Source organism: Arcicella gelida, from assembly GCF_034931025.1.
Classification (GTDB): domain Bacteria; phylum Bacteroidota; class Bacteroidia; order Cytophagales; family Spirosomataceae; genus Arcicella; species Arcicella gelida.
Genome location: NZ_JAYGIL010000005.1, coordinates 115,343 through 173,013 on the forward strand (window position 1 = coordinate 115,343; position 57,671 = coordinate 173,013).

Sequence of the window (57,671 nt, forward strand, 5' to 3'; positions counted from 1 at the left end):
TATTACTGAGCGTGATACTGCCCGTATGCTTTTGCACGAAATGGTGCATTACGCTAATTTGGGTACTTGTCGCCGTCGTCAATTATTAAATTATTTTGGCGAACACGTTGATAAAGATTGTGGTTTCTGCGACAACTGTAACAAACCAACGCCTAAATATAAAGTAGAAGAAGCTGTAGTATTGGCTTTGAAAACAGTAGAATTAACTGGCGAACGTTTTGATGCACAGCATATTGCCGATATTTTGATGGGTTATAAAAGCCAATACGTGGGCAGTTATGAACACAATAAAATTGAAACTTTCGGAAAAGCAAAATCATTGTTCAAACTGAATGCAGATGAGGATGAAGATGATGAGGATGAAGATGATGACGAAGTAGAATTTTCGGATGAAGAAGATGAGGATGGAAATCCGATTCCGAAACAAAAGAAAGCAAAGCCTGCTGCGAAATCTAAAAGTAGAAAAAATGCAGAACCTGAACCTATTGAACAATGTGTTTCAATGGTGCGTCAGATTGCAGTTTTAGGTTTCTTGGAAAAAGACGTTGAGAATTATGGTGTATTGAAAGTTTCTGAAAAAGGGAAAGAGTACTTGAAAGACCCTTATCCATTAACGCTTTCAAAAGACCACGATTACGAAAACGAGAAAATAGAAGAAGACGAAGAAAAAGAAGCGGCTTCAGGTAGTGGTTCTTATGATGTAGCCTTGTTCGAATTGTTGAAAAACCTTCGTAAAAAGCTTGCAAAAGAGAAAAACTTACCTCCTTATGTAATCTTCCAAGATCCATCTTTGGAAGAAATGGCAACTACTTATCCAACTACGAAAGATGAGATGGCTCAAATCAACGGTGTTGGTATGGGTAAAGTAGTGAAGTTTGGTCGTCAGTTTATTGATTTAATCAAGAAGTACGTTGATGATAACGAGATTGAAACCGCTACGGAAGTAGTAGTGAAATCGGCAGTAAATAAATCAAAAATCAAAATTCATATCATCCAACAGGTAGATAGAAAAGTAGATTTGGACATTATTGCTGATCAAAAAGAATTATCAATGGCAGAATTGATTGAGGAAATCGAACATATCTGTTATTCTGGCACGAAACTAAATCTTGATTATTATATCAACCAAGTAGTTGAGCCTGATAAGCAAGAAGAAATTTTTGAATACTTCATGGAAGCTGAATCCGACAACATCGCAGTGGCCTTGGATGAATGTAATATTGATGATATTACCGAAGAGGAATTGAGATTAATGAGAATTAAATTTTTAAGTGAAGTAGGAAACTAAACAAGGGAATTTTACTCCTTGGCAAGTAATAAAATTGCTTAATGAAGTTTATCAATGACTCAACTAATCATTGATAAACAAGAAAATAACAATCAATGAATACACTAATTTTAGGCTCTGGCGGACGTGAACACGCTTTTGCTTGGAGAGTAACCCAGAGTACACTTTGTGATAAATTGTTTGTAGCACCAGGTAATGCTGGTACTGCTCAGATTGCTACAAACTTACCTATTTCATATAATGATTTTGAGAAAATAGCGGAGGCCGTTTTAGAAAATGATATTGAGTTAGTGATAGTTGGGCCTGAAGAGCCTTTAGTAAAAGGGGTAAGAGATTATTTTCAATCGAGAGAAGAATTAAAACACGTTCTAATGGTTGGTCCAGATGCACATGGAGCAATGTTGGAAGGTTCAAAAGATTTCTCGAAAAACTTTATGGTAAAGTATGGAGTGCCAACTGCAAAATCTGAAACTTTCACCAAAGATACGCTTGAAGATGGTTTAAGATATTTAGAAGCACAGAAGTTACCTATCGTTTTAAAAGCAGATGGACTAGCGGCTGGAAAAGGAGTAATTATCGCCCTTTCATTAGACGAAGCAAAAGAATCTTTAACAGAAATGTTAGTCGATGCCAAATTTGGTGATGCTAGTAGTAAAGTAGTTATTGAAGAGTTTTTAACAGGAATTGAACTATCTGTTTTTGTATTAACAGATGGCGATTCTTACAAAATTTTACCTGAAGCCAAAGATTACAAACGCATTGGCGAAGGCGATACTGGTTTAAATACTGGTGGTATGGGTGCTGTTTCGCCTGTGCCATTTGCTACGGCAAAATTTATGGAGGCGGTAGAAAACCAAGTAATCAAACCAACAATGGCTGGTTTGAAAGCTGAAGGAATAAAATACAATGGTTTTATCTTTATTGGTTTGATGAATCACGAAGGCGAACCTTATGTAATTGAATACAATGCTCGTATGGGCGACCCTGAAACAGAAGTAGTTTTACCAAGAATCGAGTCTGATTTCTTAGCCTTGATGATTGCTACGGCAAAAAACAAACTTCACGAAGCCGATTTCACTGTGAGTAAACAACATGCTGTAACAACAGTTGTTGTAGCTGGCGGTTATCCTGGCGACTATAGAAAAGGTGATGTAGTTGTAGGCTATGATTCAGTAAAAGATGCTACAATTTTTCATGCAGGAACTAAGCCTGAAAATGGATTGGTCTTAACGAATGGCGGTAGAGTAATGGCGTTAACTGGAATGTCGAATACTTTAGAAAAAGCCATTCAGAAATCTCAAAAAGCTGCCCAAGATGTGCTTTTTGATGGAAAATATTATCGAAAAGATATTGGGTTAGATGTGTTGAGGTATTAATTATATCTAGTTAATAAACACATAAAGTAGAATGGTTTTTTCATTCTCTCCTTAAATTATGGGATGTAAATCTTGCTCCTCAGGAAGCTGCGGAACTAAAAATAAAAGCGATGGTGCTGTAGGAGGTTGTCAAAACAACGGCGCTTGCGGCACTGGAGGTTGCAATAAAATGAACGTATTCGACTGGCTGTCGAATATGGATATTCCTACTTTTAGTAAATTCAATGTTGTAGAAGTAAAATTTAAAGGTGGTAGAAAAGAATATTTTCGTAATACAAACCAAATTGAACTTTACGCTGGCGATCCTGTAATTGTTGATGTACCAAGTGGGCATCATCTTGGCTTTGTATCTTTACAAGGAGAGCTTGTTCGTTTACAAATGCTAAAAAAAGGATTGAAAGATAACGATGAAATAAAAGTAATTTATCGAAAAGCTAATGAAAAAGACCTTGAAAAACATGACCAAGCCGTTGCTCGTGATTATCCGACAATGTACCGTACTCGTGAAATCATCAAGGACTTAAAGCTGAACATGAAGCTATCGGATGTTGAGTTTCAATCTGATAATACAAAAGCCATTTTTTATTACTCTTCCGACGACCGTGTGGATTTTAGGGAGTTAATCAAAATGCTGGCTGGAGAATTTAAAGTAAGGGTTGAAATGAAACAAATCTCTCTTCGTCAAGAGGCTGCCAGAGTAGGAGGAATCGGTGTGTGCGGAAGAGAATTATGTTGCTCTACTTGGTTAACCGACTTCAAAAATGTTACTACTTCGGCTGCTCGTTATCAAAACCTTTCTTTAAATCCTGTAAAACTTTCTGGTCAATGTGGGCGATTGAAATGTTGCTTGAATTATGAATTAGAAACTTATATGGATGCTTTGAAGGATATTCCAACGATTGAAAAATCGCTTCAAACCATTAAAGGAGAAGCTTTTTTACAGAAAACGGATATTTTCAAGAGAGTAATGTGGTTTGGCTACAGAGGCGAAGAAAGTAACTGGATTCCTGTAACGGTTGATAGAGTGAAGGAAATTATGACCTTGAATGAAAAGGGAATAAAGCCACAAACTATTGATGGTGCAGAGTCGGCTAAAATTGAAATGGAAATCGAAAAAGGTGCTGGTCCATTAAATGCCGATTTGGATAAAATGGATAGAAAGTACGGCGGAAACGGAGGCAAGAAAAACTTTGATAAGAAAAAAGGAGATCGTCCAGATTTCAAATCAGAGAAAAGAGATACTGTTCGTCCTGAACGTGAACGCAGAGATTTCAAACAAGAAAAAAGAGGAGAAGTAAAACCTGAGCAACGTTCTGCAAAAGTTGAAGATAAAGTACAGTCAGAAAAACCTGTTCATCAACCAAAGCAACAAGGTCAGAAATCGCAAGAACAAAAGCAAACGCATCCTAAGAATAACCAAAGACCGCATCATCAGAAAGGTCCGAAACCACAACAGCAGACTAACCAAACAGCTAATGTAGCCGATGCTCAGGAAAAGCCAGCAGCACAAGCACAACAGCCAAAAGCGAACAATAATAATCAGGGAAATAGAAAGCCCAACCATCAAAAACAAAATCGTCCGCCACAAAATCGGAACAATAACCGTAACAATGACGATAACAAAGCAGTCTAGCGATATGTGGAGTAAAAGATATTTAGTTAATAAAGCTATTGCAGAATCGTTCAGAAAGTCTAAAAACTTGCTGAATGTTCAAATAATGGCTTTATTAACTATTTGTTTGTTCACGCTTTCATCTTGTGATACTAACACAATTTTAAAAGATAATTACGACATTCCAGATGCCAAGTGGTTTATCAAGGATGCACCCACTTTTACTTTTGAAGTAAAAGATTCAGCATCAACTTACAATGTGTTTTATACCATTCGTAATAATCGTTCGTATCCATATTACAATTTGTACTTAACACATTATTTAAGTACAGATGCTGGAAAAGTAATTCATCAGAAATTAGATGAAGTAATTTTATTCGACCAAACTTCTGGGCGACCTTTAGGCGAGGGACTCGGTGATATTTACGATCATAAAGTACTTGTCTTTAAAGATTTTCGATTTCCTAAGAATGGAAAATATAAAATTCAGATTCGCCAATACATGCGACAAGACCCACTTTTAGATATAGTAAGTGCAGGCTTTTCGATTGAAAAAGTGATTCATTAATTTTTAAATCGATAAGTAATCGTAAAGAGAAACTTAGCCATGCAAAAATTTCTTCCTTTATTTCCGCTCAATTTGGTGGTTTATCCGATGGAGGCACTCAATCTTCACATTTTCGAACCACGCTATCGTGAATTAATCAATGAATGTTTAGAGAAGGGAACAACTTTCGGGATTCCTACTTTTATGGATGGAAAATTACCAGGATTTGGAACAGAAGTGAAAATTGTTACTTTGTCAAAACGTTTTGATGATGGACGAATGGACATTAAAACCGAAGGTGTTAGAACATTCAGAATTATTGATTTTCAGAATCCTGTTCATCAAAAAATGTATGCTGGTGGTGTGTTAGAAATGCTTCCAGAAGCTGAAACTTGCCCAACAGTAATGATTGGTTTGATAGAAAGAGTGAAAACTTTGTATCAATTATTAGAAGAAGAAAATACTTTTGATATTAATAAAGCCCAACCTTATTCATATCAGATTGCCCATAAAATTGGTTTGACTTTAGAAGAAGAATATCAGTTGCTAAAAATGCCAACTGAAGCTGAACGACAAGGCTTTTTAATTCAACATTTAGAAAGAGTAATTGCTGTTTTGCAAGAAGTAGAAAAAACGAAAGAAAAAATCAGAATGAATGGACATTTCAAGAATTTGGATCCATTGAATTTCTAATAAACTAAATTCTATAATCTATTCACGATTAAATTTTAAATTTACAAAAATGAAGATTGCTGTTTGGCATAATTTACATAGTGGTGGAGGTAGTAGAGCCTTGCAGTATCACATTTTAGGGTTAATAGAGCGTGGACATCAAGTGGAAGTTTGGGCAGTAAATCCTGATGCAAATGGCTTTATGAAATTGCCAGCTACTGTAAAACTTCATGCTGTTCCAGCAGTTCATTCTAAAGTCAATCCTAGTTTTAAAGAAAAAATCTCCTTACTTTTTTTCGAGAAAGAAGCCAATATGTTGGCGATGGAAACGCATTGTAAGCAATGTGCAGATGAAATTCATGTAGGAAATTTTGATGTGTTATTTGCCAATAGTTGCTCCTATTATGCTGTTCCTTTTATTGGCAGATTTGTGAAAATCCCTAAGGTTTTGTACTTGGGCGAACCCATGCGTTTTTTGTACGAAGCCATGCCAAAGCAAGTTTGGGAAGCACCAGATAGACCACAAAGTAAATTTAGCCTTGAGTATTGGACGCACACTTTTGCCAGTGCTTGGCGTTTGAACAGATTCCGTACTTTCGTACGTGAAGAATGGAAAAACTATCAAGCTTTTGATAAAGTATTAGTCAATTCATATTTTTCTGCTGAAAGTTGCCAAAGAGTATATGCTTTGCCTTCTGAGGTTTGCTATTTGGGTATTGATACAACTTTGTTTCATCCTTCAACCGAGAAAGTTAATCATGAGCAATATGTGGTAGGTTTGGGAAGTTTTATGTCGCATAAAAATCCAGAATTTGCGATTAGAGCTTTGGGTTTAATCAAGCATAATCGCCCGAAATTACTTTGGATTGGCAACATGGCTACTGAGGAGTATTGGGCGGAAATGTCTAAGCTTGCAGAGTCACTGAATGTGGAAATTGAACTAAAGAAAATGGTTTCTGATGAAGAATTGATACAATTGCTCAGTAATGCCGTTTGTATGGTTTATACTTCAAAATTAGAGCCTTTTGGTTTTGCACCACTTGAAGCCAATGCTTGCGGAACGCCCGTTGTAGCTGTTGCCGAAGGCGGCGTTCGTGAAACGGTTATTCACGGGAAAAATGGTTTTTTGACTAATAATAAAGCAAGTGAATTGGCTTTTTATGTTGAAAAACTAATTGCTGATAAAGAACTCAGACAAGAAATGTCAGCTTTTGCTTTACAAAATGTTAGAGAAAATTGGTCTTTACAAGCTGGTTCAGAAAGACTTATTGCTGCATTAACAGAAGTTGTGAAGTAATGATTTTAGAAGAAATCATCATCAAACATACTGTAGTCTTTTAGAAAAGCACGCATATTTTCTTTCATTTTTAACATATTAATATCATTTTCAATAGATTTGATGTTGTTTTTGATACGAGTCATTTCACGTTTAATACGTGTTTTGGTTGTATTATCATCAATGCCAAAACGTTGAAATAAATTACCACCTGATGTATTAGCTTTGCTGTACAATTCCCAATGTTCTCGTTCTAATTCAATTACTTGCTCTCTCAAAAGTTTATTGTAATACTTCAATTGTTCGTCAGCCATTTTCCAAGCGTTGATGTCGATACTCTGCAAAGAAATCTTCAAACGTAACAATTCAAACAAATCATTTTTCTCGTAAGCTTGTGTGATTTGCTTCATAATTTCAGTCTTGCGTTCTCGTTCTGCTTCATCAGGTTCACGGTCTGGATGATATGCTTTTACCAAATCTGTATAAATACTTCTGGCAGCTTTATTGATGTTTTGTGCTTCTTCTTTAAGTTTTTCTTCTTTCTCTAACTGTTTTGCACTTTTCTTTTTCTCTTTTTTGGATGTTTGTTCAAATGCCTCTTTTTCTTCTAGTTTTTTTTCAAATATATCATTTAAAAAGTCTGGGTCTTTTACCTTTTCTTCTTCTTCGTCCAATTCAATATCAAACATATCCTTCATCATTTGCTTCATGAAGTCTATGCTTTCTGTCTCTGTTTCTTCGGCGATTTCATCATAAGTCTGACCAGCGTATTTATCAAACATTACTTTTAGTTCGTCTTTTCCAGCTTGCTCTATTAACTCTTCTGATTTACTTAGAATAAAATGAGCAATTTTCTCTTTCTCTCTTTTCTTGAAAAATTTATCGTCATAATGCTTATCGAAAAGATAAACCATCTCTACAATTTTGTCAACATGTTTGTGTTCTAGTGGAACAATTTCTGTTTGAATTCGACTGATGATAAGCTCCAATTGCTGGGCATCTTTGACTAATTTTTCTTTTAGTTCATTGATTTTTTTGACGTGACTGTTGAATTGTTTTTGAAGTTTAGATAAATTTTTATCAGATTGAACCGTAAGGATTAAAGTATTTTGATTTGACATAAGAGTAATTTTTAGCCTAATACCTGATTTTTAAATAAAGTGTTTTTTACAAAAGTATTCAATTAGCCCGAAAGCAAGTGCGATAAAGAACAGAATATTGTAGAATTAAATTAACTTTGTCGATATAAATTAATGAGATATGGAAGATAGTAATAAGCTGAAATTAGATATAAAACATTCAAGAATTCAAGCCATTATTGAAGGGAAATGCCCACAATGTAGAGAAGGTAAAATGTTTATGTATCCGTTTTGGCAAATCGGTAAATTTGATAAAATGCACGAAAATTGCCCAGTATGTAATCTGCGTTTTGAAGTTGAACCAGGCTTTTGGTATGGTGCAATGTTTATCAGTTATGCCATTAATGTGGCTTTTTTAGCATTTTTAGGCGTTGCTATTTTCTTCATTTTCAACGACCCGCCGATACTTTATTATATTATTCCGATAACAGTGCTTTCTTTGGCGGCAGTGCCTTTTAATTTTAGAGCTTCTCGTTCTGTGTTCATCCATTTATTTGGTTTTGTAAAATATAAACCGAGATAATTGATTTAATGATAGAAATCAGAAAAGCCGATATTACAAAAGATTATGATGGCATTTGGGAAATCTTTCATCAAGTAATTGCTTCGGGCGATACTTATGTTATTGCACCTGATACACCTAAATCAGCTTTAGCAAAACATTGGTTTGCAGATTATATGTTTACTTATGTGGCGGTTGAAGATGGTGTAATTTGTGGTACTTATATCATTAAGCCGAATCAAATTGACTTGGGTTCACATGTTGCCAATGGTTCTTATATGGTTCATCCAGCTTTCCAAGGAAAAGGAATTGGGCGAATTTTGGGAGAACATTCTTTGCAAGAAGCTAAGGCTTTAGGTTTTAAAGCGATGCAATTTAATATTGTGGTTAGTACCAATATTTATGCTGTGAAATTGTGGCAAAAGATAGGTTTTCAGATTATGTGTACTCTTCCAAAAGCATTCAATCATCAGCAATTAGGTTTGGTTGATACTTATGTGATGTATCAATCTTTAGAATAATTTAGGATAAAAGCATAAAATAAAAGCTCTCTGAATTTGACTTTCAGAGAGCTTTTATTTTTATTTTGAGAATGTTATTTCATGAAATAATCATTAATCTCTATTCTCTATTTTATTTAAATCGGGTTTTTGTTTTTTTCCTAAAGAATTAATCCAATTGGCAATTTTTAAAACATCTGCTTTAGGAACGTGTGTCATTGAAGCCATTTCTGTAGCATAATCTGGCCAGTTTTCTGGTTTTGGATGATACACCAATTCTAAAATTTGTTCATTGGTATAATTTCTTTTTGCTACTTCTGTGAATGGAGGACCTACAACTCTCGTCGCTTCTGCGTGGCAACTTGTACAAGCGTGTTTTTTCAATAATGAAGCTACTTGTTTTGTATCAACAAAATTTCCTACAACTACTTTTTCTTTTTTCGCAGGTAAAGTAACAGGTTTTGCTGGAGCAACTGGAGTAGCCTTTGTTGTAATTTTTGCCAATTCCCCAGCAGGAATATCATTCAAAGTATAATAACTGATGTCGTGCAATAAAGGCTGTCCTTCATCATTTACTAAGCCAGAAGCCAAGATTTCATGGATATAACCTTTGCGAAGATTATCCATTACCAAACGTACTTTTAGACGGTCTTCTGATACGATTATGCCTCTCAATGGTGTTTTTTCTTGATTGATAATTGGACTTCCGTACTGATGATGGTATTTGTAAGTGAAGCTTTTTAATTCATAACTCGCTAAATCTTGTGCAGATTTAAGATTTACTGGTTGTGTAAATTCTACTTCAAAACCATCTGGCATGGCGTGAACATTTTTCATTTCGAAAGGAGTTTTTCCATTCCAAACCAAACGCTGAATACCAAATAAAGCTTTTCCTGTTGAACCCCAACCTCTTGATGTCATTCCAACAAAAATAGAACCATCATTTCCCCATCTAGCACGAACCGTTCCCGATTGGAAACCTTCACGGAAAGGATAACAAGCACCTTGATATTTACCATTTACTTTTTCTAAGCTCATTCTCATTGCTTTTGATTGTCCTTGGTCAAATACAATGTATTGTCCTTGAAAAGGTCCAAATTTTCCATTTGTTTCATCTTCAATCATATCGGCTGTTGAAATTCCCATCAAAGCATGTGGAAACCAAACGGCTGGTAATTTTAAAGCTTTTACTTTTTTAGCTGCTTCATACATTGGCTCGCCAGTATCTGGAATATCTGCTTTTGTCAATTTCAAGGGAGAATCTGGTTCTTTTGTCCAGAATAATCCGCCTGCATTTCCAGCAAAATCTCCTTTTTCTAAATGAGTAATTCTACCAGAACCTACCCAGTCACCTTGGTTTTCTCCATAAAGTACATCACCATTTGAATTTACAGTGAAACCCGCTGGCGAACGTAAACCTGTAGCTACAGGCTCAAGCGTTCCGTCTTTCTTTACTTTTACTAACCAACCACGCCATTTTGCTAATTTCCCTTCGCCATAACCAACCCAAGCTACGTTGAAAGTAAGGTACATATCGCCGTTTTTATCGAAAACTGGACCATAAGAATACTCATGGTAATTTCCAGATAAATCCCAATTGGCTACAGATTCATAAATATCAGCTTTGCCATCGGCATTGGTATCTGTCAATTTTGTCAATTCTCCACGTTGGGTACAGTACAAAGAACCTTCATGATAAGCTAAGCCCAGAGATTCGTGCAAACCACTTGCGAAAAGTGTATAGCTTGGTTTTGTACCATTTAGTTGGTAAGGATTTTCAATAATCCATACTTCACCTCTTCTGGTACAAACGGCTACTCGTCCGTCGGGCATTGGAGCAATTCCGCCTGCTTCTAATTTTATTTCGTCAGGAATGGCGATTGTTTTAATTTCGTAAAAGTCCTCTTCTGTATAAGGTTTTGGTTTTGCTTGGGCAAAAAGTTCTTGAGATGCTACACTCAATAAACCCATCGAAAGCAATACTTTTAATGATATTTTCATTTTTAGATTAATTAATTCTGATAACAAAATAAACGACTCATTACTTTAGCTTAATTTCTTGTTTCAAACGTTCGTTTTCTTTGGTCAAACTATCTGCTTTGAAATAAAAATATAATGCTGCTATTAAAAAAACTTTTGATAAAATAAATACTGCAATAAAAGCTGGTCGCCAATACTTATGTACTTTAATATGCGTATCGTTTACTTCTACTTCCAAATACTTTGCTTTTTCAGCCTGAGTAGTTTGCTCTTTGGATGAATGTTGCTGATATGTCCATTTATCTAATTCGGCTTTTTGGGCATTCAACAAAATAGCATCTCTTACTACTGGTGGTGGCGGAACAGCATTTTTTGTATAGTAGTTTGCGATATTCATTTCAAGTGCTTGTAATGCTTCCGAAACCTCGCTATCAATCAATATTTTTTGTTCTACTTCTTTTTGTTCTTCTTCCGAAACAAGTCCTAATAAGTAGCTTTCAAGTATTCCACTTTGTATATATTCTTGATTTTTCACAATGTTTTTCAATTAAGATTGACGAAAAGTTTTAAAGTATTCACTGATGGCTTTATAAACTTTAGCCTTAGGGATATTCAATTTTTCAGCGATGAAATCAACTGTTTTTCCTTGCCGAAAAGATAAGTCAAAAATAATTTTTGACTGTTCAATCTCAGAAACTAAGTCGAATTGTTGAATACTTGACAGTCCTATATCAAACTTTTCTTTATAAAACAATGCTATTTCTCTTGCTTTTCTGATAATACAAATGGCTATGCTTACTTTACTTTCTGCACAAGGATTAGTTGTGAGCGAATTGAACAAATCAACCATTATTTCTTGAGCCATCTGTTTTTGTGGCACTATTTGAAGTATGATACCATAAGCCATTGAACCATACTGTTCATATAGCGAGAGCCTGTTGGATGGAACAGATGACTTATTTCCAGAAAGCTGGAGATTTGATGACTCAAATTCACTCATAATAAATCTAATTAATGTACAAACTTCTCAAGAAAATCAATGATAGCCTTGGGCTAACGTTGAACTTAAAAAATCAATTGATAAGACAATTCTTTCAATCCAGCCAAAGGCATTAGTAATTGTTTTTTACCATTGCTTTCACGAACGATTACTTTATTGGCTTCTGTTGTATTTACTTGTACATAATATTGTTGATTATCTACGGAGAAACGGTTATTCCCAATATCGGTAATTGAAATGCCTTCTGCTAAAAGAGCGTATAATTTTGAATCTGAACCAGCTTCAAAACTTAAACGACGGTTAATCCCTTCGTTTTGAGCCATTGGCAATGAAGTATCTTTTACTTTAATTCCTTTGTATTCATACATAAAATCTGGAAAAGCAATTTGCTGACCAGCAATATCATACTTTTGGAGACGATAGCCTTTGTATTTCAAATCGCTTTTCGTTAAAGTATCTGGAAATACCGCTGATTCACTCGCTAAAAATGCTAAAGGAAATTTATCGTTTGAAGTGATTGTTGCACCCATTGGCGATGAGGTTTGAGGTTCGCCACGGTCATGCCACATTTGAGTTGCGTCCAAGAATTTCCCTCTCCATAATTGTAAGTATCCACCTTGATTTAGGTCATAAGAGTAACTCAAACCATTTGGCAAACCAACGCTGATGGCATGCGTTTTTTTCTTATCACCATAAACTACAAAAGAACGTTGTAAAACTGGTTCTTGACCAACTTTTACTTCGATAAGTGGTGTAGCTTCTGGTTCTGGTAATGAAGTACGTTCTGTAATGGCTTGTTTTGGAGTACCTACTCTTTCGATAAAAAATCCTAATGCTTTTGGTCCCCAGCCAAAATCTTTGGCATGAATTAAAGTATAAGTATGTTCTCCAGCTGAAAGTTTTTTGTTTCCTTGTACGCTTTCGCTGTACCAATGGTCGCCTTTTGTGATGGTGTCATTATCAATTAATAATGCTCCTGTTCCCGTCCAATTCGTTGTGAAAGTATAATTGTCTGTTTCTGGAATGGTGATTTTTCCTTGGAATTTTAACAAGAAATCAGATTTTGCTTCAGCCAATTTCATGCTTGGTTGTGTGGCTGTGCCTGTTTTTACTGGTTTATTTGTTCCAGTTTGAAGGCTCGCATATTTGCCTTGATAATATTCGTAAGCAGTTGGGCTAAAAGTAGCGAGAGCTTTATCAAAAACTTCGTATTTGATGTTTTTGAATGCTACTGGACCGTGGTCGCCTTGAATTCTGATTGGACCTGTTGCAGCTTCTTTTGGAGAAATTGCACCACGAGTAACGCCTAGTAACTCAATGTTTTCGTGAATGATAATGCCATTCAATGTTACTTTGTTGAAACGGGCATTTGTTAGTTTTTTGCCAGAAGCATCAAAAGTTGGTGCTTTGAAATCAATTTCAAGATGATTCCATAAGCCGGGTGCTTTTACGGCATTTTGGCGAGGAACATGACCTTCATAACCTTCGTTACCAGCTCCACGAGCTTCGTCCCAACGATGATAAATAGCACCGCAATCACCATCAGTGATTTCTTTTTTCAACCAAGAATCCAAGATTTGTACTTCGTAACGTCCTTGTAAATACACGCCAGAATTTGAACCTTTCGGAATCATGAAATCAAGCGAAAGCCTGATATCGCCATGTTCAAGTTTGAAAATCAAATCATCATTTGCTTGGTATTTTGCACCTTTGGCAGTACCGTATAAAATGCCTTTGCCTTCTGTACTTATTAGGGTGCTTGCTTGATAATCTCCTGAAATACCGCCAACAATTGTCCAATTTGTACTTGGATTTTTGAAAGCTCCTAAATCATTGAGTGGGATTTCTGTTTGGGCAAATGCCGAAATTGGAAATAATAGAAATAATAGTTTTTTCATTGATTTGAGAATATTTCAGGAAATTTATAAAAAAAAATTGCTTTGCCTATCACGTTTTGGCATTAATTTTCATAAAAATTGTATAACACATTAGAACAGTTGTTTTTTTAACGTTTAAGACAATTTTTTAGGAATAAATCCTCCGCTTTTTTCTGCCCTTTGGTCGCTAAATAATTCCAGTCGGAACAAGCATTTTTTTCTACTTTCAAAGTAAAGTAAGCATCAGCTCTTTTGTATAAAGCATCAAAAGCATCATCTTTCATCAAAATACATTTGGTGTATAACTTGATGGCTTTTATGTAATTCTTTTTCTCGATTTGCCTATCGCCACGTTCTAGTAAGCTTTGATAGATAGTTGGGTCGAAGTATTTATTGTCCTCACTTTCATCTTGCTTATCATTATAATTGAATTCATAATTAAAAAGTACATCAACTGCTTTGCCGTCAATATCAGCAGGAATCCACAATTTACGAGTTTGTAAAATGGCTTGTTGTAACCGAGCATTATAGCTAGAATCAGAGCTTTCTTTGATAGAAATGTCTTTCAAAATGCCTTTTTTACTGATAACGAAAGCGACTTTAAAACTGCCTTTTTTCTTTTCTGGAAAATTGAAAATTGATTCGATTAAATCATAAGATTGTTCATAGACATCTTCAAAAGTATTAAAAACCAACCCTCTGAAAGCATCTTCTCTATTGGATTTGAATTTTGGGAAAATATATTTACTGAAAGCGTAAACAGAATCACCATTTGATTGAATTTTCAGATTTGAAGTAATAAATCTTCGATTAAAATAATCACTTGAACTCTCTTGGGTAGCCAAGTAATGGTAACGTCTTAACTGATAATCGGGAATGTTTTCCAGAATTTGAGTGAATACAAATTCATAATTGGTTAGTTTTTGGATACGGTACATTACCATTTTACCAACCAGTAAAGTATCTCCAAAAATTTCAAAAGGAGTAGTGGCAGCGGCTTTTCCTTGTATGACAACTGCGATATTATTTTTTCTGAAAATGAGCATTGAGGCGGTAATTTCATCAATAGATGGGTCGTCTATTCTACTGCCATCTTTCATATCGATGTAATCTTTCATCCAATTTCCAATGATTTTCTGAGCATAATCATTGCTTGAATCACGCTTAATTTGACCAACTCCTGAAAAGCTTAATAATAAAGACAATATTAGTAGATACAGTATTTTCATAAATGCGTGCTAGTTTAAGTCGAATATTATTAGAAAAGTTCTAAATTTTCGTAATTTAATAAATAAAGATATTATTTAGAACGAATTCTTAAACCCATTTGAAAGCCCAACCAAAATGTAGAATGGTCTGTAGCAAATAGTGGAGTATAGGTTGGCATTCTGCTGAAAGGCTTACTTTGCCAAGTAGAAACATTGTATCTATCAATAAAAAGTGCTTTTAGTGATGGACCAAAAGTAATGGCAGCATTTTTGGCAATTTGCTTTTCGAAGCTCACATCAAATTTCAATAAAGTACCTACATTGGGGTTAAAGGCATCGTATTCAACCATTACATTGGCTACTAAATCTGTATTGAGCATCCAACCATGATTCATTTCGTAAGCTCTGCCTATTCCATAACCAGCACTGAAAAGCTCACGAGTTCTGAGGAAATTATAACCAATCGTAAGAATATTATAGAATTTTCTTACGCCAGTTTTAAATGTAACACTTCCTGTTTCATTTTCATCAACAGTTAATTCAAGGCGTTTATAGCCATCGCTTGAACTGACAAAACTTAATAAACCAAATGGCGTTGATTCTGTGGTTTCACTGATATTGAGTAAACCAATTTGTTTACCTTTTTTACCAACATTTTGAGCGAAATTGATAAGACCAACTTGCCAACCATTTGCTTTATTTGCTACAAGGTTGATACCGCTACTTAGTTGAAGCCCTCTTCCCAGATTTCCTGTAATATTCAGTAAAGAACTCATTTGTAAACCTCTTAACTCACCGCCAATGATATTGCCCAAACCTGCCATTTGTACGCCTTCAACATCATGATGAACACCGTTTAATAAACCACCAACTTCTAGTTTTCGTACTCCGCCAGAATAACCCATTAAAATATTCACAGAAAAATCGTTGATGATACTTCCTGAAAGTAATCTATTTGTGCCTAAAAAAGGTAAAAGCGATATTTGAAGTTTTTGATTAAGTGTATCGTTGATATTAAATGCGTTAATTCGTTGGCTTCGTCTTACAAAAAACTTTCCTACTTCATCTTTGAATTTTTCCCAATCGGTTCTGTATGCCAGCGAATCTTCCGAAACAAAAATAGGATGGAAACTTTCGTCGCCAGCGGCATCTACAAAAGGAGGTCTATTGTCTTTAAAAACGGGAATTGGTTCAATATACAGATTCCTTCTTTTGAAAGCTTCCATTTGCTCTATAGAATTATCTTCAAAAGGTGTTTCATAAACGATTGCTTTCTTTTCTGCTATGAGTTCAATATTGAGATAATCGTTCTGAGCATTTTTAATCCAAACTACTTGACGTTCGTAGCCTGGTTTTGAAATACTTAAACGGATAGGGAATTTCTTGGTAGAAAGCTTGATTTTATAAAATCCATATTGGTTAGAAATCGCAGAAGCTAAACTGTTTTTTTCATAAATACTGGCATCGGGCAATTTTATGCCTTCTTCAGGTGCAACGATATAACCACTTAATATGAAATGTAAGTTTTGATTTTCAGTAATGTTTTTCTGAAGAATGATGTATTGTCCACGTACTTTGTAGTTAATTGAAGTACCAAAAATTTGTTTTAGCACATCACGAACAGGACGGTTCGTAACAGCCAAATCTATTCGTCTGTCACCATCAATTAAATTAGAATTATAGGAAAAATTAAAACCACCTTCGTCGGCAATTACATCCAACACTTCGGTAATTCTATCATTATTGAACCTAACACTAATATTTCGCTCTAAAATAGGGATTTGTCCTAAAGAAGAGTGAGTAATTAACAGTAAAAAACAAATGATAAAAGCAATGTATTTCAAATAATAAGCTATCATAGTAGAACGACGTTCAGGTCGTTGTTCAATCTCATTCTACTGACAGCCTTCGCCATTAAGCAGGATTGAATCTCCTTGTTTGGTAATTTTCAAATTGAAGGTTTCAGAAATTATGGTGAGAATATTATCCAAGCTTTCTTGCTTGAAGGTGGCAGTCAGTTTACAGTTTTTGAACTTTTCTTGTTCGAATACGATATTTTTTCCAAAATTATCAGAAAGCAACTGTGATACTTCTTCTAAACTAGCATCTTGAAAAGTAAACGTTTTTGTTTTATAAGAAAGTATGTTTTCGTCGATATTCGTTGATTTTACAATCGTTTCTTGTCCTTTTTTGATTTCAGCCTTTTCGCCTTTTACCAAGATTACTTGTTGAGTATTTTTAGAAAATTGTACTTTTCCCGTACTTACAGCCACTTGTACTTGAGCATCATAAGCTTTTACATTGAAAGAAGTACCCAATACTTTAATATCAGAGCCATTGGCATGAATGATAAAAGGATGTGTTTTATCATGATGTACTTCAAAAAATGCTTCGCCTGTAAGGCTTACTTCTCTTAAATCTCCATCAAATTTTTCTGGAAAACTGATTGACGAATTTTTATTGAGAAATACTTTTGTGCCATCAGCCAAGATTTTTTCAGTAGGAGTGTTGCTAGTCTGGAAACTCAAAAGTTCAGCTTGTGATTGAACATTCTTATTCAGAAAAAATGCTCCACCGACAATAATTGCTAAAACAGCAGCAATTTTAAGGAAATTCTTAAAGATAAGATTATTACTAATTGATTTCTTCGCTTCAAAAGTACCATCACCGCCTCCATTTGTTTTTGGTAAAGCTTTGATAATATTCACGGAATCAACTTGATGAATGTTTTGGACTTTTGAACCAATGCCAAGCTTTTTCCAAGCGGCATCAACATCAACATGTTGTTGGGTACGAAGTAAGCTTGATTTTTCCCAAATTAGATTGCTTTGGTCGAAGGTTTTCTGATTTTCATCCGACAACGCAATCCACTCACTTACTGCATCGGCTTCTTGATGGTCAGCTTCTTCGGCAAGGTATTTTGCTAATAAATCGTCTATGTTTTCTTCGTTAATCATCTTCAACCCAAAGGCTTTATCGGAATATTAATATTTAGTTCTGGTTAATCAAAAACAACTTTATTTAGTTGAAAATCGCCATAAAAATTAATAAAGGCAAATAATCGGCTAATTCAGTTCGCATAATTTTCAAGGCTTTTCCAATCTGATTTTCTACTGTTTTGATAGAAAGCCCTAATTGATTAGCAATTTCTTGGTACTTCAATTCTTCAAATCTACTCATTTTAAAAATAAGTCGGCATTGTTCTGGTAGTTTTTCTAGTGCTTCTGCAATGCGTATTTCTAGCTCATTTTTATCAAGTAAATCGGTGGCAGAATCAAAAGTGTTTTCTATAAAATCACCAACATGTTGGCGATATACTTCTTGTACTTTTAGGTGTTTTATGCGATTCAAACAGGTATTATGGACGGCACGATATAGATAAGATTTTAAGGAAACTGTAATTTCTATTTCTTGACGTTGCTCCCAAAACTTCAAGAAAACGCCTTGTACTATTTCTTCGGCATCATCCATGTCTTTCAGGATGTTGCAAGAATAGTTGCACAAAGCCTGATAATGCTTTCGAAATACTGTTTCGAAAACACGCTCATTTCCTTGTCGAATGGCCAGTAAAATATCAGAATCAGAGAGTTGCAAAATTGATAGAGGTTATTTTTTCCGTAGAGTTACTCCCGCAAAATTACAAACTTCTTTGGTATTTTTCAGTGATGACAACCAAATTTGGTTTAACCCCTATTGATTAAATGATGATTGGTCGAATTATACTTTAAAATGCAATAAATATTCAATGACTTATTTTTGAAACTCTATTTTTCATTAGCGTTCTTTGTGGAAATTTATCTTTTATCTCGTAAAAACATGAATAGATTTTTCTTACAAGCTGGTGCTTTACTCGCAGGACTTTCGGTGGCTTTGGGTGCTTTTGGTGCTCATGCTTTCAAAGCTGCTTTGGAAGCTGCCAACCGAACAGATACTTTTGAAACAGCTGCTCGTTACCAAATGTACGGAGCTTTGGCTTTGATTTTTGTAGGCATTTTATCAGAGAAAATTCCTCATAAATTTTTGAATTGGGCAGGATATTCGTTTTTGATAGGAACATTTATTTTTTCAGGTTCTTTGTACTTGATTTGTGCGACTGGCGTAACGATGTGGGGTGCGGTTGCTCCAATTGGCGGAACAGCTTTGATAGCGGGTTGGATTTTTTTCTTTTTAAGTATAACGAAGAAGTAAAAATATAAAACAAAAGGCTATACGCTTACCTCAGTCGGAAGTATATAGCCTTTTGTTTATTCCATTTTGAGATTATTGCATTCGTACTTGTTCTAAACTTGCCCAAACGATTTCTCCCATCGTTTTACATTTCAGGAATTCATCAGAATTATAATATTTTGCAAGTTCTACTTTGAGTTGTTCGGTATTTTCTGGCGTTGAAATATCATCTTTTGCCATAATTGCCATCAATTCATATACTCTTTGGCTTTCTACTTTCAATCGCTTAGAAATCAGTGAACGTTCTTCAATTTGATATTGCTTAACCGATTCTGGCGTCATGTGGCGCATGCCCATTTCAATCAATGGATTATTCTGTTTGAAGTACTGTGGCATATAAACCGTACGTTTGCCTTCGTAACTCTGTTGGTCGAAATCAATAGCTCTGATTCTAAAATATACTTCTTCAAAATCTGGAGTGATTTCCACAATAAAATTGGAAGAGTGCATATCTCCTAAAAGCAAAACCAAACATCTTTCATTGAATTTTACAAACTCTTTTGCCAAACGAATTTCATTAATATCAGGATTACTCAGGTAGTTTTTGAAAAATTGATCGCCCGGCATACCAGCGATATGTTCTTCAACCAAGGAGTTTTCATAAGTAAGATAACTGATTCTATTGGGCGAAAGTAGATGTTCTAATTCCATTCCATATACTCTTGAACAGTCGGCTCTTTTGATATAAAAATAATCGAAATTATCATTTACTCGGTTGACAATCCTAATCCTAAAAGGCTGAGTATTGCCATAAGTACATAAATCAACTCTATCAACAGTCAAGTGTTTGATTACTTTTTCGTCGCCTTCTGTTTTTAAATCAGCATAGATTTTTTTGAGTCCTTCATAAACATGTTCAATTTCGGAATGAGGGAAAAAAACGGTAATCCACAAAGTGTCATTCCCAAATTTATCATACAAACTGATTGAGCTTTCGAAGCGAAGTAAATCGTTATATTGAATTGGCATTTTAATCTCCCGACCATATTTTGTTAAATATTTTCTGAGCTGAAGATTAATCTTGAAAGGAACTTTCTTTTTGGATATTAATGCCATAATTAAGTAAGAGTGAAAAGATTACCACCTTGAAAGTACTTGAGTACGATGAGCGTCAATTTTCAAGAAAATAAATAATAAAATTGAAAATGACCAAAGGGATGAACCGCCATAACTAAAAAAGGGCAGGGGGATACCGATTACTGGCATTAAGCCAATCGTCATGCCGATGTTTACCATAAAGTGAAAAAACAGAATGGAGACGACGCCATAGCCATAGACTCGGGCAAATCTGGATTTCTGTTGGTCTGCCAAATAAGCTACTCTCAACAAAAGTCCAAGGAATAAACCTACAACCAATAAACTTCCAAGGAAACCTTCTTCTTCGCCAACTGTACAGAAAATAAAATCGGTACTTTGTTCGGGTACGAAATCAAATTTGGTTTGTGTTCCTTGTAAATATCCTTTTCCCAAAAGTCCACCAGAACCAATGGCAATTTTTGCTTGACGCACATTATAACCTGTTTTTTTTCGGTCAAAATCTGGGTCAACTAATACTTTAATACGGTTTCGTTGATGCTGTTGGAGTACATTATTAATAGCCCAATCAACTCCTGTAACGAATAAACCCATCACAAAAGCGATTCCTAAAATAGTGATAATATTCTTTGTTTTTCGTTCATAACGTGGCATAATTAAAATAACAATTCCTGCCAAAACAGCTAAACCGATATAGATTTCCCACTCTTCATAAATCAGCGAAAGTACAAATAAAATAATGGTTGAAAGGAAAACGGCAGGGTAAATGCCAGGAAGTCCTTCACGATATAAGAGTATCATAAAAGATGCAAAAACCAATGCTACGCCCGTTTCATGAGAAGCCAAAATAAGAATTGGCGGGACTAAAATAATTAATGCTACCGTAAATTGGTCTTTAAAACGAGTTAAATTCACCAGAGGCGTACTTACGTATTTTGCCAAAGCCAAAGCAGTAGCCATTTTGGCAAATTCGGCAGGCTGTAATTGAAAACCACCAATTCTGAACCACGAATGCGAACCTTTTACTTCTGTACCAACCAGCAAAACAGCAACTAGCATGAACATGAAAAATCCATAAATGATGAAGGCAAAAGTATCATAAAAACGATAGTCAATCACTAAAATGGCGATGATGAGTAGTACCGTTGTGCCAATCCAAATTAACTGTTTGCCTGCATTGGTATCAAAAAAGCCGGGGTCACCAATCCAAAGAGGATTTTCAGGATTATAAATAGCTGCATAAATGTTAAACCAGCCTACGGTTACGCAAACGATAAAAAGTAAGACTGTAATCCAGTCTAGATTTTTAGATATTTTTTCTTGCCTTGCCAAGTTGAGTTCGATGAATTAGGTTATTCAATTGTTTTGAATAACGAGTAATTAGAATTTTAAAAAATAGAAACGCTTTTAGACTACGTTACTGCTTTTTTACTGATGGTTTTGAATTGATTGCTTTTTTGGGGTTCATCGGTATTTTTACTTCATTCTTTTTTTGTGAACCGCCCATAGGTAAAGTAATGGTGGTAGGTGTGGTTAAGAATAGCTCTTCATCTACTTTTTGAGCAGTATCAGGCTTCATCTTTGTTTTTGGTTTTGATGCCAACTCATTTCTAACAGTCAATAGATTTGGATAGCTTTTATTCATCCATTTAGTTTCGATGGCTTTTCTGTCAACATGACCTTTAATATATTTTTCAATACATAAGGAAGCAATTGGAGCAGCATGCGCACCACCAGAGCCTGCATTTTCCACAAAAACTGCAATGGCAATTTTTGGGTTGTCTTTTGGGGCAAAAGCGATAAAAATTGAGTGGTTTTCTCCATGACGGTTTTGTGAAGTACCTGTTTTTCCACACATTTGAATATCACTCATTCGTCCATCGCCTGAAACCGTTCCGTTATTTACGGCTAAAACCATTCCATCAATAACGGTATTAAAATGACGGCGGTCGATGCCGACAGATATTTTCTCTTTATACTTCGGGTCGATTGCTCCGATTGAGTTAATGCCTTTTACTAAATGTGGACGAATGTACCAGCCTCTGTTTGCAATGATTGCCGCAACATTTGCCATTTTTAAAGGATTTACAATGATTTCCCCTTCACCAATACTATTACTTGCGATGTTAGAGAATTTCCATGAAAGTGCGCCTTTGTACATTACTTCGTTGTAATACTTTACATCTGGTAATTTACCTTTTTTCTCGTTTGGCAAATCAATATCCAATAATTGCCCAATCCCAAACTTTGCCACCATGTCATCCCATTTCTGTAAACCCAATGCAGATTTTTTGAAGATATTTTTCTCAGAATTATTATAAATCATGCGCTTGTAAGTCTGATAAAAATAGGGGTTACAAGAATATTGAATGGCTTTTTGAACATCGCTCGCTACTGGATGACCGTGACTACAATGAATGGGAGAACCCGCATGACCAAAACCTGTGTTTGGCGTAATTACACCCATTTGTAAAGCTACCAATGCTTGAATAATTTTAAACGTAGAACCCGGACGATAATAAGCACTTGGCGGACGATTCAATAAAGGATGAAGAGGATTTAAGTTTAGGGTTTGAAAATACTTCGAAAAAGTACGCCCAGATAATTGGCTTGGGTCGTAAGTTGGTGCGGAAACCATTGCCAATACTTCGCCAGTACTTGGTTCAATCGCAACAACACTTCCTACTTTATGTTGCATTAAACTATCGGCATAAGCTTGCAAATTAATATCAACGGAACTCAATAAATTTTTACCAGCAACAGGATTTTTATCAAAAGCACCACCTTTAAAAGATCCTTTTTCAACACCACGACTATTAACCATCATGTATTTGATGCCTCTTTCGCCACGAAGGTCTTCTTCATAAAATCGTTCAAGACCAGTTACACCGATATAATCACCTTGTCGGTAATATTCATCGCCTTCTTCTTCTAGTTTTTCTAAGCGTTCAGGACTGATTTCGCCAACATATCCCAAAGCATTTGCCATCGCTTTTGAATCATAAGTACGCACAGCACTTAATTGAAACTCAAAACCTGGATAATCTACCATGGCATCTTGTACTTTGGCAAAATCTTCACGAGAAAGCTGTCTCAAAAATAGAGAAGGACGAACGGGAGAATATATTCTTGCTAAATGGGTAAGGCTGTCAAAAGATTGGCGAGTAATACCAAAAATTTGACAAAAACGAAGTGTGTCGGCAACTTTTGCTTTTTTAGGAGTAATGTATAAATCATAAACTACCGTGTTGCTCACGATTAGTTTTTTGTTTCTATCATAAACCAAACCTCTGAAAGGCACTTGCATAATCTTTCGGATGGCATTGTTTTCGGCATCTAGCTTGTAAGTTTCATCAACAACTTGTAGGAAAAACAGCCTACAGATGTAGATAAATGCAATAAGGATAAAGAAACCTTGGATAAATCGTTTTCTTAGTTCGTCCACGAGTAATAAAAATTTTATAAATAAGCCACGAGGCTGATGAATGTCTGTATTTTAAATAAATTACTAATAAGCTTTGAGCTTTTTTGGTAAAATTGCTATTCAAAAAAATAATTGTTTTAAATAGCTCGATTTAATATTTTTTTAATCTTTGAAGTAAATTTTCAAGAAAATTATACCAATTCTTCCTGAAAAAACGCTTACTACAAAATTTGTTATTTTTAAGGAAAATATCAACGAAAACGCCAAATGAGTTGCAATATTCTGATAAATTATTCTTTTGGTAAACCTTTGATAAAAAGGTACATTCCTGCAAAAATAAAAAACAGCGAACAGCCCACCGTAAACCAAGGAGTTTTCATCATCATTTTTTCATCAAGCCATCTTCCCAAGAATACTCCCCCAGCTATAGTCACTAACATTTGTGTGCCAGCACCCATATAACGCATATATTTATTGTTATTATTTTGCGAGTCGTCTTTCATGATTTTTAATAACATTTAAAATCGGATAAATAGAGAAAAGCTTAGGATGCGACCCAAAACTGAATTTATGAGGCTTTTTGATTGAATAAATTAAAAAAATAGCTTTAACATAAAAACTGATACTAATTTTACGTAAAGTTGCGTTTCTTTCACGGTTTCAGCATTAAAAATCTCTATGAATAAATATTTTATTTTATGTGTCGCTTGTCTTACAGGAGTTTTGGTATTGAGTTGTTCTCAGTACAGTAATTCTCCGTTGAGCGTGGGGTTTCATAATGTTAATGCCAAGTACAATGCGTTGTTTCAAGCAAAGATTAAATTCAAAGAAGCCGAAACGTTAATTTTTGATGCTCGTCAAGATAATTTTTCTCAACTTCTCCCAATATTACTTCCGATAGATTCTCTATCCACTCAGACAGTTAATGAACAATTAGCTTCCGTTATCAAAAAAGCTTCTTTGGTTGCCGAACGCCATCAAAATTCTAAATGGTTGGATGATGCCTATGTGATTATCGGACAAGCTAGGTTGTTGAAAGAAGATTATAAAAATGCTATTGAAACATTTAAGTTTGTCAATACCAATGCAACCAGTGATGATGCCAGAGATGCCGCTTTAATTGGTTTGATGCGTGCTTATACCGAACAAGGTGAATATCAAACGGCATTAAGAGTAGCGGAAATTCTTCGTGAAGAACCTTTGAATAAAGAAAATACCGCAGATTTTTATTTGACAAAAGCGTATTTACATCAACAGAAAGAAGAGTACAAAACATCTGTTGCTATTTTGGAAGAAGCTTTGCCGCTATTACCTAAAAATGAAGCAAAAGCAAGGCTGTACTTTGTGGCAGGGCAATTGTATGAATTGATTAATAATCCAAGATTAGCCGCCGATAAATATTCCTCAGTTAGTAAAAATAGACCTTCTTATAATTTGAGTTTTTATGCGAAACTCAATAAATCGTTGGCTTTAGGACAAACTAATAGTTTCCAGAAATTATTAAAAGACCCGAAAAACAATGATTTGCAAGATAAGATTTATGAAGCGATGGCAACTGCCGAAATCAGAAAAGGTAATACAAAGTCTGGTTTGGCTTTATTACAATCTTCTGCCAGAACGAATCAAAACCCTCAGCAATTAGCATTTACTTATCTCAGATTAGCAGATTCTTATTATAACCAAATGGGCGATTATGAAATGGCATCCGCTTATTATGATAGTACCGCCACTTTATTGCCTCAGCAAGATGCCCAATACAAACGAGTAATTGATAGACAACGTTCTTTGTCTGATTTTGTAACACAAGTAAAGATTATCAGAACGGAAGATTCGCTACAACGCTTGTCGAAAATGAGTGCAGACCAATTGGATAAGATTTTAGAAAAAGTTTATATAGACCAACAATTCAAAGAAGATAGTCAAAAGCGTGCAGCCGAAATTGCCAATAAAGGAAAGCAATTACAAAATAAAAATACAACGAGTACTTTCAACGACCCGAATAAACCGATGTGGTATTTTAATAATCCCATCGCTATTTCACAAGGAAAAACAGCCTTTACAGCTCGTTGGGGAAATCGAGTGTTAGAAGATAATTGGCGAAGAAGTAGCAAAGAAAATACACTTTCGTTTGATAATAATGCACTTTCAAATCAAAATCTAAACAATAATTTGAATGCTAATCTTGGTGAATTAAATGCTAAAAGTATTGGTGCTGATGGCATGAAAGCTGGGATTGCAGCTTTGAGAGCAAAAATTCCATTTTCTCCAGAAGCACTTTTAGCCTCAAAGAAAAGACAAGAAGAAGCTACTTTCGCTTTGGGGAAAGTATATAAACTGAATTTGAACGAGCCTAAAAATGCTATTATTACTTTCGAGAAGTTCTTGAAAGAATTTCCAAGTTCTAGCCACGAAACAGAAGTATTGTATTTACTCTGTTTATTAACGGAAGATAATGCAGGAGTTTATGCTGCTTACAAAAATCAATTGATGACAAAATATGCAGATTCGTATTTTGCAAGATTGTTGATACGAAGCCAAAATGAAAGTTTAAGCACAGGAAAAGAATCAGAAGTACAGAAGTTGTATGCCGAAGCTTATAATTACTTTGTACAAAATAATTTTACAAATGCTTTAACAATTGTTGAAACTGGATTGAAAGATTATCCGAACAGTCAAATTGAAGATAAATTAGTGTTTTTGAAAGCGGTATTATTTGCAAAAACCCAAGATACAAAAGCATATAAAACGGCACTAGAAAATTTTATTTCCGATTATCCAAAAAGTCAATTAATTACTTTGGCTAAAGAAAGATTAGCAACTTTAAGTACTAAATAATTAATTGTGATTGAGTGATTGAATAGTACTTTTTTCAATCACTCAATCACAACTCACTCATTCACTAATTACCCAACTCTCGGGCAACGTTTAAATTCTTTTGTTCTATCAAATAAATAGCGATAAGTGATATATTCTTTATCACGTGTTGTTCCTAATTGAGAAACAAAACGATTCATTTTTGGATTAAAATCACCAACCCAGTTCATATCAATGGTTTCATACTGATAATGCGGATTGTCTCGTCCAGCTTGACGAAAACGTAAAGCAATGGCAGATTCAACGCCTTTTCCTTGATAGTCTGGCACAACGCCAAAGATTACGCCACAAGTACGAGTAATCACGCCACGCATCAGGAGTAACATAAACTTAGCTTTTTCCCAAACGCCAAATTTTCCGTTAAGGTGTTTTACAATTTGGTTGATGTCGGGAATAACAATAAAAAATGCAATTGGACGCTCGCCTGCGTAAGCGAACCAAGTAAGTTCTTCGTCGATAATTGGTTTCATTTGTTTTACCAAATTACTTGCCTGTTCTTCGGTCATGGCTTTTACGCCCGGAAATTTTGCCCAACCTTCATTAAAAATCGTTCTGAAATCTTCGCCATATTTCGCCAATTTACTTTTTTCAATATGACGGAACGAGTACTCTGGATTTTCGTAAATACGCTTTGCCTTTTCTTCTACAGCATTCGCAACAGAAGCAGCTCGTATCGGCGAGACATAAACATACTGTTGGAAATAATCTTTGAAACCATATTTATCGAAGTACTGAATATAGTACTCTTTCGTCCACGGCATTTTGTAAGTAGGTTCGTATTGCCAACCTTTGGTCATTAATCCCCAGAAAGAATCTCTTTCACCAAAATTGATAGGGCCATCCATCGCTTCCATTCCCTTTGAAGCCAGCCAATTTTTACAAGTATCAAACAACAAAAAAGCCGCCGCTTCATCTTCGATACATTCAAAAAAGCCCATTCCGCCAGTAGGTTGTTCTTCTTTTGTAGCCGTTTCGTGATTGATAAAAGCCGCTACTCGTCCGATAGTTTTACCTGTTGAATCCTGCAAAATCCATCGAATAGCCTCGCCATGTTTGAAATACTTATTCTTTTCAGGATTGAAAGTATTCTCAATATCTTGGTCGAGCGGACGAATCCAATTTTTATCCTGTTCATACAATCTAACAGGCAATAACAGAAATTCTTGTTGAAGATGTTTATGATTAGCTACTTCTAAAATGGTCATTGTTGTTGGGTTGAATATTTTTTCAAAGATAGAGGATTTGTATAAAGCCTCCATATTTACTGAGTCAGCTTGCAAGTTACGAAGGAAGCCGATAGAAAAATAACAGAAAAATTGTCAAATATACCCGAAGGACTTACGTTTGTCATGCGATAAGCATTTTGGAACGAAAATTACTTCAATCCGTTATACTTTTATTAGTTTTGTAAAGAAATCAATTTTGATAATCATGACTGACAAAGCAAAAATCATAAAAGATTTTACAGAAACCATGAAAGCCCATTATGGTGAACGGCTGTCAAAGATAATTTTGTATGGCTCTTATGCTCGTGGAGATTTTCATGCCGAGTCGGATATTGATTTTATGGTTTTACTTAATGACAATAATGTAAGAGCAAGCAAAGAAGCTTTAAACATCGGAGATAAACTTTACGATTTATCAATGAAATTTTTAACAATGGTTTCAGCACAAGTAATACCTCAATTTTATTTTGAAAAAAGTAACACGCTTTTTTTTAGAAATGTAAAAAAAGAAGGTTTTATAGTTTATCAATAATCTCTCATCAATAGCATTACAAAAAACTTTTTATAATAAATCAATTTAGTCCACAAGAATAATCCAACTGAATGCAACCTTTAAAAATATACAATACCCTCAGCCGAGAAAAAGAACTTTTTACGCCCATCAATGCCCCGCATGTGGGAATGTATGTTTGTGGCCCTACTGTTTATAATTACGTTCACCTTGGAAATGTCCGTACTTTCTTAACTTTCGATATTCTCAATCGCTACCTTACTCATATTGGCTACAAAGTGCGTTATGTAAGAAATATTACAGACGTGGGTCACTTGGTGGGCGATGGCGACGAAGGCGAAGATAAAATCGGTAAAATGGCGAAGCTCGAAAAGCTTGAGCCGATGGAAATTGTGCAGCGTTATACCAACGATTTCCACAAAGTACTCGAACAATTTAATTTACTTCCACCAAGTATCGAACCTTCGGCTACTGGACATATTGTTGAACAAATTGAAACAACAAAATCTTTAATTGATAAAGGTTTAGCTTACGAATCGCAAGGTTCGGTATATTTTGATATTGCTCGCTATAATGCTGAAGGTGGAAATTATGGCAAACTTTCGGGAAGAGTATTGGAAGATTTATTAACTGAAACTCGTGATTTAGATGGCGTTGGCGAAAAACGTAATCCATTAGATTTTGCTCTTTGGAAAAAAGCTGCTCCTGAACATTTAATGCGATGGACTTCACCTTGGGGCGATGGTTTTCCGGGTTGGCATTTAGAATGTACTTGTATGAGTACCAAATATTTAGGAGATACTTTCGATATTCATGGTGGAGGAATGGATTTGAAATTCCCACATCACGAATGCGAAATTGCGCAAGCAAAAGGAGCAAATGGTGTTGAACCTGTACGCTATTGGATGCACTCGAATATGCTTACGGTGAACGGACAAAAAATGTCTAAATCATTAGGTAATTCTTTCTTGCCTGCTGAATTATTTGCTGGCTCACATCCATTGTTGGAGCAAGCGTACAGCCCAATGACGGTTCGTTTCTTCATGTTGCAGTCGCAGTATAGAAGTACTTTGGATTTTTCAAACGATGCCTTAAAAGCTGCTCAGAAAGGTTATAAACGTTTGATTAATGGCTTGAGAATCGTCAAAAATCTTGAATATATTGCTGATGAATCTATCGCTATTGATGAAAAACAAGTATCTGAGGTAGAGAAAGGTATTCAAAATTGCTACGATGGTTTGAATGATGATTTGAATACTGCTGTAGCTATTGCAGGCTTGTTTAATTTGGTCAAGAAAATCAACCAACTTTATATGGGACAAGTACAAACCGCCCAATTAGGCGAGAGTACTTTTAATTTGTTGAAAGAATCTTTCGTTGCCATTATTGAAAATGTACTTGGCTTAGTAGAAGAACCAAACGAAAACATTGAAGCTTTTGCAAAAGGAATGTTGTCACTTTATCGTGAATACAAAGAAGCAAAACAATACGATAAAGTAGATGAAATCAGAGGTTATTTTAAGGCGAATGGTTTAGTCATCAAAGACATGAAAACAAAAATTGATTGGGCTTACGAAGAGTAACCTTAACTATTTTATTCAATTTTTAACGAATTCAAATGAGAACTCCCAGTATAACGCCTGTTGTAAAGGCATTGATGGCGATTAATATTATCGTATTTGGTGTAGAGTATTTTGGTCATAAAGATATGATTGTGTCGGTAATGGGACTTCATTACTTTACTTCTGATAAATTTTTACCTTTTCAGTTTCTGACATCAATATTTGTTCATGCCGATCTTCATCATTTATTTAATAACATGTTGGGCTTGTTTTTTCTTGGGCCAATGTTAGAAATGTATTGGGGAGATAAGCGTTTTTTGACTTTCTTTTTAGTAACAGGAATGGGCTCTGGTTTACTATACATGGGTTTAAAGTATTATGATTATTCAACGCTTGAATCAGCGACAAGAGCATACATTGAACATCCAGACTTAAATCAGTTTAGTAAATTTTTGTATCAGTATTTCCCAGATGGGATACCGCATAATGCTTATGTACTAATTGAAGGGAATCCAAACAATATTACCGTACAGAATTCAGTTCTAGTTGCACAAGAATGTTTGAAGTCTGTTTTGGATACTCCACTAATCGGAGCATCTGGGGCGGTGTTTGGAGTAATGGCAGGTTTTGCTTTACTTTTTCCTAACACAGAACTAATGCTTTTTTTATTGCCAATCCCGATAAAAGCGAAATATTTTGTAGCTTTATATGGTCTATACGAACTGTATGCTGGCTTGAATAAAATGCCGGGTGATAATGTAGCACACTTTGCTCATATCGGTGGAATGATATTTGCGTTTATTCTAATTAAAATTTGGGGTAAAAATAGAAACTCCTTTTATTGAAAATAATAACATTCTGTTTTTCAAATTGTTATACTGAAATATTGATTTTTTTTGAGTAATATTAAAGTTTATAAAGGAATATAAAAATGAGTGGGATTTTAGATGACTTTAAAGACGCTTTTTCCAAGCGAAACAATGGCTTAATTCAGCTAATATGGTTGAATGTAGCTGTATATGTTGTGATGTTGTTGGTGTTGATAAGTCTTACAATTTTCTTTAAAAAAGCTGAATTGTTTGATAATGCTTTATCATACCTAAGTCTCACGCCGTCTTTAGGGATTTTTATGTATCGTCCGTGGACGATTCTTACTTATTCTTTTTTTCACTCGGTTAATCCTATTGCTCATTTATTACCCAACATGTTGATGCTTTATTGGTTTGGAGCCATCATTCAAGAGTTTTTGGGTAGTCGTAGATTAATCAATCTATACATTTTAGGGGCAATTTTCGGAGGTGTTTTTGCTTTGCTTACTTTTAATTTTATTCCATATTACCAAACAGGAATTAATACTACTATTATCGGTGCTTCTGGAAGTGTAATGGCGATTATGTTTGCTGCGGCGACACTTGCTCCAGATTATACTTTCTTTTTGTTTTTGATTGGTCCTGTTAGAATAAAATATATCGCTTTCTTCTTCTTCTTAATTTCATTGGCTGGTGCAATTGGCGTAAATGCTGGCGGAGGAATTGTTCATTTAGGCGGTGCTTTATTAGGTTATTTGTACGTAAAACAATTGCAAGCTGGTAACGACTGGGGAACACCAATTGATGTAACGGTAGATTTTTTCAAAAGAATTATTAATCGTACCGAAAAACCGAAGATTAAAGTTGCTTACCGACAAAAAGAAACTTCTTATAATAGTACAAGTGTAGGAGTAGGCGTTGGTTATCCAGATGAAGATGAAGTGGATGCTATTTTAGATAAAATTTCACGTTCAGGCTACGAAAGTTTAACAAAAGAAGAAAAACAAAAACTATTCAAGGCTTCTCAGAAGTAAGATAATATACTCATTTTTCAAAAAAAGGTTAAGTAGTAAATCTGCTTGACCTTTTTTATTGTTACCAAGCTTAAAATATTTCCGTAAATTTGTCAGCTCAATACGAAGTTTGACCTAAGATTCTTCCTATATTTAAGTTTAGTAAAACATTTTAAGGACTAACAGGGTTATTACTTTCAAATTCACACTCGGAAACCCCATGCAAATTATACCCGGAAAAATACTAGCTCAGATTAATACTCCAGAAGATTTAAGGAGACGTAATCGTTCTGAATTGTTGCAGATTTGTGATGAACTGCGTCAATATATTATTGATGATGTATCGGTGTATGGCGGACATTTTGGGGCTTCACTTGGTGTGGTTGAATTATCCGTAGCACTTCATTATGTTTTCAATACGCCCAACGACCAATTAATTTGGGATGTAGGTCATCAAGCTTACGGACATAAAATCTTAACAGGGCGTAGAGATAATTTCCATACCAATCGTTTATATGGTGGAATTTCTGGTTTCCCAAAACGCAAAGAGAGTAAATATGATGCCTTTGGTGTTGGGCATTCATCTACTTCTATATCAGCGGCTTTGGGAATGTCGGTGGCTTCTAATTATAAAGGAGAAACTGACCGTCAGCATATCGCAGTAATTGGTGATGGCTCAATGACAGGAGGAATGGCTTTTGAAGCGATGAATCATGCGGGTGATATTCCGAACAATATGATTATCATTTTGAATGATAATTGCATGGCAATTGACCCTAATGTAGGTGCTTTGAAAGAATATTTAACAGATATTACTACTTCACATACTTATAACAGAGTAAAAGATGAAGTGTGGAATCTGTTAGGAAAAATGTCAACATTTGGGAAATCTGCTCAAGACATCGTTTCTAAAATTGAAAATGGCTTAAAAGCTACTTTGCTCAAACAAAGTAATTTATTTGAATCACTGAATTTGCGATATTTTGGACCAATAGATGGACACGATGTAGAATATATGGTTACGGTCTTGAATGATTTGAAAAATATTCCTGGGCCTAAAATTCTTCACTGTATTACTACCAAAGGTAAAGGTTATGCCTTGGCTGAAAAAGACCAAACTTTATGGCATGCACCAGGTAAGTTTGATAAGATTACTGGTGAAATCAAGAAAAAGTATTATTCTACGCCACAAGCGCCAAAGTATCAAGATGTTTTCGGACATACAATTGTTGAATTAGCAGAGAAAAACGCCAAAATTATGGGCGTAACACCTGCAATGCCTTCGGGAAGTTCGCTGAATTTGATGATGAAAGTAATGCCAAATCGTGCTTTCGATGTAGGAATTGCTGAACAACATGCAGTTACTTTTTCGGCGGGTATGGCTACACAAGGACTTACGGTTTTCTGTAATATTTATTCAACTTTCATGCAACGTGCTTACGACCAAGTAATTCACGACGTTGCCATTCAAGAATTACCCGTTATTTTCTGCCTCGACCGTGCTGGTTTTGCTGGTGCAGATGGTCCTACGCATCATGGTGCTTATGATATTGCCTATATGCGTTGTATTCCAAACATGATTGTCTTTGCTCCAATGAATGAAAAAGAGTTGAGAGATATTATGTTTACTGTTGCTCAAGACGAATTTAAAGACTTGAAAAAATGTATCTCTATTCGTTACCCACGTGGAGAAGGTGTTATGCCTAATTGGAAAACCGAATTTGAGAAAATGGAAATCGGTAAAGGTAGAAAAATTAAAGATGGAGAAAATGTAGCGATACTCACAATCGGTCATATCGGAAATTATGCCGTTCAAGCTTGTGAAGTATTAGCCAGCGAAGGTATTAATCCAGCACATTATGATATGCGTTTTGTAAAACCTTTGGACGAAACGATGCTTCATGAAATTTTCCAAAATTATGATAAAGTAATTACGGTAGAAGACGGTTGTATTCAAGGTGGTTTTGGTACAGCGGTTGCAGAATTTATGTTGGATAATAATTACACTGCACAAATCAAACGTTTGGGTATTCCTGATAGAATTGTTGAGCATGGTGAGCAATTAGAGTTACATCATGAATGCGGATTCGATCCAGAAGGAGTTGCAGAAGCCGTTAGAAGTATTCTTGGGACTCAAAAGAATATACACAAATCAGAAATAGTTAAGGTGGCTCTAAATTAATTTTTAGAGATAATTTACTGAAAATAAAATAGATAGCTAAATGTTTATATCTGAAGGCTAAATAATAATGACTTAGGCGAAAATGATTTTTCGCCTTTTTTATTTTGGCTTTATTAACTACATTTGCCCAATGAAACAATTTACAGCCATATTGCTAAGTTTAGTCATCTTTGTGGGAAGCTTATTCCCCAAAGCCGATGCTTTGCAGTTAGCAAAAATTGGAGAATTGGTAAAACACTATAAAGAACACAAAAATAGTTGGAATGAAAACATTAGCTTTTTAGAGTTTTTAGCGATGCACTATTCAACCGCATCTAAACACTTAAAAACAGCGAAACATTCTCATTCAAATTTACCAAATTTAGATTCCCACAGTACCGCAACACTGTTTGAACCTACTTTCAATAAAAAAATTGTACTCCACTTTGATGCTATCTTCAAAGTTTTTTCTGAACCCAATTTCGTTTGGAAAAATTTCTATAGTTTTTCTATAGTTCAGACACTATTCAACCCTCCTCGATTCTAATTTCTCTAGGCAAAATCCGCTTTGTCATTTCTTATCATTTTTTCATCACGAAGCTTCCTTCGTGAAAATACCTTTATTTACAATAATGAGCTTTTCCACTTGATGGAATTACAAATTTTTATGTCTTAAAATTTGGGCTCTTCTTCTTGAAAAATATACAATGATAGATTCAATCATTCGATTCAGCATATACAATAAGCTGACAATCGGTTTATTGGTATTGGCATTGGCAACTTGGGGTGGTATTTCATTATCCCAACTGACCATTGATGCCCTTCCAGATATTACTTCCAATCAGGTACAAGTCATTACGCAGTCGCCAGCTTTGCCTGCTTCTGAGGTAGAAAAATTTATTACTTATCCGCTAGAAATCTCATTAAGAACTGTTCCTAATACCAAAGAAATTCGTTCAATTTCAAGAATGGGTTTATCAGTTATTACCGTCGTTTTTGATGATGATGTGCCTACCGAAAAAGCCAGACAACAAGTTTCAGAAAAAATTAGAGAAGCAGAACCTAATTTAATAGCAGGTGCTGGTCGACCAGAGATGGCGCCAATTACCACTGGTCTTGGCGAATTTTACCAATATACTTTGGTCGTTGACCCAAAATTCAAGGACAAATACTCCTTAGCCGATTTACGAACCTTGCAAGATTGGGTCGTAAAAAGACAACTTTTAGGCATAAAAGGTGTCGTAGAAGTAAGTTCTTTTGGTGGACATTTGAAGCAATACGAAGTTTCAATCAACCCTGAAAAACTAAGAGCGATGAATCTGAGCATCGCAGAAGTATTTCAGGCTTTGCAAGATAACAATGCTAATTCGGGTGGTAGTTATATCGAAAAAGGTACGGATTCGTACTTTATTCGTTCAGAAGGCAGAGTAAACAGTTTACAGGATATTGAAAATGTAGTAGTCACTACTCGTGGTGGTGTTCCTGTGTTGATAAGTGATGTAGCTAAAGTTCAGTTTGGTCATGCAGTACGTTATGGGGCAATGACTCGTAATGGTGAAGGTGAAGCCGTTGGGGCGGTTGTACTTTTATTGAAAGGTGAATCTGCCGAAAAAGTAGTGGTTGATGTTAAGAAAAGGATAGAAGAAATTCAAAAATCTTTGCCTGAAGGTGTAAGGGTAGAATCGTTTATTGATAGAAGTAAACTGATTGATAAGGCCATCGGTACTGTTCAGAAAAACTTGATTGAAGGCGGTTTAATCGTCGTTTTTATCTTGGTTTTGTTACTCGGAAACCTCAGAGCGGGCTTGGTTGTGGCTTCTGTTATTCCGCTTTGTTTACTTTTTTCTTTTGCGATGATGAACCTCTTTGGTGTTTCAGCCAATTTGATGTCGCTTGGTGCAATTGACTTCGGTTTGATTGTCGATGGTGCCGTAATTATTGTAGAAGCTGTTGTACACCGATTACATACTAGAACAATTCCAGAAAATCATGATGGCAAAGCATATAAACTTACTCAGCTTGAAATGAATGAATCAGTTTTTGATTCAGCCGTTACGATTCGAAAATCCGCTGCATTTGGAGAAATCATCATTTTGATTGTTTACTTCCCCATTCTTGCCTTGACGGGTATTGAAGGAAAAATGTTTCGCCCAATGGCTGAAACTGTAAGTTTTGCCATTGTAGGGGCATTGATTTTATCTTTGACTTACGTGCCGATGATGTCGTCTTTACTTTTAAGTAAGAAAATAGATCATTCAGAAACTATTGCTGATAAGATTATCAACTTTTTGTATAAATTCTATCAACCCATTATTACTTGGGCATTGAACAAAAAAGCAATTATTCTGGGTACTTCTGTCGCTTTTTTTGTAGCGAGTTTAATGCTTTTTGGTAGTTTGGGTGGCGAGTTTATTCCAGAATTAAATGAAGGAGATTTTGCAGTAGAAACGATACTTCACAGTAATGCTTCGTTGTCGCAAAGTGTGTATTCAAACAATGAAGCCCAAAAACTTTTACTCCGTGAATTTCCCGATGAAATCAATCAAGTGGTTTCTAGAATTGGTTCTTCTGAAATTCCAACCGACCCTATGGGTATCAATTCTTGCGATTTAATTATTGATTTGAAAGATACCAAAGAATGGAAAAAAGCTGAAACGATGGAAGAACTCGCCCAAAAAATGGATGATGTTTTGAAAGATATTCCGGGTGTGAATTTTGAGTTTACACAACCGATTCAGATGCGTTTTAATGAATTAATTGCGGGTGTAAAATCGGATGTTGCCATTAAAATTTTTGGAGAAGATTTAGATATTTTATTCAAAAAAGCCCAAGAAGTAGCTCAAAAAATTCACCAAGTAAATGGTATAGCCGACATGAAAGTACAGCAAATTGATGGCGTGCCACAAATGGTTGTTACTTACAATCGTCAGAAAATTGCTCAGTATGGTTTGAAAATCAGCAATTTGAATATACTCCTGAAATCAGCATTTGCTGGAGAAGAAGCAGGTGTTGTTTATGAGGGTGAAAAACGTTTTGGTTTGGTAATTCGACTGGATTCTTCGTACAGAAAAGACATTCAAAATATCAGAGATTTATACTTGGATTTACCCAATGGTGGTAAAATTCCTTTCTCGGAAGTAGCAGAGATTTCATACAAAGATGCACCTTCTGAAATAACAAGAGATAATGCTCGTCGTAGAATTTCAATTGGTATCAATGTGAGAAATCGTGATGTAGAAAGTTTGGTGAAGGAAGTTCAAACGATTATCGACAAACAAGTAAAACTGCCAATTGGCTATACGGTTGAATACGGCGGTGCTTTCGAAAATCTTCAAGCAGCGAAAAGTAGATTGTTCATCGCTGTGCCTGTGGCTCTTTTCTTGATTTTTGCCTTGTTGTTTTTCACGTTCAATTCTTTTGTGGAAGCCTTGATAGTTTTTGTTGCCATACCACTTTCTGCAATTGGAGGTATTTTATCACTTTGGTTGCGGGATATGCCTTTTTCTGTTTCGGCAGGAATTGGTTTCATTGCTCTTTTTGGGGTGGCGGTTTTAAACGGTATCGTACTGATTTCCTACTTTAAAATTTTGGAAAAAGAAGGAATCAAAGATATTCGTGAGCGTATTTTGGAAGGAACAAAAACTCGTTTCAGACCCGTCATGATGACGGCGGCTGTGGCTTCAATGGGTTTTTTACCAATGGCTTTGAGTCATTCGCCTGGGGCAGAAGTACAAAGACCTTTGGCAACAGTAGTAATTGGGGGCTTGATTACCGCAACCATTCTTACTTTAGTGGTTTTACCTGTGATTTACAGTTTAGTTTTTGGTAAAAAGCCTAAAGCTTCGAAAACCGTTGTGAATGCCATTATTTTATTGTTGATAAGTACCGCCACTTTTGCACAAAATACTCCGACACAGAATTTGCAAATGTGTATTGATAAAGCAATTCGTCAAAACCAAAATGTTCAGATTGCTAATTTAGAAATTTCGGGTAATCAGGCTTTGGTGAAAACGGCAAAAGATTTACCCAAAACCAGTTTTGATGCTCAATACGGTCGAACACAAGTATTCAACGGGAACGATGTAACCTTTACCGTCGGACAATCTTTTGCTTTGCCAAGTTTGTATAAAGCCCAAGAAAACCTGCTGAAAGGAAATGTATTGACGGCTGAAAAACGGGCAAAACTCACCAAAACACAATTGATTGGCGAAGTAAAAAGTGTTTACTTTCAGATTTTGCATACGCATCAATTGATTCAATTATTAGCTCAACAAGACAGCCTTTATCAAAGTGCTTTTAAAGCGGCTTCGGTGCGATACAAAACTGGCGAGACGGATTTATTAGAAAAAGTATCTTCTGAAACTCGACTCAGAGAAATCCAAAATCGTATTCAACAAGCACAGGCAGATGAGCAAAATCTATATCAAACGTTAAAATTTTTGATGAATACCAACGAAAATTTTCAGATTGACTATACTGGGAATCTACAAAAAACACTTATCGTAAGTGATACTCAATTAGCTTCTAATCCTTTCTTGGAAATCATTAAACAGCAAAGTGAAGTAAGCAAATTGCAAACTAATTTGGAACAACAACGTTTAAAACCAGACGTAAGATTAGCCCTAACCAATCAAAGTATTGAAAGACATTTCAATCAAAACTTTGTACAACTGGGGCTGAATGTACCGATTTTTACAAAAGCACAACAAGCCAGAATTACCGCTTCAAAAATCAATGAACAAGTAATTACTCAGCAATACCAATATGCTGAAAATCAATTGCAAAGTCAGTTGAATTCATTGAAAATACAACTGGATAAAGCAGAAAAATCAATGAATTATTACAAGAATTCAGCTTTGCCACAAGCTGAATTAATCTCAAAAACAGCTTCAAAAAGTTATCAAGCTGGCGAAATAGAATACGTGGAATTTGTGCAGAATATCACACAGGCTTGGCAAATCAAAGAAAATTACTTGGCTGAATTACAGTATTTTAATCAAATTATTATCAACATCGAAACGTTAATTGGCAATGAATAATCTCCAAAAATATCATATAATTTCCTTTAAAAAAGGCTTTTTAATAGGTTTAGCTTTTTTACTTAATGTGGCTTGTTCGAGTCCGAAAACGGATGAGGCAGATAAAGAGGCTGAAGCGAAAACAGATTTCGTTACTTTATCGGCAGAACAAGTTAAAAACGGACATATTACTGTAGGTACTTTCGACCAAACTACTATTTCAGATGAAGTAAAAGCGAATGGTATGGTGGATGTTCCGCCGATGAATATGGCTTCTGTAAGCATTCCTATTAGTGGTTATGTAAAAAGTACTAATATTTTGCCAGGTTCGGCTATTCGTAAAGGAGGCGTTTTAGCAACCATTTACAGCATGGATTACATCCAATTACAACAAGATTATTTGCAGGCTATCAGTAAATTGAAGTTTTTGGATTTGGAACTCGACCGCCAAAATACTTTGAGTAAAGAAGATGTTGGGGCTAAGAAAAAACTTCAACAAGCAGATTCGGAAGTTTCGTCTATAAAAGCATTGACCAAAGCACTTGAATTGAAACTTGAAATGATTGGCTGTTCGATAGATAAATTGAAAAAAGGACAAATATCATCGGTTGTCAATATTATTTCTCCTATTGATGGTTATATAAAAACCGTTAATTTGTCGATTGGGAAAAATGTAGCACCGACAGATGTTTTATTTGAAATTGTTGGCGATGCCCACAAGCATATCGAATTAAAAGTATTTGAAAACGATATTAATAAAATAAAAGTAGGACAAAAAATCATTGTTGAAAATCCTAAATTCTCGGAAAATCCCATGACAGCAACGGTTTTTTTGGTAGGAAAAAATGTTGAAGCTGATACCAAAACCATTAATATTCACGGACATATTGATGAAGAAGCGATGGAGGATAAACTAACCGTTGGTCAATATGTCAATACAAAAATTCTTACTGGAAAAAGAATGGTCAATACTTTGCCAGAATCAGCGGTGGTATTGCATGGCAATGGCGGTTTTATTTTTATCAAAACAAAAGAAAATACTTTTCAGCAAATTCCTGTAAAAATTGGAGTAACCGAAAAAGGAAATATAGCAGTAACGCCTGAAAAAAGTGTAGGAAATCAGCAAATTGTAAAACAAGGAGCTTCTATTTTACAAGCAATGCTGACGGGTTCTGAAGAATAATTTGTAGCACAAAAAAGTGATTAAGAAATAAATTAATGTTTAGACGCAACTGTTTGGGGTTTTATCCTGTATTAAGCATTAGAACATACCAAGTATTTGGTTTTTGAGAGTAATACAAAATAATCTTTTATAGATGATATAACTTTCGTAATGTTCTACCGTTTTCATCCGAGCAAATAAATATTTTTCAATTAATCCTTAAAATTTATGAATACGACAGAAGAAAAAATGAATCGCCTTACTTTTCTAAAACAACTGGGTTTTTCGGGGGCAAGTTTAATGGCAGTATATTGTGGTGTAACGATGAGCTCTTGTACCAACGAGGGCGATGTTATTCAACCTTTACCAAGCGGTGGGATTACGTTTGATTTATCTGCCACTGCTAATGCGGCACTCAAAACCAAAGGAGGTTATGTTGTGGATAGAACTAACAACATTGTGGTTGCTTATACCAATGTAGGTACTTACGTGGCTGTAACGTTGATTTGTAGTCATGAAGGACAAAAGCAAATTACTTATGCTACCGACAAATTTTATTGTACTGCTCACGGTGCTACTTTTGATAATACTGGAAAAGGAACTAACAGTAATGGAAGTGCTGGCTTAAAAGCTTATACGGTTACACAAAGTGGTACAGTATTAACGATAACCTAGATACCCAACTACCAAAAATTACGTATGTCTTTTCGACAGTAAATTACGCAATGGTTTTATGTAAAATTTAAAGCCATTGCGTTTAAAAATATCCGACTTATGAAAAAATATTTATTGGTATTCAGTTGCTTAATTAGTTTCCAAAGTTTTTGTCAGGATGATTTAATGGACATGCTTGACAAAGAAAAAGGAACGCAACCACAATACACCACCGCTACATTCAAAGCGACTCGCTTAATCAATGGACAAACCATTGAAACCGTCAGTAAAAAGCATCTTAATTTCTGGATTTCTCATAGATTTGGAGCAGTGAACTCTGGCTTTATTGATAACTTTTTTGGTTTAGACGAAGCTCGTATCAGATTAGGGTTAGAATATGGTTTAAGTGATAACCTGACCGTCGGTTTGGGAAGAAGTTCACAAGAAAAAACTTATGATTATTATGTGAAGTATAAGGCAATTCGTCAATCGAATAGCGTCCCTGTTACTGTTACTGGTTATTTGAGTGGTGCTGCCAATACAATGGCTACAGGTTATACACTTCCTTCTGGCTCAACCTTGAAGTTTGACGATAACCTCGAACGCCAAACGTACTGCGCACAAATCCTGATTGCACGTAAATTCAGCGATAAACTTTCTTTGCAAATTATGCCAACGGTTATTCATTTCAACAAAACAGAAGTGGAGGACATGAAAAACGATATGTTAGCATTGGGCTTTGGAGGTAGATACAAACTTTCTAAAAGAGTAACACTAAATGCTGAATATTACTTAACAGACCATGGCAATAGTAGCGTTTCAGACAAATATCATAATTCTTTAGCGATTGGTTTTGACATTGAAACAGGTGGACACGTTTTCCAATTGCATTTTACCAATTCAAGAGGAATGGTAGAGCGTCATTTTATTGCTCAAACACTTGGAGAATGGGGTAAAGGAGATATTTTCTATGGATTTAACATTGCCAGAACATTCAGTTTTGATGGCAAATCAAAGAAAGATAAACACTAATATGAAAAAGAACATTTTAGTATTGGTTTGGGCTTTATTGATAAGTCAGGCTAGTTTTGCTCAGCTATATTTTACCCAAACAGGTAAAACTAGCTTTTTTTCTAAAACACCTTTAGAAGATATTTCAGCCGTAAACAACGCTGTATCGTCTATTTTGAACACTGCAACTAACGACATCGCCGTGCGAATGAACATCAATCAATTCAGATTTCCGAATAGATTAATGGAAGAACATTTCAATGAAAATTATTTAGAGTCAGAGAAATTTCCAGCGGCTACTTTTAAAGGTAAAATTTCCGAAAAGATAGATTTTACCAAAGAAGGGACTTATGATGTTACGGCTAAAGGGGTAATGATGATTCATGGAGTAAGCAAAGAAAAAGTAATCACAGGAAAACTAACGGTTGGGAAAGATAATATCAGCGTTGACACCAATTTTGAAATCGTATTGGTCGATTACAAAATTGATGTTCCTAAATTAGTTTGGGAAAAAATTGCTGAGAAAATTGCGGTTAAAAACAATTTCTCTTTAATCAAAAAGTAATACGAATTTTTAAGTTGAAGAAGTACAGAAAACAATCAAAAAAATCGCTCGTGTCATCACGAGCGATTTTTTTATTATAATAGTAATTGGGTTGCGTGTGAAGACACACGCAACGGCACAAGCCAGTCAATAAAATCCTTCTGTACCACGAGTTTCCAACTCGTGCGATAAAATGTTTCCTATAAATTGGATTTAGGCTTATGCCAACAATGTGTCATCACGAGCGACTTTTTTTTAGTAATTGAAGACACAGGCAACGGTGTAAATCACTTGTTATCAACAATAAAAAAGGTCAGGTACTGAGCCTGACCTTCTAGGATTTTTGGTTAACTATTCTTTCTTTTTACCACTTTTTTTGATGAATCGTTTGGCTAATTCTTCATAAATTTCTTGAGCGCCAGGCTGTTTTAATTGTGCCTGCATCTTAACATTTTTATAATAAATCAACGCCGCAGTATAAGCTTCTGAACCCGACAATACACAGATGTTTTCTAAGATACTTTCTACCTGTTGGGCGACAGTCAAAAATTGTTTCCCCAATTTAAAGGCATCTAAATCGACTTCTGCCTCTTCTTTACTGACAAAATCAGGTTTGAAATTAGGGTTACTCTCCATGTAACCAATAGCTTTTTCGGTAAAAGGTAAGTTGCCATCTGCCATTTTGATGAGTTCTAGTCTGTCTTCGGCATCTAAAACAATGGCTTTGGGTTGAAGAATAGCAATAATGCTGTTGAGATGTTGGTTTAGCTGAGTTTGTTCAGCTTCGGTAAGCGAAAATGAAATGCGATTTTCCATTTGATTAGTTGTTTAAAGTAGAAATAAAATATTGAAGCTAAATAATGCTACTGCGGTTTTAAAAGAAGACCTTGTAGAATGATTTTCATTTTACAAGGAGTAGAAATATTTAACATTTTGAAAATAGGCAAAATATTTTAAAGTGCTGTGTATTATTTAGTTAACGGTCGAAAAAATTTGATAAGTACAAAAACACTATTAGAAAAGTAATAAAATGCGGTATTTTGCGGTTTTGGAGCCGAAATACATACTTGAAGTATCTCACGAGATACTTCAAGTATGTCGTGAGATACTAAATACCGCAAAATACCGCAAAAAAGTATCTCGTGAGACACTTCAAGTATGTTGTGAGATACTAATTACCGCAAAATACCGCAAAAAAATATCTCGTGAGATACTTTAAGTATGTTGGGAGATAGTTGGAGGGTGGTTTGCGAAGCTTTTTCAATTAATTAATATTTAGCTAATCTAAAACTCAATTCTATGCTATTAAACTACTATTTTTGAGGATTATCATACTTAGATTAATGGATACATTAAAAATAAAAAATAAGTTTACTCCATTTTTGAGATGGACTGGATCAAAGAGATGGTTTGTAAATAAATATTTATTTGATTTTCTACCTGAATCTTTCAATAATTACCATGAACCTTTTCTAGGAGCGGGATCAGTTTTTTTTCACCTGATTCAATCTAATGAGAAAAAAGATCGTATTTTTTATATTTCAGACACTAATGAAGATTTAATAAATACTTATATGCAACTGAGGGATAACCCTAATGAAGTAATCAAGCATCTAAAAGATTTAAAAAATACATCTGATGATTATTACAGAATTAGAGACGAGAATCCTTTAATAAAAGCACAGAGAGCTGCTAGATTTATTTACTTGAATAAAACATCCTTTAATGGTATTTATAGAGTGAATAGTAAAGGTGTTTATAATGTCCCCTATGGAAAACGAGAAAATATTGATATTGTAAACGAAAAATTATTATTCGAAATAAGTGCTAAACTTGAGAACGTTATCATTACTAATAAAAGCTTTGAACTGAGTCTTGATAATGTAAACAAGAATGATCTTATATTTATAGATCCGCCATATACTGTAGCACACGAGAATAATGGCTTTATCGAATATAATCAGAAGTTATTTTCTTGGGAAGATCAAGTGAAACTAAAAAACTATATTGAGGAAATAATTAGACGAGAAGCTTTTTTTATTTTAACAAACGCATCTCACATATCTATCTTAGAACTTTATAAAGACATTGGGATAATAAGTAAACTTTCTAGAAATAGTCAGGTTGGAGGAAGAGTCAAAACTAGAGGAATTTATAGTGAATTAATAATTTGTAATACAAGAGCCTAACGATGAGTGAAAAAAAATTAAGAATTGCAGTAATTAGTGATCTACATTGTCATCCGAAAAGATCTGCTGGTAATGACACATATTTATTAACAGACATGTTAAGAACTCCTTCAAATGATCACCCAGTTGAAAGTCTTTTAAAAGTTATTAAGAAAGAAGAACTATCAGTCGAACTTACACTTTGTCCTGGAGATTTTACGGATAAATCTGATCTTCAAGGTTTTATTTCTGGATGGGGTTTTTCGTTAGAAATAAGTAATGAACTTAAATCGAAAGATATAATCGCAACAGTTGGTAATCACGATGTTGATGTATATCAAAAAAACTCCAATTATAGTTTGACTAATGCAAAAGGAATAAAGAGAGATTTTCCTATGAAAGATGATGCTCAAAGGGATAAATTCTGGTCACAAGGATGTGTGTTTGTAGAAAGAGATGATTACAGAGTTTTAGTAATAAATAGTTCTCATTTTCATTATAATAAAGAGTCATCAGGCAATGGAAATATTACAGATGATGGACTAGAGTATATAGAAAACTATTTAAAAGACAAAAATGATGAAAAAATTCAAATTGCAATGAGCCATCACCCACCAATAGCTCATTCAATTAGGAAGCTGGGAGAAGATGATAAAATTGTAAATGGAGAAAGCCTATTAGATTTATTAGGTAAATATAACTTTGATCTGTTTATATATGGGCATAAACATGACCCTGTTTTAAAATACTACAATACAACATCAGGAAATTATAAAATAGCTTTGTTTTCGTCTGGGAGCTTTTCATCCTCTTCAAACTTAATGTTTACAGGTATTCGAAATGCATTTCATGTTTTGGAATTGTCTAAAGTAACAAATGTTTGTAAAGGAACGGTAGAAACATGGACATTTATACCAAACTCAGGATGGATAAAAAATTTTGATACAAGTGCTTTTGCACCAATTACTGGATTTGGTAGTGAAAAAAGTATTGATGAAATCTACACTAAAATAGTAGAAATGTTTGCATTAAAAAATAAGTTAGCATGGATCGAAATTACAGAACAAATTGGAGATATTAATAATTTGATACCTGATGATTCCAAAAAACTAGATGAATTATTGAAAAGAGACGGATATGTATCAGATAAACATTTATGGGAATGTCCTACATTTATCTTTAACTCTAATTCTAAATAATTATGATGTCAGAAACAATATTTCCAACATATAATGCTAGACACTATGCTCCAAGAGAGGTTGCTGAGAGTTTTATTATATCGAAGAGTTTTGAAAAGTTAGTACAAAATAATCACTCGGTCATTTTAGGAGCTAGAGGATGTGGTAAAACAACATTGATGAAGATGCTTACTCTTCCAGCGTTGAATTCATGGAAAGGTCAGAAGGCTGAAACAATAAAAAATACAATACCCTTTTATGCAATTTATATATCGACAGATATATACTGGGATGTGAAAAATCAGACATATAAATCTCAGTTACAGAAGTACGGAGATTTATCATTACTTATCTCTAGGTTCTCGGTTAATACAAACGTTTTTACATCTTTATGCGACACATTTATTGATATTCTTGAATACGAATCAGTCGATTTAAATGATGAAAAAGAGATTGAGTTGTGTAAGGAGTTAATTTCAGCATGGAAACTAAAATCGGTAATTCCTAAATTGAAATTCATTAAAGAAGCTTTAAATAGGCGTATCGACGAAGTGAATCAGTTAATCCAAGATATTATTTTTAATTTTGGTGAAGACTCAAGGCTCCCTTATCCAGAATATTTTAACTTATCATTTGAGACATCGATAGAGTTATTAATTCCAATTTTTGAAAGGATTTTTGAAATTGAAAATAAAAAAAAATGGGCTCTGTGTTTTGATGAATTAGAGTTTGCTCCTCTATGGTTGCAAACGCAACTTTTTAAATCTTTAAGAAGTAGGAAACAATATATTTTGTATAAGTTGAGCTCTAGTCCTATTCTTTCATTAGAACTTGATCAGTCTTTAATAGATGATTACAGAGCAACGTCTGGCAATGATTACGATTTAATTAAAATGTGGAATTTGTCAGATAATGAATTTTCAATAAAGATTATTGAATCGTTATTAAAAAAGAAATATCCATTAGCTGATGTAAATAGTTATTTTGGTTCAAATGAAATCTATAATGGAGAATCAAATAGTTACAAGAAAGGGAGCAAGTTTTATAAGGAAATGATAGAGCTTCTCAAGAAAGATGATTCTTTTAAGATGTTTCTAAGTGAGAAGAATGTTAATATTTTAAATCCTATACCTATTAATGATAATCAAAAAAATACATTATATAGAAAAATTAAGCCAATAGTCTATTATCGTAATGCATTTATAGAGGAAAACAGATTAATAAAGGGGAAAGCAAATAAACCTTCTTTTAGAAGTAGAAAAAGTGCAAACGAATTATTATCAGGAATTGAGGTTTTGAGTAAAATTTGTGATGGTAATCCTCGCTGGCTAATTGGGATCACGAATTCAATTCTAGTAAACTCAGATGAAAAAGAAGCAAAAAGAACAACACAGTATAAAGAGTTGTTATCAGCTGGACAGCGATTTAAAAATGTTATTGGGAATATTCCTATTGGAAATAATGAACACTCTATAATTGACATAGTAAATAAGATTGCTTCGTACTTTAAAGATCAATTATTAGGGAGTCACTTTAAAATGGATCCTTATGGTACATTTATTGTGGATAAAAACTCAAGTTTAATACCTGATAATATTATTGAACTTTTAGATAAGGGAATTTCTCAGGGTGCATTTATTTTATTAGATACCGATGACGGAGGTTTTGATTTTGAAATTCGAGAAAGAAGATTTAAGCTATCATATCTGTTTTTTGTTTTATATAATTTACCTCTAAGAGTTTATGGAAAAGTTAGCTTGAGTGTTTGCTTAAAGTATAAAGAAAGTGCGAATGAAAAAAGTAGTACTCAAATTTCACTATTTTAAATATCATGGAAATAAAATCGGGGAAGCAAATAAAAATTGAAGAATTAAAAGATAAGAATTTTGACTTATTTTTTCTTTCTGAGAATCATGAAAAAAGGTCATATTCTCTTCACGAAAAAATTGTTAAACTAAATATTAATATCAATAAAACTTTCGTCTTCTGTTATAAAGATTATGTGGCTGATAATAATAAAGACGATATTTATAAAGTTAAAATAGATAGTCATACACAGATTTTGGAGTTGATAGATAGTGAAATAAAAAAGATTGAGAAAAAAGAAGTTAGAATTATTGTGGACTATTCTTGTATGACAAAACCATGGTATTATTCAATTATATTATACCTTAAAAATAAAAAAAGTAATCTTAATAGTATTGATATATACTTTAGTTATACTCCTTCAAAATTTATTGAACCACAAAACCCTAAACCTAATAAAGATATAGGCCCTTTACCTGGAAAGTATGTTGTTCCAACAGATAAACCTAAAGCACTTATAGTATGCTTAGGCTACGAGCAAAATAAAGCTGAGGGAATAATTGAGCATCTCGATCCTAAGATTTCATATCTTTTTTATACTAAACCAGCTATTGAAAAAGAATTTGTGAACACTTTAGAGAAAAATAATAGGTCAATATTAAAAGAGAGAAAGAAGTATGTAAGGACTTATCCTTTTAATGATTTATTGGTTCTTGAAAGAGAATTAACGTATTTATACCATTTGCTAAGGAATGATTACAGTATAATTATTGCCCCTCTTGGACCCAAGCCTTTTACGTTTATTGCAATGTTAATGTCAATAAAATATGACGATATAGATATTTGGAGAGTGGGTTCTGGTAATGATATAAATGAATATGACAATGAACCTTCACCCAAAGGAAATTTTATTATCTGTGAAGTTCTTTTTGAAGATTCTGATAATAGCCTCACCTAATAATCGGAGATTACTCATTATTTGTGATTGACAGTTATTAATACTTTGCAATAAGCCAGCCAATGGCTGGCTTATTGAGTACTCATACTCATTCAATAGAAAATACTTGTTCTATAATAACACAAGAAAAGTTAGACAAATCCTTCTGTACCACGAGTTTCCAACTCGTGCTATAAAATGGTTCTTAAAATTAGTTTAAGGATGAGTTATAAAATGGGATTGGGTAGTGTACTTTGGCTTTTCTTTCTTTTTAACGGTTTGGAAAACCGTTTTACGGTAATAAAATAATAAGATTTGTGAATAGAGTGTGAATGGGAGATTGGATGTTTTTTCACATCTCTGTAGGCTTATATAAAATAAAAGTCAATTCTTCTACTTTATCAAAATGTCTATCTGCTGATATTAATGGAACTCCTAAAAAGATAGCGGTAGCCGCTACAATGGCATCGGGTAATTTTAAAGAGTATTTACGGCGTAGTTTGATAGTAATATCTTTGATGCCTTGATTGAAATCTAGGACTGTACATTCCTCTAGAAATAATGCTATCCAATTTTCCTCTTGTGGAGTTATAGCCTTATGTCCCAATAATTCAAGTTCGTTAATAAAAGAAACATAAGCTTCTGTATCTTGAAGGATATATCCTAAATCTTCGTCACCTTTAAACAGATAAAGAGCAATATTGGTATCTAATAATATTTTATTCCCACTCATCACGCATCTCTTTTTGAATGATTAATGGGTCTTTTTCAAACTTTAAAACACCAATGTATTTTTTGGCATTTAATTTTTTTGCACCCTTCACTGGAGTGTTTTTAGGTAATACCTCTTCCAGATTTTGCCCTTTTTTCAAAATGATAGTCATAAAATATAGCTAATTTTTTAGTAAAAATAAGAATTTTTATGGGGCTGGCAAATGATTAAAATTAATAAAGAATTTGTGCCGTCGCTCGTGTCATCACGAGCGATTTTTTTATAATAATAATTGGGTTGCGTATGAAGACGCACGTAACGACAACAAGTAACGAAACACGTAATTTGACGGTTTAGAAAACCGTGCTACAGGCACACAAAAAACCTCCGCAAAAACAAGCCTGCGGAGGTTTAACATTTTTCAATCAAAAACTGTTTATTTTACTACTTTCATAATTCCATTCATGATACTCCAGTGACCTGGGAACGTACAAACATAAGGATAGTCGCCTATTTGTTCTGGTACGGTAAAGGTCAATCTGTATGATTCATCAGGGTTTACCAATGGCGTTGAAGCGATGATTTGAGGAATGTTTGGTACATAGTTTTTATCCAAAGCGTCTTTCTGGGTAATCATTTTATTTGCTGCCTTACCGATAATTTCTAAAGATTTCGGCTTTCCAATCACTAAATTATGTTGCATGGCATCTGGGTTTTCAAATACCAATTCTACTTTTGTACCTGCTTTTACGGTGAATTCTTTTTTATCATACTTCATTTCTTCTTTCACAGATTTTATCACAATCACGACTTTGTTTGGGTCTGCTGCTTCCTCTGCTTTTACTTCCCAAACCTGAAACAAACGAGCCAACTTGGCTTTATTATTGGCAGAAAGTGTTTTGCTTAAACTCGCTAAGAATACTTTGTCGCTGTCTTTTACTTGTACTTTCTTTCTATAATTCCAGCCGTCGGCAATGCCTTTTATTAGCGAAGAAGCACTGATTTCGTCTAATTGCTGACTTAATTTTAATAAAGCAATCACAGAATCTGCCGAACTAACATTTGTATAGCCTTTGATTGCTTTTTCCATAGCAAAGTTTGACATACTCTGAGGAACATTGAAAGTTATTTTTTGGCTATAAGCATTGTTTTTCTCATTCTCTTCTGCAATGCTATTGGCTTTGTCTATTTCCACCGAAACGGTATAAGTACCTGCCAAATCTGATGATAAACCAAGATTGCCCGTCCAAGCACCATTGTTATAAGTATTGATTTTTACGCTTTCGTTGGCAGGAATCCCATCGCTGAAAGTATAGCTTACCAAATCATATTTTCTACCTGTTCCTTCAATTCGGATGTTTAAATTGATGACTTCTCCTTTTGGAATGGCTACTCCGCCTTGATTTTTTACCTCAACATTAAAGCTTACTGGCTCAAGAACCGCAGGGTTGGCAGGAGTAAAATTGATTTTGCTAATCAACAAATCAGGTTTATTACTTGCCGAAATCGCTGTTGCTTTTTCTTCTTTCATCATGGCGGCGTGGTCGTGATGAGCAGGCATTTCTTCGGTTTTAGCTTTTACGGGCGAAGCATTTTTAGTAAGATTTTGTAAATGCTTTTTCAATAAAGCTTGTTTATGGCTTGTCAATACAGCAGCGAAACCATCTGGCAACCAACGGTCGTTGATTTCTGTTGATTGTTCCATACGTGCCAATAAAGCTTTTTCAGATTCAGCTGTTAAAGGCATTTCTGCGAAAGCTAAAAGTGTATTTAACACCACCAAAGGTTCTTTATCATTCAATGAATTTTGTGCCAATAAAACTTTTACAGAAGCTTCTGTACGAGGCAATAATTGAACTGCCGTTTTACGAACGCCCGAACATGGATGCGATAAAGAAGCGATTAAGGCTTTTTGTACTTCGGCATCGTTCAATACGCCCAAACCTTCTAAAGTACGAAGTGCGTGAATCACACTTGGATTAATTCCTGCTTCATCCAAAGATTGGTCTTTGGTCATTTCAATCAATGCTGGCACTACGTCTTTTTGTCCACGTTCTACTAACAAACGTTGTGCGTTCATTCTCCAGAACATATTTGAATTTTTAAGAGCCGACAATAATTCTTGCGGACGGTCTTTTGATAAATTCAAAGGAGTATAATTGGGTGCATCTTTCGCACTTACACGGTAAATTCTACCATGTGTAAAGTTTCTTAAATCAGTTTCATAAGCATTTCCTTGACCCATTTCAAAACCATTTGGTTTTGGGTTATGCTGAATAATGAAAGAGTACCAATCGGCAATCCACACAGCACCATCTGGACCAACTTCTGCAAAAACTGGAGAAACCCATTCGTCCGCACCTGCCAAAAGGTTGAAACCTTCTACGTCGCTATAATCTGTTCCGTTTTTGGTCATCACGTTTTGGTGAACTACGTGTCCTGTCGGTTCACAAACAAAAGCGATTTGATTCCAATATTTTTTAGGGAAAGCTCTAGCCGTATAAAAATTATGACCAGCCGCCGCAGTATATCCACCAAAAACATCTACCTGACGAATTCTTGGCGTGATAGTTTTCATGTCTTTGTGCGTATCAGTACTTCGGCTACCGTTTGTAGCAGTTGGCGAAAGAATATTTCTATGTGGAATAGCCATGTACCAACCATGTGAATTGTTGGCAGTTGAGCCAAAAACATCGCCCGTTTCGTTGAAAGCAAAGCCCCAAGTATTATTTGAAGTACTGGTGATATGTTCAAAATCTGAACCATCAGCTTTGAATCTAAAGAAACCTTGACCGAATTTTACTGAATCCTTTTCGGCAAACTTTCCTTGAAAACCTGCATAACCTAAAGAACCCCAAATCCAGTTATCAAAACCATAATGCAAGTTTGAAGGACCAGCGTGCGTATCAGAAGTACCAAAGCCCGAGAATAAAATTTTCTTTTCATCTGCTTTATCGTCACCATCAGTGTCTTTCAAGAAAATCATGTGTGGAGCTTGTGCTACGATTACACCACCATTGGCAAAAACTAAACCTGTTGGAATACTCAAGCCATCGGCAAAGCGAGTGAATTTATCTGCTTTTCCATCTTTGTCGGTATCTTCACAAATCAAGATATAATCGCTTCCGCCAGTTTCTTTGCGTTCGTTTGGATAATCTTTCGTAATCAAAACATACAAACGACCACGCTCATCCCAAGACATTGCAATTGGGTGCATTACGTTGGGTTCATGAGCAAATACTTCTAAATTAAATTCAACAGGTACTTGTATATGTTTGAGGGATTCTTCTGGAGAAAGTGCCGCCTGTAATAATTGTGGGTCAGGACGTTTTTCGTAATTGGGTAATTTAGCAGGACTATAAGAAAATGGTTGAGGTTGTAATGCTGCATGAGCCGCCTGAGCTTGCTCATCAACCGACCAAACAATGGCATTTTCAAGCATTTTCAAGAAATCAGGATTTGTCCAAGTACGTTCGTCATGTCCATAAGCGGTATAAAATACTTTTCCTTTTCCGTACTGGCGAGTCCAAGTATAAGGTTCTGTTTTAGCGTCTGGACGGTCTTTTGTTTGGTCAGCTTTAATATCACGAGTCATCAAAACATTATTATCTGCTTGTAAATGACTGTGTAAATACGTTTCATCGAAGGCTTTAATGCCAGAAATATCTTTTAAAATTGGATTTTGTGCTTGAACAATATTCGCTTGAATAGTATCCATTGTGTGTCGCCAGAACTGTCCGCCTACCATTTTAACGTATTCTTCAGAATTTCTAAAACAGAAAGAAGCACAATGAATAGGCAAAACTCCTTTGCCAGAAGCCACATAAGCCAAAAGGTCTTTTTCAGCTTCAGGCGTAATTTTATCCCAGTTGGCATAAATCATCAAGGCATCATACTTATTCAAATTAGCAGTATTGATGTCTTCTAATTTATCTGTGTAAGTAATGTTAATTCCTTTGTTTCCGAGTGCAGACATCAATGTTGGCACACGTTCTACAGGTTTATGATGACCATTGTCACCAAGAAACAGTACTTCCAAACGACGAGCTTTCACCGCTGTTTGAATAGCTGCTTTGTTGTTTTTTTTCGCTTTTTTCTGAGAAAAACCTACGAGGCAAGTCAGCAATAAGCAAAGACTAAGCAATGATTTTTTCATTTCTGTTGATAGTATAAATACAATGAATTAATTAAAATTGGATTAATTTATTTCGGTGATAATAAATTTCTTCACCGTGGTCTGTGGCACACAGAACACTTTCAGGCAATTGTGGTCTGTGTGCCACAGACCACGGTTTAAAACCTGTCCATATAATGTGTTAGAATACCAAATTCATCTTCACCTGTCTCGTAAAATTTAGCGGAAGACCAACGATAATTTTCAGGTCTATCGGTAAGATTCCATTTTTCTTGCAAAGGATTTAAGTGAATGTATTCTATTTTCTGTTGAACTTTGACTCTTGTGTTCATCAAAACTGCTAAAGGGTCTCTTTGCCAAATTCGATATTGTCTTTCTTTCTCATTTACTTCAAAATATGACAAAACCTTTGGATGATTGAGTTTTAAATCTTTCACTATTTCATGTGCTACCTTTTTGTTAAATGAAGCATGAGGCATTTCTTTACCATTTTTTTTGAGTAATTCCCAAACAACATGTAGATGATTGGGCATAATAACAAAAGCATAAATCTTGATTTGTTCTAATGCCACCAATTCTTGCCAAACAGAGATAATTAGTTCAATGTATTTTTCTTGATTAAACAAACGTTTCCAGTCCTTCACAGTATCAGTCCAAAAGTAAACTTCGTCAAGAAACATTCTTGAATTACGAATACCATATTTTCTAACTAAATCCTCTCTCATGGTTGTAAGGGAGATACGTTTTTATTTTTTGTTGTGCTTTCTTCACCGTGGTCTGTGGCACACAGAACACTTTCGGGTAATTGTGTTCTGTGTGCCACAGACCACGGAGGAACTAAAACCTCAAAAATCAGGAATATAAATAATTTCTCCTCCTTTTAAAGCTGATTCATGCGATAAAATACCTACTGATGTCCAGTTAGCAGATTGTTCAGCATTAGGGAATGGGTCACGGTCTTCTACAATGGCCGAAACAAATTCATGCACAAGATGCGGATGCGAACCACCATGACCAGAACCTTGTAAGAAAGAAAGGTGTTGGTTTTCGTCGGTATCATACACGCCACCAGTTGTAAATACTTGAATTTCTTCTGGTAAGTAATGAGCGTAATCTGGCACAGTTACTTTTTCTGGAATTTCTGCTTCTGGTTTTTTAGCGGTATGAACCACGTGTTCTTCATGTTCAATTAACGACCATTCAAAAGATTTTTTTGAACCATATACTTCAAAACTCTCACGATATTGACGAGCCACATCAAATAATGAACGATACACCAAAGCACTTAAATCTGAATCTTTGAATTTGATATGTGCAGATTCAATGGCAAATGGTGAATTATAATGTTGATGCAATTCTTCACGAATTGTTCCAGAACCAAAACATGAAACATACTCTGCTTGTAATTTTAACAAACCAGCCACAGGACCAACACAGTGTGTAGCATAGTGCATTGGCGGTAAACCTGGCCAATAACCTGGCCATCCGTCCATGTCTTGTTGGTGCGATGCTTTCAAGAATTGTACTTTTCCTAATTCTCCTTTTTCGTATAATTCTTTCACATACAAAAATTCACGACTGTAAACTACCGTTTCCATCATCATGTATTTTTTGCCTGTTCTTCTGGTGGCTTCAACAATTGCTTTACACTCTTCTACAGAAGTAGCCATCGGAACAGTACAAGCTACGTGTTTGCCTGCGTTCAAGGCTTTCAAACTTTGTTCTGCATGGTTATGAATCGGAGAATTGATGTGTACAACATCTACGGCTGGGTCTGCCAATAAATCTTCAAAGCTTGTATAACGCTTTTCGATTCCGAAAGCATCGCCAATCGCATTAAGTTTCTCTTCTGTACGCTGACAAATAGCGTACATATTGGTGTTTGGGTGACGTTGATAAATGGGAATAAATTCAGCTCCAAATCCTAAGCCGACAATAGCAATGTTTAGTTTCATGATTATAAATTTGAGTTTATGAGTCTGTTCTTTAGTTTATGAGTTTAAAGTTTATGAGTCTAAAAGATTTAAGAATTGAGGTTTGTTCATGAGCATATAAACTCATCAACTCATAGACTTCACACTCTTAGACTTGATGAATTCCAAGCTTTCTTTCATTAATGTTTCTTCGTTGTCAAACATTTTTCTCCAAATGTTAGCCACCGCTAATTTTGAACTAAATGCTTCTACTGATAAATAAGCATCGTATTTAATATCTTCCAAAGCCGTGAAAACGTCTGTCCAGTTTACATTTCCTTTGCCAACAGTACTTCTATCATTTTCAGATATTTGTACATGAACCAAATGTTTACTTAATTTCCTGATGGCATCGCCCAAACTTTTCTCTTCAATATTTGCATGAAAAGTATCAAACATGATTTTACAATGCGGATGATTAATGTCTTCAACCAATTGAAATAATTCATCTGCACAAGAAACCAAGTAACTTTCAAAACGATTGAGGTATTCTAAACCTAAAATAATTCCTTTTTCTTGGGCATAATCTGCCAATTCTCTCAGGTTTTCTACCGCCCAATTCCATTCTTCTTGCGTAGCAGGTTTTCCTGTAAAATGACTTAAAGCTGAATGATATGGACCAGTTAATAAATCTGCTCCTAAAACCACAGCACAGTCGATGGCTCTTTTGTTTCTTTCCAAAGTAGCAGCTCTCATTGCTGGGTCTGGACTGATTTGATTGAAATCAGGGCCGCAAATCGTTACTGCAATTCTGTCTAAACCTAATTCATCCAATTTTGTACGCCAAGATTGCCAATGCGTAGAGTCAACATCAAAAATGGGTACTTCAACACCTGTAAAACCAATCGCTTTAATCTGCTCTAACACTGGAAAAAGGTCTTCGTTAATCTCAGTTCCCCATAAGAGCAAATTCATTCCGTATTTTTTCATTTTATCTTTATCGTAAGGTTTTTTGACTGATTTTGTGTTTAAAACACAATTGTATTCAATAATTAATTTTCAGAGTTTGTTAAACCAAATACAGTTTTTGGCTTAAAGAGTATCAAACAGATAAGAATTTTTAACAATACAAAATAATCTAAAAAAAGTCATAAAAATTTCCGCTCTTTTGATTAGTTTTGACTGTATTTTGACATTTTTTTAGTTTATAAAAGTAATTAAAGTAAAAAAATAGGTTTTGAAAAGTCCATTAAATAAAAGTATTGAATCGCCAAATCATTCTTTCACGATGAAAGAGTTGAAAGAACCGTACTTCGACCCCAACTGGCATTTTCATCCACATTATCAATTATTTGTGGTTTTGGAAGGAACAGGTACACGCTTTATTGGCGATAACATCAAACATTTTGAAGCGGGAGATATGGTTTTTGTAGGACCAGATTTACCACATCTTTGGCGAAGTGATGAAATTTACTTTCAGGGTAATCCCGAATTAAAAACGCATGGCATTGTAGTGTATTTTACAGAAGATTTTTTAGGGAAAGATTTCTTTGAAAAATATGAAATGACCAAGCTCAAACATTTCTTTTTGAATGCCAGTCGTGGATTAGAAATCAGCGGAGCATTGCATGACAAGATTCTTACTTTTATGAAAGAGTTATTGCCATTACAAGGATTTGAGGCAATTTTGAAATTATTAGAAATGCTGAATTTGCTAGCCAATTCCAACGAGTATGATTTTATCAGTAGCGTTGGCTATACCAATCCATTTAAAACTTCTGAAACCGAGCGAATGCACAAAGTTCACGAGTACGTGCTGAACAATTATCGTACTTCAATTAACTTAACAGAAGTAGCTTCGTTGGCGGGTATGGCTACGGCGGCGTTTTGCCGTTACTTCAAGGCAAGGACGAATAAAACTTTTTCGGATTTTGTCAGTGAATTGCGGGTTGGCTATGCCTGCAAATTATTGATGGAAGATAAATTGAGCGTCACACAAGTTTGCTATGAAAGTGGGTTTAATACTTTGTCGAATTTCAACAAACAATTTAAGGATTTGAAAGGACAAACGCCTTCGCAATTTAGACTTGCTTTTGGCGATACAACTTTTAAAAAATCTCCTCAATCTTAGCTTCTTTTCCTCTGAAATTAAACGTATCGCCTTTGCCTTTTCCCATCAGTAATGCTCCGATGGGAGATTGTGGCGAAATAATCATGATATTTTCGCCGTCGATTTTACAAATACCAACACTTACAGCCAAAAAGTAATTTCCAGTAGAAGTTTTCAGAAAAGCACCAACAGCTCCTTTTTTGAAAGTAAGATTCATATCAATGCGTTCGACGATGGCTTTTTCTCTTTTAGCTTGTTCGTGCATCAAACCGTGCATATCTCGGTCGAGTTGCCCCATTGCTCTGGACGTTTCGTACTTATCGCCCGCAGACGATTTTGATTCTTCATTGGCAGAAGCCTGAGCTGCCTGCATGGCATCGTAGGAAGTTTGTATTCTTTGGTCTAAAAAATTATTAATATAATCGACAATCTTTTGTTTCATGTTTTAATAGCTCTAGGCTGTCAGCCTTCGGTCATCAGCTTTTTTTAGCTTTGAGCAAAGCA

48 protein-coding genes (1 of these 48 cut by a window edge) are annotated in these 57,671 nt (G+C 34.9%); 26 read left to right on the forward strand and 22 right to left on the reverse strand.

What is annotated here, in order from left to right; translation table 11 throughout:
• The 6 genes from VB776_RS05545 to VB776_RS05570 all read left to right on the forward strand — a co-directional run.
• A protein-coding gene (locus tag VB776_RS05545) for a RecQ family ATP-dependent DNA helicase (protein WP_323326828.1) crosses the window boundary here: on the forward strand, positions 1–1,288 show its 3' portion. Its footprint begins 1,067 nt before the window's first position; only the last 1,288 of its 2,355 coding nucleotides appear in the window; the start codon falls outside the window, past its left edge; its stop codon occupies positions 1,286–1,288.
• A gap of 95 nt (positions 1,289–1,383) precedes the next feature.
• A complete protein-coding gene (gene purD / locus VB776_RS05550; RefSeq protein WP_323326830.1) occupies positions 1,384–2,664 on the forward strand; it encodes a phosphoribosylamine--glycine ligase in 1,281 nt (426 codons plus the stop codon).
• 58 nt (positions 2,665–2,722) lie between these two features.
• Positions 2,723–4,297 (forward strand): regulatory iron-sulfur-containing complex subunit RicT, encoded by a 1,575-nt coding sequence (gene ricT / locus VB776_RS05555; RefSeq protein ID WP_323326832.1) that lies wholly within the window; start codon positions 2,723–2,725, stop codon positions 4,295–4,297.
• A 70-nt stretch (positions 4,298–4,367) separates the two neighbouring features.
• Positions 4,368–4,844, forward strand: coding sequence for a gliding motility lipoprotein GldH (locus tag VB776_RS05560; protein ID WP_456062075.1), 477 nt, complete (start codon positions 4,368–4,370; stop codon positions 4,842–4,844).
• Between the two features lie 39 nt (positions 4,845–4,883).
• Positions 4,884–5,516: an LON peptidase substrate-binding domain-containing protein gene (locus VB776_RS05565; RefSeq protein WP_323326836.1), complete on the forward strand. Its 633-nt coding sequence runs from the start codon at positions 4,884–4,886 to the stop codon at positions 5,514–5,516.
• Positions 5,517–5,565: 49 nt separating this feature from the next.
• A complete protein-coding gene (locus VB776_RS05570; protein WP_323326838.1) occupies positions 5,566–6,792 on the forward strand; it encodes a glycosyltransferase family 4 protein in 1,227 nt (408 codons plus the stop codon).
• A 5-nt stretch (positions 6,793–6,797) separates the two neighbouring features.
• On the opposite strand, the gene VB776_RS05575 is transcribed toward VB776_RS05570, so the two are convergent.
• Positions 6,798–7,892, reverse strand: a complete 1,095-nt coding sequence (locus VB776_RS05575) for a J domain-containing protein (protein WP_323326840.1) — start codon at positions 7,890–7,892, stop codon at positions 6,798–6,800.
• 139 nt (positions 7,893–8,031) lie between these two features.
• Here VB776_RS05575 and VB776_RS05580 point away from each other — a divergent pair, with 139 nt between their 5' ends.
• Positions 8,032–8,433: a DUF983 domain-containing protein gene (locus VB776_RS05580; protein ID WP_323326842.1), complete on the forward strand. Its 402-nt coding sequence runs from the start codon at positions 8,032–8,034 to the stop codon at positions 8,431–8,433.
• Positions 8,434–8,441: 8 nt separating this feature from the next.
• Positions 8,442–8,933 (forward strand): GNAT family N-acetyltransferase, encoded by a 492-nt coding sequence (locus VB776_RS05585; protein ID WP_323326844.1) that lies wholly within the window; start codon positions 8,442–8,444, stop codon positions 8,931–8,933.
• A gap of 93 nt (positions 8,934–9,026) precedes the next feature.
• On the opposite strand, the gene VB776_RS05590 is transcribed toward VB776_RS05585, so the two are convergent.
• The 8 genes from VB776_RS05590 to VB776_RS05625 form a co-directional block, all read right to left on the reverse strand.
• Entirely contained in the window at positions 9,027–10,913 is a 1,887-nt protein-coding gene (locus VB776_RS05590; RefSeq protein WP_323326846.1) for a hypothetical protein, read from the reverse strand.
• Between the two features lie 40 nt (positions 10,914–10,953).
• Positions 10,954–11,427: a hypothetical protein gene (locus VB776_RS05595; protein WP_323326848.1), complete on the reverse strand. Its 474-nt coding sequence runs from the start codon at positions 11,425–11,427 to the stop codon at positions 10,954–10,956.
• A 12-nt stretch (positions 11,428–11,439) separates the two neighbouring features.
• Positions 11,440–11,892, reverse strand: coding sequence for a hypothetical protein (locus VB776_RS05600; protein ID WP_323326850.1), 453 nt, complete (start codon positions 11,890–11,892; stop codon positions 11,440–11,442).
• Positions 11,893–11,957: 65 nt separating this feature from the next.
• Positions 11,958–13,790, reverse strand: a complete 1,833-nt coding sequence (locus VB776_RS05605) for a 3-keto-disaccharide hydrolase (protein WP_323326852.1) — start codon at positions 13,788–13,790, stop codon at positions 11,958–11,960.
• Positions 13,791–13,897: 107 nt separating this feature from the next.
• Positions 13,898–14,998 carry an energy transducer TonB gene (locus tag VB776_RS05610; protein WP_323326855.1) on the reverse strand — a complete coding sequence of 367 codons (1,101 nt, stop codon included), beginning with the start codon at positions 14,996–14,998 and terminating at the stop codon, positions 13,898–13,900.
• 71 nt (positions 14,999–15,069) lie between these two features.
• Entirely contained in the window at positions 15,070–16,836 is a 1,767-nt protein-coding gene (locus tag VB776_RS05615; RefSeq protein ID WP_323326857.1) for an STN and carboxypeptidase regulatory-like domain-containing protein, read from the reverse strand.
• A 36-nt stretch (positions 16,837–16,872) separates the two neighbouring features.
• On the reverse strand, positions 16,873–17,934 hold the full coding sequence (locus VB776_RS05620) for a FecR family protein (protein WP_323326859.1): 1,062 nt from the start codon (positions 17,932–17,934) through the stop codon (positions 16,873–16,875).
• Between the two features lie 64 nt (positions 17,935–17,998).
• Positions 17,999–18,571 (reverse strand): RNA polymerase sigma-70 factor, encoded by a 573-nt coding sequence (locus VB776_RS05625; protein ID WP_323326861.1) that lies wholly within the window; start codon positions 18,569–18,571, stop codon positions 17,999–18,001.
• A gap of 222 nt (positions 18,572–18,793) precedes the next feature.
• Here VB776_RS05625 and VB776_RS05630 point away from each other — a divergent pair, with 222 nt between their 5' ends.
• Positions 18,794–19,165, forward strand: coding sequence for a DUF423 domain-containing protein (locus VB776_RS05630; RefSeq protein ID WP_323326863.1), 372 nt, complete (start codon positions 18,794–18,796; stop codon positions 19,163–19,165).
• 72 nt (positions 19,166–19,237) lie between these two features.
• Here the strand turns inward: VB776_RS05630 and VB776_RS05635 are convergent, their stop codons facing one another.
• From VB776_RS05635 to VB776_RS05650, 4 genes are all read right to left on the reverse strand, one after another.
• Positions 19,238–20,260 (reverse strand): hypothetical protein, encoded by a 1,023-nt coding sequence (locus VB776_RS05635; protein WP_323326865.1) that lies wholly within the window; start codon positions 20,258–20,260, stop codon positions 19,238–19,240.
• A 21-nt stretch (positions 20,261–20,281) separates the two neighbouring features.
• Positions 20,282–21,571 (reverse strand): rod shape-determining protein RodA, encoded by a 1,290-nt coding sequence (gene rodA, locus VB776_RS05640; protein WP_323326867.1) that lies wholly within the window; start codon positions 21,569–21,571, stop codon positions 20,282–20,284.
• An 85-nt stretch (positions 21,572–21,656) separates the two neighbouring features.
• Positions 21,657–23,684, reverse strand: coding sequence for a penicillin-binding protein 2 (mrdA, locus tag VB776_RS05645; RefSeq protein ID WP_323326869.1), 2,028 nt, complete (start codon positions 23,682–23,684; stop codon positions 21,657–21,659).
• 269 nt (positions 23,685–23,953) lie between these two features.
• Positions 23,954–24,166 (reverse strand): AtpZ/AtpI family protein, encoded by a 213-nt coding sequence (locus VB776_RS05650; RefSeq protein WP_323258531.1) that lies wholly within the window; start codon positions 24,164–24,166, stop codon positions 23,954–23,956.
• A gap of 175 nt (positions 24,167–24,341) precedes the next feature.
• Here VB776_RS05650 and porW point away from each other — a divergent pair, with 175 nt between their 5' ends.
• Positions 24,342–26,498 carry a type IX secretion system periplasmic lipoprotein PorW/SprE gene (gene porW / locus VB776_RS05655; protein WP_323326871.1) on the forward strand — a complete coding sequence of 719 codons (2,157 nt, stop codon included), beginning with the start codon at positions 24,342–24,344 and terminating at the stop codon, positions 26,496–26,498.
• A 68-nt stretch (positions 26,499–26,566) separates the two neighbouring features.
• Here the strand turns inward: porW and VB776_RS05660 are convergent, their stop codons facing one another.
• Complete coding sequence (locus tag VB776_RS05660) at positions 26,567–27,742, reverse strand: hypothetical protein (protein ID WP_323326873.1); 1,176 nt, start codon at positions 27,740–27,742, stop codon at positions 26,567–26,569.
• A 226-nt stretch (positions 27,743–27,968) separates the two neighbouring features.
• Here VB776_RS05660 and VB776_RS05665 point away from each other — a divergent pair, with 226 nt between their 5' ends.
• The 11 genes from VB776_RS05665 (at position 27,969) to VB776_RS05715 (ending at position 42,229) form a co-directional block, all read left to right on the forward strand.
• Entirely contained in the window at positions 27,969–28,295 is a 327-nt protein-coding gene (locus VB776_RS05665) for a nucleotidyltransferase domain-containing protein (protein WP_323326875.1), read from the forward strand.
• Positions 28,296–28,366: 71 nt separating this feature from the next.
• The gene (gene cysS / locus VB776_RS05670) at positions 28,367–29,857 is read left to right on the forward strand and encodes a cysteine--tRNA ligase (protein WP_323326877.1); all 1,491 of its coding nucleotides are present in this window, start codon (positions 28,367–28,369) and stop codon (positions 29,855–29,857) included.
• 35 nt (positions 29,858–29,892) lie between these two features.
• Positions 29,893–30,681: a rhomboid family intramembrane serine protease gene (locus tag VB776_RS05675; RefSeq protein WP_323326879.1), complete on the forward strand. Its 789-nt coding sequence runs from the start codon at positions 29,893–29,895 to the stop codon at positions 30,679–30,681.
• Positions 30,682–30,767: 86 nt separating this feature from the next.
• Entirely contained in the window at positions 30,768–31,679 is a 912-nt protein-coding gene (locus VB776_RS05680; RefSeq protein ID WP_323258524.1) for a rhomboid family intramembrane serine protease, read from the forward strand.
• A 199-nt stretch (positions 31,680–31,878) separates the two neighbouring features.
• The gene (gene dxs / locus VB776_RS05685; protein WP_323326881.1) at positions 31,879–33,840 is read left to right on the forward strand and encodes a 1-deoxy-D-xylulose-5-phosphate synthase; all 1,962 of its coding nucleotides are present in this window, start codon (positions 31,879–31,881) and stop codon (positions 33,838–33,840) included.
• 130 nt (positions 33,841–33,970) lie between these two features.
• Positions 33,971–34,366 carry a hypothetical protein gene (locus VB776_RS05690; RefSeq protein ID WP_323326883.1) on the forward strand — a complete coding sequence of 132 codons (396 nt, stop codon included), beginning with the start codon at positions 33,971–33,973 and terminating at the stop codon, positions 34,364–34,366.
• 160 nt (positions 34,367–34,526) lie between these two features.
• Positions 34,527–38,858, forward strand: coding sequence for a CusA/CzcA family heavy metal efflux RND transporter (locus VB776_RS05695; RefSeq protein ID WP_323326885.1), 4,332 nt, complete (start codon positions 34,527–34,529; stop codon positions 38,856–38,858).
• A complete protein-coding gene (locus VB776_RS05700) occupies positions 38,851–40,020 on the forward strand; it encodes an efflux RND transporter periplasmic adaptor subunit (protein WP_323326887.1) in 1,170 nt (389 codons plus the stop codon). Before VB776_RS05695 ends, VB776_RS05700 begins: the two co-directional genes overlap by 8 nt.
• A gap of 207 nt (positions 40,021–40,227) precedes the next feature.
• Complete coding sequence (locus VB776_RS05705; protein ID WP_323326889.1) at positions 40,228–40,674, forward strand: Rieske 2Fe-2S domain-containing protein; 447 nt, start codon at positions 40,228–40,230, stop codon at positions 40,672–40,674.
• Positions 40,675–40,773: 99 nt separating this feature from the next.
• Positions 40,774–41,685 carry a DUF5777 family beta-barrel protein gene (locus VB776_RS05710; protein WP_323326890.1) on the forward strand — a complete coding sequence of 304 codons (912 nt, stop codon included), beginning with the start codon at positions 40,774–40,776 and terminating at the stop codon, positions 41,683–41,685.
• Between the two features lies 1 nt (position 41,686).
• A complete protein-coding gene (locus VB776_RS05715; protein WP_323326892.1) occupies positions 41,687–42,229 on the forward strand; it encodes a YceI family protein in 543 nt (180 codons plus the stop codon).
• 330 nt (positions 42,230–42,559) lie between these two features.
• Here VB776_RS05715 and VB776_RS05720 read toward each other — a convergent pair whose 3' ends face one another.
• A complete protein-coding gene (locus VB776_RS05720) occupies positions 42,560–43,024 on the reverse strand; it encodes a hypothetical protein (protein ID WP_323326894.1) in 465 nt (154 codons plus the stop codon).
• Positions 43,025–43,551: 527 nt separating this feature from the next.
• Between VB776_RS05720 and VB776_RS05725 the strand changes: the two genes are divergently transcribed.
• From VB776_RS05725 to VB776_RS05740, 4 genes are read left to right on the forward strand one after another with little or no spacing between them, the layout of a single operon-like run.
• Positions 43,552–44,397 (forward strand): DNA adenine methylase, encoded by an 846-nt coding sequence (locus VB776_RS05725; protein ID WP_323326896.1) that lies wholly within the window; start codon positions 43,552–43,554, stop codon positions 44,395–44,397.
• 2 nt (positions 44,398–44,399) lie between these two features.
• Positions 44,400–45,575: a metallophosphoesterase family protein gene (locus VB776_RS05730; protein WP_323326898.1), complete on the forward strand. Its 1,176-nt coding sequence runs from the start codon at positions 44,400–44,402 to the stop codon at positions 45,573–45,575.
• Positions 45,576–45,577: 2 nt separating this feature from the next.
• Positions 45,578–47,380: an ORC-CDC6 family AAA ATPase gene (locus VB776_RS05735; RefSeq protein WP_323326900.1), complete on the forward strand. Its 1,803-nt coding sequence runs from the start codon at positions 45,578–45,580 to the stop codon at positions 47,378–47,380.
• Between the two features lie 5 nt (positions 47,381–47,385).
• Complete coding sequence (locus VB776_RS05740; RefSeq protein WP_323326902.1) at positions 47,386–48,318, forward strand: hypothetical protein; 933 nt, start codon at positions 47,386–47,388, stop codon at positions 48,316–48,318.
• Positions 48,319–48,649: 331 nt separating this feature from the next.
• On the opposite strand, the gene VB776_RS05745 is transcribed toward VB776_RS05740, so the two are convergent.
• The 6 genes from VB776_RS05745 to VB776_RS05770 form a co-directional block, all read right to left on the reverse strand.
• On the reverse strand, positions 48,650–49,030 hold the full coding sequence (locus VB776_RS05745) for a type II toxin-antitoxin system VapC family toxin (protein WP_323326904.1): 381 nt from the start codon (positions 49,028–49,030) through the stop codon (positions 48,650–48,652).
• A complete protein-coding gene (locus VB776_RS05750) occupies positions 49,017–49,181 on the reverse strand; it encodes a hypothetical protein (protein WP_323326906.1) in 165 nt (54 codons plus the stop codon). Before VB776_RS05750 ends, VB776_RS05745 begins: the two co-directional genes overlap by 14 nt.
• Positions 49,182–49,445: 264 nt before the next feature.
• The gene (locus tag VB776_RS05755; protein WP_323326908.1) at positions 49,446–53,165 is read right to left on the reverse strand and encodes a PVC-type heme-binding CxxCH protein; all 3,720 of its coding nucleotides are present in this window, start codon (positions 53,163–53,165) and stop codon (positions 49,446–49,448) included.
• A 137-nt stretch (positions 53,166–53,302) separates the two neighbouring features.
• Complete coding sequence (locus VB776_RS05760) at positions 53,303–53,869, reverse strand: transposase (protein WP_323326910.1); 567 nt, start codon at positions 53,867–53,869, stop codon at positions 53,303–53,305.
• Between the two features lie 120 nt (positions 53,870–53,989).
• A complete protein-coding gene (locus VB776_RS05765; RefSeq protein WP_323326912.1) occupies positions 53,990–55,099 on the reverse strand; it encodes a Gfo/Idh/MocA family protein in 1,110 nt (369 codons plus the stop codon).
• Between the two features lie 105 nt (positions 55,100–55,204).
• Entirely contained in the window at positions 55,205–56,047 is an 843-nt protein-coding gene (locus VB776_RS05770) for a sugar phosphate isomerase/epimerase family protein (protein ID WP_323326914.1), read from the reverse strand.
• Between the two features lie 247 nt (positions 56,048–56,294).
• Between VB776_RS05770 and VB776_RS05775 the strand changes: the two genes are divergently transcribed.
• Complete coding sequence (locus tag VB776_RS05775; protein ID WP_323326916.1) at positions 56,295–57,188, forward strand: AraC family transcriptional regulator; 894 nt, start codon at positions 56,295–56,297, stop codon at positions 57,186–57,188.
• Here the strand turns inward: VB776_RS05775 and VB776_RS05780 are convergent.
• Positions 57,166–57,609, reverse strand: coding sequence for a transcription elongation factor (locus VB776_RS05780; protein ID WP_323326918.1), 444 nt, complete (start codon positions 57,607–57,609; stop codon positions 57,166–57,168). The genes VB776_RS05775 and VB776_RS05780 overlap by 23 nt on opposite strands.
• Between the last annotated feature and the right edge of the window lie 62 nt (positions 57,610–57,671).

Excerpts from the sequence above, each read along its gene's own strand:
- VB776_RS05565 (WP_323326836.1), top strand. The coding sequence starts at position 4,884 with ATGCAAAAATTTCTTCCTTTATTTCCGCTCAATTTGGTGGTTTATCCG.
- porW (WP_323326871.1), top strand. The coding sequence starts at position 24,342 with ATGAATAAATATTTTATTTTATGTGTCGCTTGTCTTACAGGAGTTTTG.
- VB776_RS05710 (WP_323326890.1), top strand. The coding sequence starts at position 40,774 with ATGAAAAAATATTTATTGGTATTCAGTTGCTTAATTAGTTTCCAAAGT.
- ricT (WP_323326832.1), top strand. The coding sequence starts at position 2,723 with ATGGGATGTAAATCTTGCTCCTCAGGAAGCTGCGGAACTAAAAATAAA.
- VB776_RS05620 (WP_323326859.1), bottom strand. The coding sequence starts at position 17,934 with ATGATTAACGAAGAAAACATAGACGATTTATTAGCAAAATACCTTGCC.
- VB776_RS05635 (WP_323326865.1), bottom strand. The coding sequence starts at position 20,260 with ATGGCATTAATATCCAAAAAGAAAGTTCCTTTCAAGATTAATCTTCAG.
- VB776_RS05765 (WP_323326912.1), bottom strand. The coding sequence starts at position 55,099 with ATGAAACTAAACATTGCTATTGTCGGCTTAGGATTTGGAGCTGAATTT.
- VB776_RS05760 (WP_323326910.1), bottom strand. The coding sequence starts at position 53,869 with ATGAGAGAGGATTTAGTTAGAAAATATGGTATTCGTAATTCAAGAATG.
- VB776_RS05745 (WP_323326904.1), bottom strand. The coding sequence starts at position 49,030 with ATGAGTGGGAATAAAATATTATTAGATACCAATATTGCTCTTTATCTG.
- cysS (WP_323326877.1), top strand. The coding sequence starts at position 28,367 with ATGCAACCTTTAAAAATATACAATACCCTCAGCCGAGAAAAAGAACTT.
- VB776_RS05750 (WP_323326906.1), bottom strand. The coding sequence starts at position 49,181 with ATGACTATCATTTTGAAAAAAGGGCAAAATCTGGAAGAGGTATTACCT.
- VB776_RS05755 (WP_323326908.1), bottom strand. The coding sequence starts at position 53,165 with ATGAAAAAATCATTGCTTAGTCTTTGCTTATTGCTGACTTGCCTCGTA.
- VB776_RS05675 (WP_323326879.1), top strand. The coding sequence starts at position 29,893 with ATGAGAACTCCCAGTATAACGCCTGTTGTAAAGGCATTGATGGCGATT.
- VB776_RS05650 (WP_323258531.1), bottom strand. The coding sequence starts at position 24,166 with ATGAAAGACGACTCGCAAAATAATAACAATAAATATATGCGTTATATG.
- VB776_RS05600 (WP_323326850.1), bottom strand. The coding sequence starts at position 11,892 with ATGAGTGAATTTGAGTCATCAAATCTCCAGCTTTCTGGAAATAAGTCA.
- VB776_RS05770 (WP_323326914.1), bottom strand. The coding sequence starts at position 56,047 with ATGAAAAAATACGGAATGAATTTGCTCTTATGGGGAACTGAGATTAAC.
- VB776_RS05575 (WP_323326840.1), bottom strand. The coding sequence starts at position 7,892 with ATGTCAAATCAAAATACTTTAATCCTTACGGTTCAATCTGATAAAAAT.
- VB776_RS05715 (WP_323326892.1), top strand. The coding sequence starts at position 41,687 with ATGAAAAAGAACATTTTAGTATTGGTTTGGGCTTTATTGATAAGTCAG.
- VB776_RS05735 (WP_323326900.1), top strand. The coding sequence starts at position 45,578 with ATGATGTCAGAAACAATATTTCCAACATATAATGCTAGACACTATGCT.
- dxs (WP_323326881.1), top strand. The coding sequence starts at position 31,879 with ATGCAAATTATACCCGGAAAAATACTAGCTCAGATTAATACTCCAGAA.
- VB776_RS05570 (WP_323326838.1), top strand. The coding sequence starts at position 5,566 with ATGAAGATTGCTGTTTGGCATAATTTACATAGTGGTGGAGGTAGTAGA.
- VB776_RS05720 (WP_323326894.1), bottom strand. The coding sequence starts at position 43,024 with ATGGAAAATCGCATTTCATTTTCGCTTACCGAAGCTGAACAAACTCAG.
- VB776_RS05700 (WP_323326887.1), top strand. The coding sequence starts at position 38,851 with ATGAATAATCTCCAAAAATATCATATAATTTCCTTTAAAAAAGGCTTT.
- VB776_RS05630 (WP_323326863.1), top strand. The coding sequence starts at position 18,794 with ATGAATAGATTTTTCTTACAAGCTGGTGCTTTACTCGCAGGACTTTCG.
- VB776_RS05730 (WP_323326898.1), top strand. The coding sequence starts at position 44,400 with ATGAGTGAAAAAAAATTAAGAATTGCAGTAATTAGTGATCTACATTGT.
- VB776_RS05610 (WP_323326855.1), bottom strand. The coding sequence starts at position 14,998 with ATGAAAATACTGTATCTACTAATATTGTCTTTATTATTAAGCTTTTCA.
- VB776_RS05605 (WP_323326852.1), bottom strand. The coding sequence starts at position 13,790 with ATGAAAAAACTATTATTTCTATTATTTCCAATTTCGGCATTTGCCCAA.
- VB776_RS05680 (WP_323258524.1), top strand. The coding sequence starts at position 30,768 with ATGAGTGGGATTTTAGATGACTTTAAAGACGCTTTTTCCAAGCGAAAC.
- VB776_RS05580 (WP_323326842.1), top strand. The coding sequence starts at position 8,032 with ATGGAAGATAGTAATAAGCTGAAATTAGATATAAAACATTCAAGAATT.
- VB776_RS05725 (WP_323326896.1), top strand. The coding sequence starts at position 43,552 with ATGGATACATTAAAAATAAAAAATAAGTTTACTCCATTTTTGAGATGG.
- VB776_RS05780 (WP_323326918.1), bottom strand. The coding sequence starts at position 57,609 with ATGAAACAAAAGATTGTCGATTATATTAATAATTTTTTAGACCAAAGA.
- purD (WP_323326830.1), top strand. The coding sequence starts at position 1,384 with ATGAATACACTAATTTTAGGCTCTGGCGGACGTGAACACGCTTTTGCT.
- VB776_RS05690 (WP_323326883.1), top strand. The coding sequence starts at position 33,971 with ATGAAACAATTTACAGCCATATTGCTAAGTTTAGTCATCTTTGTGGGA.
- VB776_RS05705 (WP_323326889.1), top strand. The coding sequence starts at position 40,228 with ATGAATACGACAGAAGAAAAAATGAATCGCCTTACTTTTCTAAAACAA.
- VB776_RS05585 (WP_323326844.1), top strand. The coding sequence starts at position 8,442 with ATGATAGAAATCAGAAAAGCCGATATTACAAAAGATTATGATGGCATT.
- VB776_RS05660 (WP_323326873.1), bottom strand. The coding sequence starts at position 27,742 with ATGACCATTTTAGAAGTAGCTAATCATAAACATCTTCAACAAGAATTT.
- VB776_RS05665 (WP_323326875.1), top strand. The coding sequence starts at position 27,969 with ATGACTGACAAAGCAAAAATCATAAAAGATTTTACAGAAACCATGAAA.
- VB776_RS05740 (WP_323326902.1), top strand. The coding sequence starts at position 47,386 with ATGGAAATAAAATCGGGGAAGCAAATAAAAATTGAAGAATTAAAAGAT.
- VB776_RS05695 (WP_323326885.1), top strand. The coding sequence starts at position 34,527 with ATGATAGATTCAATCATTCGATTCAGCATATACAATAAGCTGACAATC.
- VB776_RS05615 (WP_323326857.1), bottom strand. The coding sequence starts at position 16,836 with ATGATAGCTTATTATTTGAAATACATTGCTTTTATCATTTGTTTTTTA.
- VB776_RS05590 (WP_323326846.1), bottom strand. The coding sequence starts at position 10,913 with ATGAAAATATCATTAAAAGTATTGCTTTCGATGGGTTTATTGAGTGTA.